The following is a 57445-nucleotide window of genomic DNA, read 5'->3' on the forward strand; positions in this document are numbered from 1 at the left end:
CCCCGCGGCCCTGCGTCGTCTACTTCACGACCACCCGCACCGGGATGGTGCGGGTGCCCACGACGCTCCCCGGCCCCTGCTGGGGCACCACCATCGCCGTGAAGGTCACCGGCATCACCCCCGCGCCGTCCTGGGGGGTCAGCTTCAGCCGGAGCTTCAGCGTCACGCTCTGCCCGGGCGCGAGGGCGACGATTCCGTTGGACCCGTCCCTGGCGGGCTTGGTGATCCCGATGTCGTACGTCTGCCAGGCACCGGCGCCGTCCTGCCGCTCCACCGTGCCGCGCACGGCGGAGCCCGCCCCCGCGGCGGGCGCCCCCGGGTACGGCTCGGCGTAGACGAAGGGCACCATCGCCGCGTAGTCGGTCTGGCTGGTGTTCTTGTACGTGACCGTGACCGGCACCGCGCTGCCGTCGTTCGGCACCTGCTGGCCGACGCCGATCCCCTCGACGCTCACGCTCACGTCGTTCTGGTGCGGCACCTGCACCGGAGCCGGGTGCCCGCTGACGTTCAGCGTGTCCAGGAGCGACACCAGGCCCGCCTGGTACTCCGGCTTGAGTCCGTTGGCCACGATGAACACCTGGTCGGCCGACAGCCCCCACAGCTGGGCGGTGAACGTGTCGGCGCTGGTGCAGGACACCTGCCACTGCGTCTTGTCGATCGCCCGGCCGGCCACGATGTCCTTCGTCCGGACCGGTGCGCCCACCGACGCGTACGGGCCGGTGGGGATGTAGGGCCTCCCCCAGATCGGGCACGTGGGCTGGTGCCCCCACCCGGAGGTCGAGCCGAGGTCCGCCGTCGTGGGCCAGGTCGCGCCCTCGACCTCGCTCGCCGAGTCGTACACCACGACGGAGACGCCGTACGGCTCGCAGGAGTCCGGCGACCAGCCCGGCTGGGCGCTCGTCGGCGCCCCCGGACTGAGCACGCAGACCCGGTCGTCGGTCGGCTTGGGCGGTGAAACCCGCCAGCCCGGCGGGACCTTGAACTTGACGCCGCGGAAGGTGTACGGAACGGCCGCCGTCTGCGGCGGGGCACTGCTGCTCGACGTGCTGGTGACCGGCGGGGTGCCGCCGGAGGTGCTCTGCGGCACCTGGCCGCCGAGCGGCGCGCCGGTCGCGCCGCCGGTCGGCCGGTCGCCAGGCCCGGCCTCCTCGTCCGCGTCGGCCGACGGGGAGGCGTCCGCGGTCGGAGCCGCCGTGGGGCTCGGCTCCGGTGTCGGGGTCGGCGTCGGGACCGGTGACGGCGTCTCCGTGACGGTCACGGTGGCGGCCGGGCCGGGGTCCTGCTGCCTGGCCACGGTGTCGCCGCGGAAGCCGAGCACGCCGAACGCCAGCGCGGCGGCCAGGGCGAACAGCGGGACGGCTGCGAGGTAGACCGGCCGCAGCCGGCGGACCCGCCGGTTCGGGGGCGCCGCCGGACGGAGGTCGTGCGCGCCGATCTGCGCCGCGCGGGCACTCATCGCCTCGCGGAGCAACCGTTCGACCGGGGTCTCGTCCGGCCCGTCGTCGCCGCCGCCGGAACGGCGGGGAAGCCTGTCGGTCATCGAACCTTCTCCAGATGCTTTTCCAGGGCGTCCAGTGCCCGGCTGGCGGTGGACTTCACGGCGCCCCGGGAGAGTCCCAGGGTTTCGGCTATCTGTGCCTCCGAGAGGTCGGACCAGTAGCGCAGCACCAGCACCTCGCGCTGACGCGTGGTCAGCTCCTGCAGGGCGACCAGCACCCGGCGGTGCTCGTCGTTGAGCACCGCGTGGTCCTCCGCCGACGGTGCGTCCGCCTCGTGCGGGGGAACGTACTCGCGCGCGGTCCTGCGGCGGCGCAGCATCGACCGGGCGCCGTTGACGACCGAGGTGCGCAGGTACCCGAGCGCGTTGTCCAGGTCGTCCAGCGTTTCCCCGTGCCGCTGGTAGAGCTGGGTGAAGGCCTCCTGGACCACGTCCTCCGCCAGGTCCTGATGGTCCACCAGCAGCACCGCCATGCGTACCAGGCCCAGCCGGTGCGCGTGGTACAGGTCGGTCAGGGTGGGCCGTTCCTCCTCGGCCGCCGACCGCCCTCCGCGGAGCAGCCTGAAGCCCATGCGCCGTTGCGCCGGCCCCTGCTCCCCGACCGGACCGGCGGGCGCCTCGGCCTCCTGCGCGCCGAACAGCAGCCCCGTCAACCCGGCGAGGGAGAAACGCCGCCCCCCACCCCGTCCCGCGATCGGCCCGATGGCCATGGACATGTACGTTCTGCTTTCCCCCAGGACGGCTCCCGGCGCGAACCGGCCCCGTCATGACACGTGATCAAGGTTGTGATCTGCGGGAATACTGCCAGTACCGGTTCTCCGGCTCCCCCCGCCCCCGTACCTATGGACGTGTGGGGGCGCCCGGGGTTGCTGCCCGGTTCCGGGAAATCGGATCCGGCCGAAACGGCTACACTCCCCGACATCCCGCCAGCCGCGCCGCCCGCCCGAGGGGACCCCATGGCCGACCAGCAGACCACCGGGCCGGTGGCCGTCACCGTCGGACGGCGCCCGGAGCCGGTCCACGACGTCGCCGTGTACGCCTTCGACGGCATGACACCGTTCGAACTCGGCGTCGTGGTCGAGGTGTTCGGGCTCGCCAGGCCGGAGCTGAGCGGGCTGCTCGCCGCCCCCTGGTACGGGCTCAAGGTCTGCGCCGACCGCCCCGGGACCCCGCTCCGCTCCGTCGGCGGCTTCTCCCTCACCGCCGAACACGGCCTGGACGAACTCGCCGCCGCCGACACGGTGGTGGTGCCCGGCGTGCCGAACGCCTTCGGCGGCGTGGGCGCGCCTCCCGGCCGCCAGGCCGGCGGGGTCTCCCCCGGCCTCGTCGCCGCGCTGCGCACCGCGCACGAACGCGGCGCCCGGATCGTCTCCATCTGCTCCGGAGCCTTCGCACTCGCCGCCGCCGGCCTGCTGGACGGCCGCGAGGCCACCACCCACTGGCGGTACGCGGAACTGCTCCAGCAGCGCCACCCGGCGGTCCGGGTCAACCCCGACGTGCTGTACGTGGACAGCGGCTCCGTCCTGACCAGCGCCGGCAGCGCCGCCGGGATCGACCTCTGCCTGCACCTGGTCCGCCGCGACCACGGCGCCCGGGTGGCCAACAGCGTGGCCCGCCGCTTCGTCGTGCCGCCGCACCGGGACGGCGGCCAGGCGCAGTTCGTCGAGGCCGCGGTCCGGCCGGTCGAGGAGGGGGACGACGGGATCGGCCGCTCCATGCAGTGGGCGCTGGACCACCTCGCCTCGCCGCTGACCGTCACCCTGCTGGCCCGGGCCGCCGGGATGTCCGACCGCTCCTACCTGCGGCACTTCACCGCCCGCAACGGCACCAGCCCGATGCGCTGGGTGATCAGCCAGCGCGTCGCGGCCAGCCTGCCCCTCCTCGAAGCACCCGCCGGGACCGTCGAGGAGATCGCCGTCGCCGTCGGCTTCGAGAGTGCCGCCACCTACCGGCACCACTTCGGCCGGGTGATGCGCACCTCGCCCACCGCCTACCGCCGCGCCTTCGGCCACGGCGGCGCCTGAGCCCGGGGGGCCCGGGGGGTCCGGGGCCCCGGCGGGCGTCCCGTGGCGGAGGACGGCCGGGGCCCGGTCATCGGGTCACGCCTGCGTCCCGGTGCGGAGGGCCGCGTTGGCGAGGATGGCGTCGTGCAGCCACTGCGCGAGGCCGGGGGCGAGCCCGTCGTAGACGGCGGTGAAGCGCGGGTCGGCGACGTACATCTCGGCGAGGCAGCGGTGCATCTCGTAGCCGCACGCGTAGAAGTTGTCGGTGATCTGCTGCCGGTGCGCCTCGGCGAGGTCCGCCGCCGGGCCGCCGCCGGCCGGTTCACCGGCGGTGAAGGCCTCGGCCAGACGGGCGTTGAGCGCGTCCCCCTCGGCCTTGATCCGTTCCCAGTCGGCCTTGCCGTAGCCGCCGGTGCGGCGCCGGGACTCCGCCCAGGCGTCACCGGAGCCCCAGCGCTGCTCGGCCTCGGTCTCCCACTCCTCGCGGTAGGAGTCGCCGAAGACCTCGAACTTCTCCTCCGGGGTCAGCTGAATGCCCATCTTCTCTGCCTCCATGGCGTGTTCGACGGCCGCGGCCAGTTCCTGGAGGCGGGCGATGCGGTCGGTCAGCAGTCGGTGCCGGCGCCGCAGGTGCTCGCTCGGGCTCACCGAGCCGTCGTCCAGGACGGCCGCGATCTCCTCCAGGGGGAACCCGAGTTCGCGGTAGAACAGGATCCGCTGCAGCCGGTCGAGGTCGGCCTCGTCGTACCGGCGGTAGCCGGCCCGGGTGCGGCCCCGGGGGGACAGCAGGCCGATCTCGTCGTAGTGGTGCAGGGTGCGGACGGTCACCTTGGCGAACTTCGCCACCGCGCCGACCGCGTACCCCGTACGGTCGGGCCCTTCGCCGCCGTTCATCCGGGTTCTCCCTTCGTGCTGCCCCACTCTCTTTCCTCCCGTTGCGTGAGGGTCAAGTCCAGTTTCACGGGTGCGACGCGCGCACGCCCCGCGCGCACGCCCCGCGCGCACGCCCCGCGCGCACGGCCCGCGTGGACGCCCCGCGCGCACGGCCCACGTGGACGCCAGGCGCGCGCGGCCCACGTGGACGAGTCTCCGAGCGGGCGGACCGGTGGCCGGTCCGGATTGGACGGAGCCGCCAATTGCCGGGCCCTGCGGGCGGCGGCCAGCATGGGCGCATGACCACCCCTCCCGCTCCGCCCCTGCGCCGCCGGCTGGCCGCGGAGGCGGTCGGCACCGCGGTGCTGGCCGCCGTCGTGGTCGGCTCCGGCTTCCGGGCCGACGCGCTGACCGCGGACGCCGGGGTGCGGTTCCTCGCGAACGTGGGGGCCTCGGCCGCCGCCCTGGCGGTGCTGGTCGACCTGTTCGGGCCGGTCTCCGGCGGTCATCTCAATCCACTGGTGACGGCCGGGTGCTGGTGGACCGGGCGACGGACACCCACCGGTCTGCCGCTGCGCGAGGCGACCGCGTACGCCGCGGTGCAGACCGCCGGCGCGCTCGCGGGGACGGGACTGGCCGACGCGATGTTCGGGCACCCGCTGTTCGAACTGTCCGCGGTGCCGCGCGGGGGCGGGGCGCTCCTGCTCGGCGAGGCGGTGGCCGCCGGAACGTTGCTGCTGGTGGTGACCGTGTCGGCGGGCGGCGGCCGTCGGCGACCGGTGTCGACGGCGGTCGGGCTCTGGGTCGGGGCCGCTTGCTGGGCGACCTCCTCGGGCGGCTTCGCCAACCCTGCCGTCACGCTCGGCCGGGCGTTCAGCGACGGCTGGACCGGCATCGCCCCGGGGTCCGTCCCTGGCTTCGTCCTCGCGCAGACCGCGGGTGCCGCGGCCGGGCTCGCGCTCGCGGCCCTGTCGACCGGCAGGGTGCACCGGGCGGCGGACGGTCAGGCCGTCACCGGTTCGCGTTCGGGTTGCGGCTGAACGGACCGTGGTCCCCTACGCCCGGACCGCCCGCGCGGCCCGCGCCGTCGCCGGTCGGGCCAGAACAGCACGTACCCGGCGGACACCACCACGAAGGCCAGCCTGGCCAGGCCGCGTGCCGCGTCGGACGGGAGCAGCAGCGTGCCCCCGTACAGCGAGGCCAGCGCGATCCAGCTCCACCACGGCACCAGGCGCTGCTGGCCGACCGTGTCCCAGAGCAGGGTGCCGAGCAGGATCGACGCGGTGTAGTACGTGTAGACGCTCGGGTCGAGCAGGATCCGGGCGTCCGCCCCGAGCAGGACGACGGCCGGCCAGCGGCCCCGCCGGACCGCCAGGCAGCCCAGCGTGAGGCCGAGCGCGAACTGGGCCGGCCGGTCCCACCACGGGGTGGCCGGGTCGGTCACCCCGAACCATCGCAGGGCGGAGGCGGGCTGGTTGGGGATGGTGAACTTGGCGGCCGCCATGGTGTCGAGGTCGCCCAGGTAGAACGGCAGCCAGGCGACGGCCACCAGCCCGGCGAACCATAGCGCCGTCCGCAGCCAGGCCGGCCGGGGCAGGGCGAGGATCAGCGGCGCGAACGCCAGCGCCCACGGCTTGGAGTCGACCGCCAGCGCCAGGAAGACGCCGACCAGCCAGGCCCGTCCCCGGCTCAGCTCGTGCACCGCGAGGGTGGTGAAGAAGAGCGCCAGCACGTCGTCCAGGTGCGCGAAGCGGACGGACACCTCGACCCACATCGGGATGAACGCGAGCCCGGCGATCAGCAGCCGCTGCTGGAGCCGGCGGTGGTTGGTACCGGTGCCCAGGTAGTGCCGGGCCGCGGTGCGGCCGACCAGGACCAGCATCGCCAGGCCCAGCCCGGACATCACCGCCTCGGCCAGGACCGCGCCGGTGTGTGCGGGGAACGGGCCGAAGAGCCGTGCCACGGCCAGGCTGACCGGGCCGATCTGGAGCTCGGGGTGGTGTGCGTAGAGCGAGAGACCACCGTCGGGCCGGTCGCTGAAGAGCAGTTCCTCGCCCTGCCGGAGGTAGTGCCAGGAGAAGCCGCCGCTCGGTTCGACCAGCAGGAACCAGAGCACCGTCCAGGCGGCCAGCAGGACGTGGTGCCGGCGGACCGGCAACCCGGCGATCCGGCCGGTGGCCGCCCCGTAGTCCGTGCCGGCCCGTCCCGGACGCCCCGAACCCCGTTCCCGCACACCCACCTCGTCCGCCGTTCCGCCCCCTCGGCCCGCCATCCTAGGTGACCTGACGAAACCGCCCGTGCCCCCGGGGTGCGGGAGCACGGGCGGTACGCGTCAGCGACGGGCGTCAGCGACGGGCGTCAGCTGTGCGCGTCGTCGACGGGCGTCGGCGGTGCGGCTCAGCCCTGCTGGGCGGAGCGACGGCGGCGGAGCACCACCAGGGTGCCGACACCGGCCGCGAGGACGGCGCCACCCGCGATCGCGATGGCGGTGGTGTTGTCACCGCCACCGGTGGTGGCCAGCGCCTTCTCGGCGTTGTCCGCGTTGGCGTTCGCCTTGACCACGGCGGCCGGGGTGATCGGCGGCGGCGAGACCTTCGGGATGCTCACCGGGAAGTCGATCGGCTCCCGCGTACCGGAGCCGCTGGGCGCCGGGGTGGGGCTCTCCGGAACCGTGGTGGCCGGAGCCGTCGTGGCGGGCGCGGTGGTGACGGGGGCGCTCGGCGAGGTGCTCGCGCTCGGCGTCGTGCTCGCGGACGGCGTCGTGCTCGCGGACGGCGTGGCCGTCGTGGACGGCGTCGCGGTCGCGGACGGGGAAGCGGTCGTCGTGGCCGACGGGCTCGCGGTGGTGCTCGGGGTCGCCGTCCCGCTCGGGGTGGTGCTCGGGGTCACCGTGGCGGACGGCGAGGGGGTTCCCGTCGGCGTCGTGGTGGCCGACGGGCTGCCGGTCGGCTTCACCGTCGGGCTCGTGCTGGGGGTGGTCGGCTTCGTCGTGGACGGCGTGGCGGTCGGGCTCGGCTTGCCGCCGGGCACGATGGTGAAACGCTCGCCGTGGATGCCGTCGCAGCTGAACTCGCCCTCACCGATGGGGGTGTTGCCCTCGGCCGCCGCGGAGAAGACCACGGGGACGACCCCGGCCGTGCCGAGCGGCGCGTCCTTGGTCACCGCGACGCGGACGGTGAGGGTGAGGCTCTTGCCCTTCTTGACGGCGAGCAGCGAGTTCTCGTAGTCCGGGTTGCCGTTGACGAGCTTGCTGAGCAGGAACAGCACACCGTCGTCGTCGGTCTCACCGCCGCCCGGGGCGGGGGCGGCGGGCAGCCACGTCTTGGTCTTGTCCAGGCCCTCGGGCAGCTGGTACTCGACCTTGAGCTGGTCCGCGCGCAGGTTGCCCTTGGCGTTCTTGAACTTGAGCAGCGGGTAGAAGACGAAGTCCGTCTTGGTGTCGTTGTCGATGGTGAAGCTGAACTGCTTGGACTCGCCGCCCGCGACGAAGGTGCTCGGCACCCCGTCCAGCGACAGGTCGAGCTGGCGGGAAGCCGCCTTGGCGGCCTGCGGCGCGGCGGCCGACGGCGAGCCCGTGGCGGCGGCGACGGCACCCTGGGCACCGGTCAGGGCCATCGAGGCAGCCAGCGCGGTGGCACCGGCGAGGGCGAGACTGCGCGGTATGGAGATGGACACGGGAGACCTCACGAGAGTGTCCGGGCAGGACCCGGGAGCGCGGGCGGACGCTGCTGTCCGAGCTGCCTTCCCCCCGCGAAGCTGGAAGTCCGACGGAGACTACCGAAGGAACCAGCCACTCGGAAAGGCGGGTGCCGTGTTGTCCCGAACCCCGCCCGATATCTGCCCAATTGACCCAACTCGGCCCCCTGACAGGGCTTTTGATCCCTTCCGTCAGATGCTCACGAAGTGACCGGAACACGCCCGTGGGGACCGTGTCGTACACCTCCGTGGCTTGAACCCGACGGCTCCAACGCGTGCGGCCTCCGTCCGGTTCCGGGTGGCGGCGACCGGTTCGCACCCGGCCGTGCCCGGCGTCCGCCGGCCGGCGCTACGCCGGCAAGCCGGCCCGGCGGCGGGCGACGGCGGCGACGGCCGCCCAGTCCTTCTCGCCGTCCCCGTGGGCGAGCGCGTCCAGGAAGGCGTCCCGCAGCACGCTGCCGAACGGCAGCGGGACGTGCGCCGCGGCGCCCGCGGTGAGCGCGAGGTCGACGTCCTTGAGGCCCAGCGGAAGCCTGAACCCGGCCGGCTCGTACCGGCGTTCGGCCACCATCGAGCCGTAGCCGGTGTAGGCCGGTCCGGGGAAGAGGGTGCCGGTGAGCATCTCGACCAGGTCGGTCGGGCGGACCCCGTTGGCGTCGGCCAGGCTGCACGCCTCCGCCAGCGACTCGATCGCGCAGGCCAGCAGGAAGTTGGTGCTGATCTTGGCGGCGTTGGCCTGGACCGGGCGGTCGCCGAAGTGCCAGGTGCGCCGGCCCATCGCGGCCAGCAGCGGCTCGACCGCCGCCAGCGCGTCCGGGCTCCCGGCGGTCAGGATGTCGAGCGTCCCGGCCGCGGCCGCCGGTGGCCGGCCGAGCACGGGTGCGGCGACGTAGCCGATGCCGTGCTCGGTGTGCAGGGCCTCGGCCCGTTCGGCGAGCGCCACCGAGACCGTGGCCATGTTGACGTGCACGCCGGCGGCGGCGCCGGCCAGCAGCTCCGGGTCGAGCAGCAGCCGTTCGAAGGCCGTGTCGTCGGCGAGCACGGAGACCACCACCCCGGCGGCGAACACGTCCGCCGGCCCGTCGGCCGCCTGCGCGCCCCGGGCGACCAGCTCGGCCACCGGTCCGGGCGAGCGGTTCCAGACCCGGACGGTGTACCCGGCTCCCAGCAGGTTCGCCGCCATGCCCCGGCCCATCGCGCCCAGTCCGACGAAGCCGACCGTCGTCCCGCCCATCGCACACTCCTGCCGCCGCCCGGTGGGCCGGTCGTCCGGCCACGATGCGCCCGACTGTACGTCAGCGGGCGACGACCGGCCCGGCGGGCGGGCGCGCCGTTCCGGTCCGTCCGTCGCGGGTCCCGTCGCGGGTCCCGTCCGGGCGGCGGCCCGGGCAGCGGCTCGGGAAGCGGTGCGGGAATCGGCTCGGGTGCCGACCAGGGTGCCGGCTCAGGCGCAGGCCCGCTCCGGCAGCCGGCCGGCGGCGACCGCCCGGCCGGCCTCAAGGTGTGCGACGACCCGGCCGCGCAGCAGCTGGTACTGGGCCTGGAGCCGGCCCGGGCGCTGCGGGCGGGCGACCGGGCGGCCGGGGCCGACCCGCTCGTCCGGGCCGAACCGCGACCGGGTGAGGTCGACCTCGACGCCGGCGGCGGACCGGTTCCACCAGTGCAGGTCCGTCCGGACGCCGCCGGCGTACACCTCGCCCATCATCAGTTCGCCGCCGAGCAGGTCGTGCACCACCAGGGCGGTCGCCCCGCACTGGCCGCGGGCGGGGTTGTCGGGACGCCAGTGGGCCAGGTCCTCGGGCGCGCAGGTGTCGACACCCCAGGAGGAGCGGATCGCACGTTCGATGTCGTTGAGGGTCCACGCCGTCATAGCGGGAAGCCTGCCACGCGGCACTGACAGCGGCACAGGCTTTTCAGTGGGCAACCCCGTGTTCTGCGCTGACCTTCTCGATCTTCACCCGTACGAGGAGCTCGCCGGGGACGCCGTTGCGGGCGCCGTACTGCTCGGCGAGGTCCTCCCCCATGTACCGGGCGGCGATCCGGGTGGCCCACTCCCGCACCTCGGGCAGGTCGTCGACGAGCCGGGCCGTGCCCTGGACCAGGACGTAGGAGAACGGCGGCCGCTCGTCGTCCACGCAGAGCATCACCCGGCCGTCGCGGGCCAGCGTACGGCCCTTGACGGTGGCGGCACCCGTGTTGAAGACGATCTCGTCACCGTCCAGCAGGAACCAGACCGGCGCCACGTGCGGGCGGCCGTCGGCCCGGGTGGTGGCGATCTTGGCGGTACGGGTGCCGGCGGTGAGGAAGGCGCGCCATTCGGCCGCGGTCATGTCTGCCATGCCCCCATCCTGACCGCTCGGACGGCGCGGCGCGCGGAGGTCCGGCCACCTTGTTCGCGCCGGAGTGCGCCGTGGTGCCCCGGAGCGTGCCGAACCGCACCCACCCGCGCGGGGCTCGTACGGCCCCGGCCGGGGCAGGTGCGTGCGGTGCGCGCCGGGGCGATCGGGGGCCCGCCCCGGCGCGCACGTCCCGTGCCGGGCGTCCGGCTGCCCGACGAGGGCCTCGACGCCCGTTCCCTGCCGAGGCCGCGCCGCCCGCGATCCGGCGGGCGTCGCGGCACCCGCTACTTGCCGAGCGCCGCGACGCCAGCCTGCGCGAACTGCTCGTCGAGGTCGCCGCTGGGCGCACCCGCGACGCCGATGCCCGCGACGGGCGCGCCCTTGGCCTGCACCGGGGCGCCGCCGGCCAGGAACAGGGTGCCCGGGATGTCCTTGAGGTTCGGCGCCTGGGCCAGCCGCTTGGCCAGCTCGGAGGTGGGCGCGTTCCAGGAGACCGCCGTGAACGCCTTGCGCTCGGCGGACTCCGGCGACTGCGGGCCGGCACCGTCGCCCTTGAGCAGGACCCGGGTGATGCCGTCCCGGTCCACCACCGCGACCGAGACGCGCTGGCCGGCCTTGGCGGCGGCGTCCAGGGTGGCCTGGGCGGCCTTGGTGGCGGCCTCGATGGTCAGGCCGGTGGTCTGGGTGAGGTTCTTGTTCTGGGTGTCGGCCTTGACGGCGGCCGCGACGGCCGGGGTCTCGGAGGAATCGGCGCTGGCCGAGACGGCGCCCACGGTGGCGGCGGCCAGCGCGGCGGCGGCGACGGTGCCGGTCAGCACCTTGGCGCGGGCGGAGGTCTTCTTCATGGTCGGGCTCCTCGTCGGATCGGTGGTGGGGACGGGATCGATCCTCCGGTTCCGGCCCCCCGCGCCGCATCGGCGTTCCGGACACCGCCCGCAGGCATGATGGACGACGGACCCGTCAGCCGATCGGTTGATGCGCGACCGGCCCGCACGGGTCACCATCGAGGGATCGGCGCAGCTCGGCGCCGTACCCGCGCGCCGCGACCGGGGCGGGCGGACGGAACAGGCGGCGGAGTGAGGAGGGGCCCGTGGACCGTGTCGGCCGCCCCCTCGCAGGCCCCGGCCCGGACGGCCCCGGCCCGGACGGCGACGCCTCCGACGCGCCCACCGGTCACGGCCCCCGCCCGCACCCCGACGCGCACGTCCCCGACCCGGACGCGGGCCGGCTGGCCGTACTGCTCGACTCCGCCTTCCTGCTCCTGCTCGCCACCTCGCTCAGCCGGTTCCTCACCCATCACCCCGGCAACCCGCGCATCCCCTGGGTGCTCGGCCTGAGCATCACCCTGGCCGTCGCCCAGCCGGTCGGCTCCTGGCTGGCCCACCACCGCCCGCCCGCTCCGGGGCGCCGCCGCCGGCTCTGGCCGCTGACCCTGGTGACCGCGATCTGGGTGGTACTGGTGCTGATCGCGCCGAGCTTCGCGTGGTGCGCCGTCCCGCTGGTCTACACGGCGCTGCGGACCCTGCCGGCCCGGGCGGCGATCCCGCTGGTCGCGGCACTGACCCTGCTGGTGGTGGTCGGCGAGGTGCGGCTGCCCGGCGGGGTCGACGCCAACCTGCTCCTGCTGCCGCCCGCCGTCGCGGCCCTGGCCACCTCCGTCTTCCTGTACATGGAGCGACAGGCCGAGCGGCAGCGCGCGCTGATCGCCGACCTGGTCCGCACCCGGCGCGAGCTCGCCGAAACCGAGCGCCGGGAGGGCACCCTGGCGGAGCGTGAACGGCTGGCGATGGAGATCCACGACACCCTCGCCCAGGGGCTCTCCAGCCAGCAGATGCTGCTACAGGCCGCCGACCGCACCTGGGACGGCGACCCGGCGACGGCGCGCGCCCACGTCCGTACGGCCGCCGACGTGGCGGCCCGGAACCTCGCGGAGGCCCGCCGCTTCGTCCACGACCTCGCACCCGCCGAGCTCGCCGACGGCCGCACGCTCGACCAGGCGCTCCGCTCGCTCGCCGAACGGGAGTCCGCCGAGAGCGGGCTGCCGGTCCGCTTCCACCTGGACGGCGCACCCGCCCCGCTGCCGGCCGCCGCGCAGGCCGCGCTGCTGCGGATCGCCCAGGGGGCCCTGGCCAACGTCCGGGAGCACGCCGGGGCGTCGGCCGCCGCGCTCACCCTCTCCTTCCTCGGCGACCAGGCCGTGCTGGACGTCGCCGACAACGGCCGCGGGTTCGACCCGGCCTCCCCCGGAACCTCCTCCGCCGACGGCAGCGCCCCCGCCTCCTCCCCCGCCGGCAGCCGCGGCCACGGCCTGCCCGCGATGCGCGCCCGGCTGCGTCAGCTCGGCGGCGCCCTGACCGTGGAGAGTGCCCCCGGCGAGGGCACCGTGGTCTCCGCCGCGGTCCCGCTCGCCCCCCGTCCCCCCGCCGAGCAGCGCCGACAAGCCCCGGAGCCCCGATGAACACCGACCCCGTGCCGTCCCCGGTCCGGCTGCTGGTCTGCGACGACCACGCCGTGGTCCGGGCCGGGTTGCTCGCCCTGCTGGCGAGCGCCGGTGACATCGAGGTGGTCGGCGAGGCGAGCAGCGGGGAGGAGGCGGTCGAGCTGGCGGCGCGGCTCGCACCGCAGGTGGTGCTGATGGACCTCCAACTCGGCGACGGCATCGACGGGGTGGAGGCCACCCGGCGGATCACCGCCGCTCCTGGCGCGCCGCACGTCCTGGTCCTCACCACGTACGACACGGACGCCGACATCACGCGGGCGATCGGCGCCGGCGCCACCGGCTACCTGCTGAAGGCCGAGCGGCCGGAGGAACTGTTCGCCGCGGTGCACTCGGCCGCGCAGGGCAGGACGGTGCTCTCCCCGCCGGTCGCCTCCCGGGTGATGGCGCAGATGCGGGCGCCGGCGCCACAGCCGACCGAGCGCGAGCTGGAGATCCTCGCCCAGCTCGCCCAGGGGCTCGGCAACCGGGAGATCGCCCGCGCGCTGTTCATCAGCGAGGCGACCGTGAAGACCCATCTGGGCCGGATCTACGAGAAGTTGGGTGTCGACACCCGGGCGGGCGCGGTGGCCGTCGCCAAGGAGCGCCGGCTGCTGCGCTGAGCGTTCGGACGGCCCCGTTCGGTATCGGCGGCGACGCGGAATGCCGGATTTCGACGAGGGCCCACGGGCCTCCGGCCGGCGCTCCCGCCGCCTGTCGCCGCCCCCTCCTCCGCTCCCTCCTCCGCTCCCTCCTCCGCTCCCTGCGCGAACGGCCCTTTCCCGGCGGCGACTTCCCTCGACCCCGGTCCACACCCCAGAATGTGGATGTTTCGTGGATCTCACTATTGACAAACCAACCATGCGGTTTGTTAACGTAATGATCAACGACGCCCTGCAGACAGGGGGCCTGCCGGGCCTGTGCGGAGCGCTCTCGCCGGAGAGCGGAGCCAGGGGGGACGGCGGGAGTCCGGGGAGTCGGGGGGAGCGGCGCATCGAGCCGTGCGAACGCGGCGCGGAGCGAGTCCGGGGGGACTCGCTCCGCGCCTCCCTGCTTTCCCGCCGACCTCGACGCCTCCCACGCGCCCGCACCCGTTCCCACACCCTGCGCCCCGCGCCCCGCACCCTGCGCCCCGCGCCCCGCGCCCGACACCCTTCCCCGCACCTCGACGTCCTTCCCCTGCGCTCCGGGCCGCCCGTCCGGGTAAACTGCACCGAGTAGTGCAAATGAGGCCTGAGGAGGGACCCGCCCGATGAGCGCAGCGAACCCGGCACCGACCGCCGGCTCACGCCGGATGCCGGAGAAACGGCAGGCCATCGCCCGCGCGGCGAGCACGGTGTTCGGGCGCGAGGGCTACACCCGGGCGAGCGTCGACGCGATCGCCACCGAGGCCGGGGTGTCCAAGCGCACCATCTACAACCACTTCGGCGACAAGGAGAAGCTCTTCCTCTCCGTCGCGCTGGAGACCGCCGGCGAGCTCACCGAGATCGTCGCCGCCCTGGCCGACCGCCATCTGCACAAGATCGTCGACCTGGAGGCCGACCTGATCGCCTTCGCCGTCGACCGCGCCAAGGCCGTCCTCGCGGCCGGCGAACACTACGCGCTCGGCCGGACCATCCGCGCCGAGGCCGGCAACATCCCGCCCGACGTCCTGAACGCCTGGCTCGCCGCCGGCCCGCTCGCCTCCCACCGCGACCTCGCCGCCCACCTGGTCCGCCTGGCCGGCCAGGACCTGCTGACGGTCGACGACCCCGACCTCGCCGCCACCCACTTCACCCTGCTCACCTTCAGCGGCGCGGCCGACCAGTCCTTCTACGGCGCCGTCCCGATATCCGACGCCGCCCTCCACACCACCGTCTCCACCGGCGTCCAGGCCTTCCTCCGCCTCTACCGCCGCACCGCCCCCCGCCCCGCCGGCGCCTGACGGCCGCCCCCACCCACAACCCCCCACCCCCGCGTCCCGCCCCACCTCAGCTGCCGCCGCCGACCGGCCCAGGCATCGGCCCAGGCACCGGGGAAAGCCGCAGGTCGCACGACCTGCGGCCGGACCGCGAAGAGCGAACGGACGAGACGGCCCGACCGGAGCGGCCGGGCCCGCCCCGCTCAGGCCGTCCGCCCCCCGTTCCCCAGCGCCACGCGCGCGGGGATCCAGGTGCCCACGGCGGCGAGCGCCGCGCCGCCGACGACGACGATCACGAGCTGGGTGACCGGTACCGCCACCGGGGCGGTACCCCGGGTGATGCCCCGGGCGTAGGCGGTGAGCACCCCGAAGGCGATGCCCAGGCCGAGGACCGTGGCGATCGCGACGGAGGCCGCGGTCTCCCAGCCGAGCATCCGCCGGACCTGGCCGCCGGTGGCCCCGGTCAGCCGCAGGGCGGCGAACTCGTGGCGCCGCTCGGTGATGCTCATGGCCAGGGTGTTGAGGACGGCGATGGCGACGAAGGCGACGATCAGACCGAGCGTCACGTAGCCGATCTGGGCACTCGTCCGGTCGCCCGCGGACTGGGCGGCGACGCGGTCGAGCACGCCGATGCCGGGCTCGGTCCGCAGCGCCGCGGCCAGGGCGTCGCGGGTGACGCCGTCCCCCCGGACGAGCAGGCTGTCGTCGAGCGGGACGTCGACGTGCGCGGCGACCGGTCCGTGCGCCAGGGTCAGGTCGCCGAAGGCCATCCCCCGGGCGTACAGGGCGACGACGGTGACCTCGTACGGCGCGCCGTCGGCGAGGGTGAGCCCGACCCGCTGGCCGATCCGGTACCCCAGCCCGTTCGCGGCCGCCGCCGTCCCCTCCGCCAGCCGGCCGAGGTCGCCCGCGGTCACCCCCAGGTCGAGGGTGTCGGACAGCCGCTCGGGCGTGACCGCCTGCACGCTGCGCTTCTCCAGACCGTCGCGCACCTGGCTGTGGAGCACCCGGGTCACGGTCCGGACGCCGGGGACGGCGGCCGCCACCGCGGCGACGGAGGAGGGGACGCGGGGCCCGACCACCAGGTCGGCGACGTTCCCGCGGTCGCGCTGCGCGCTCGTCGCCCGGTCGACGGTGGTCCCGGTGAAGAGGATGGTGCAGGCCATCGCGATCAGCAGCGTCAACGGGGTGACGACCGAGGCCAGCCGGTGCGCCGCGGCCCGCAGGTTGTGGGCGGCGAGGTAGCCGCCGACCCGGGACGCCCGCAGCGGCAGGCCCAGGACCGCCGCACCGGCCCGGGCGACCGGCGGCCCCAGCAGGGCGAGCGCGGTGCACCACAGCAGGACGGCGTTGAAGCAGACCGGGGTGGAGGACTGGTCCGAGTGCAGCGCGGTGAGCAGGACGGTGAGGACGACGGCGCCGGCGGTGGCGACGGCACCGAGGACGATCCGGACCGGGCCGATGCGCGGCGGCCTGGACTCGGCCTCGCCGAGGGCCTCGACCGGCTTGACGGCGGTGGCCCGCCGCGCCGAGATCCGGGCCGCGCCCCAGCCCGCGAGCAGGGTGGCCCCGGCCGCGGCGGTCGCGGGGAACGGCGAGAGGACGACCGGGAAGTTCGCGGGGATCACGTCCAGGGAGACGAACCGGTCGTGCAACCGGTCGCCCAGCGGCACGCCCGCGGCGGCACCGAGGATCCCCGCGGCCAGGCCGACCACGAGCGCTTCGCCGCCGATCATCTTCCGGACCTGCCGTCCGGTCGCGGCGACCGCCCGCAGCACCGCGATCTCGCGCTGGCGCTGCTGGATCGACAGGGCGAAGGTGCCGACCACCACCAGCAGGGCGACGATCAGGGACGTGCCGCCCAGGACGGCGCCCATGCTGATCAGGCGCACCTGGGCGTTGGCGGCGTCGGGGAACTCCACCCGCCCGCGCTCGTCGCCGGTGCGGACCACGGCGACCGGGCCCCCCGCCATTCCCCGGAGCAGCTCCCTGACGTCGTCGGCGGCCGAGGGCGAGGACGGGAACACCCCGATCGCGCTGACCAGACCGTCGTGACCGGCGAGCCGACGGGCCTGCTCCGGGGCGAAGTACACCCCGGCCTGGGCGGCGAACCCCTGCGTGGTGACGCCGACGACGCGGACGGTCGACGACCCCGTGGCGGTGCGGACCTGCACGGTGGAGCCGACGGAGAGGTGGGACCGGGCCGCCGTGGCCGCGTCCAGCACGACCTCGTCGGCGGCCGACGGCGCGCCGCCCGAGGCCAGGGTCAGGCCGGACAGCGGCGCCGACTCCCAGCCGTGGCCCCACGAGTTGCGCGTGGGCCCGCCGGGCAGCAGCACGGGGAACATCACCTCGGTCGCGACGGCCCGCACCGAGGGCAGCGCCCCGATGCGCCCGGCGAGTGCGGCGGGCACCCAGGCCCGGTCGGTGATCGGCTTGGCCTTCTCCCTGGTCCTCCCCTCGCCCCGGTCCTCGACGTGGTGGACGTTCTGGTCCCCGGTGACCACGACCGGTGCGGCCGCGTACCGTTCCGGTTCGACGCTGCCGAGGATCCCCGTGGTCAGCAGCGTTCCGCAGCCGCTGACCAGGGCCGCGGCGCAGAACAGCGCGACGAACGCGCCGGCGAATCCGGCCCTGCGGTGCCGGAGGGTGGCGAGGGCGAAGCCGAGCATCATCGGTTCCACGCTCCCAGGCGGATCATGCGGTCGGCCACCTTGGCGGCGGTCGGCTCGGACATCGTGTCGGCGACCCGGCCGTCGGCCAGGAACAGGACGTCGTCGGCGTAGGACGCCGCGACGGGGTCGTGGGTGACCATCACGACGGTCTGGCCGAGCTCGTCGACGGCCTGCCGGAGCAGGGTGAGGACCTCACGGGCCGTCATGGTGTCGAGCGCACCAGTGGGTTCGTCGGCGAAGAGCACCTCGGGATCGGAGACCAGGGCCCGGGCGATGGCGACGCGCTGCTGCTGCCCCCCGGACAGCTGGCCCGGGCGGTGCCCGGTCCGCTCCTGCAACCCCACCCGCCCGACGAGTTCGGCGAGCCGCGCGGCGTCGGCCCGCCGGCCCGCGAGGCGCAGCGGCAGCGTGATGTTCTGCTCGACGGTCAGCGCCCCGACGAGGTTGAACGCCTGGAACACGAACCCCGCGCGCTCCCGGCGCAGTTCGGTCAGCTTCGTCTCGCTGAGTCGGGACAGGTCGGTGTCCCCCAGCCGGACCGTTCCGGACGTCGGACGGTCCAGGCCCGCCGCGCAGTGCAGGAACGTGCTCTTGCCCGAACCGGACGGCCCCATCACCGCGGTGAATCCGCCCTTCGGCAGCCGCACCGTCACCTCGCGCAGCGCGGCGACCGCACCCCGCCCCTTGCCGTAGACCTTGCTCACTGCTTCCAGCGTGATCGCTTCGCTCATGCTCCTCAGCCTGCCGATCCCCGGGCGCCCCCGGCAGGGACGGGATCACGAGCCACCCGTGACATCGTCACGGGTAGGGTCGGCGCATGATCAGACTCCTGCTGGCGGAGGACCAACACGTGGTGCGCAGCGCGCTGGTGGCGCTGCTGGAGCTGGAGCCGGACCTGGAGGTCGTCGCGCAGACGGGCTCCGCCGACGACGTGGTGCCGAGGGCGCTGGTCTTCACCCCCGACGTCGCGGTGCTCGACATCGAGATGCCGGGCCGGCTGGACGGGCTGCAGGCCGCTGCCGCGCTGAAGGAACGGGTTCCGGGCTGCCGGACCCTGATGCTCACCTCGAACGGCCGGCCCGGGCTGCTCCGCAGGGCCCTGGAGGCGAAGGTCGACGGCTTCCTGCTGAAGACCGCCCCGCCGGAGGAACTGGTGGCGGCGATCCGGCAGGTGGCCGGCGGCGGACGGGTGCTCGACCCGGGACTCGCGGTCGCGGCGTGGGACCTCGCCGACAACCCGCTGACGCCGCGGGAGAACGACGTGCTGCGGGAGCTGGCCGAGGGCGCCGAGCCGCCGGAGATCGCGACCCGGCTGCACCTGTCGACCGGCACCGTCCGCAACGTGCTGACCGCGGTCGTCGGCAAGCTCAACGCCCGCAACCGGACGGACGCGGTACGCATCGCCCGCGACGCGGGGTGGTTGTAGCGGCCGGCGCCGGCACGGTGGCCGTCAGTCCCGCGGCACCTCGGCGCGCAGCACGTACCAGCCGTCGTCCGGGCCGGCCGACAGGGTGCCGCCGATGGCGGCGAGCCGGACGGTCAGCCCGCCGATCCCCGATCCGGGCGCGCTGACGCCGTCCGGCACCCCGTCGTTCTCCACCTCCAGGCGCACCGAGTCCCCGTCCAGCGAGGTGGCGATGCGTGTGTGGCGCGCGGAGCTGTGCCGCAGGAGGTTGGTGACGGCCTCCCGGAGGACCACGCTCAGGACGGCTCCCGCGGCCTCCGGAACCGGCCCGTCGTCGAGCTCCACCGTGATGGCGGCCGCCTCCAGGACGGCCGCCGCCGAGGCCAGTTCCGCGGCGAACGACAGCCGGGGGGCGGCGTCGACCACCGTTCGCAGCTCGCTCTCCCCGCGCTCGGCCAGACGCACGATGTCGCGCAGCTCGGCCCGGCTGCGGTCGGCGTCCGAGGCCGACAGCCGCCGGGCGAGCTCGGCCTTGAGCAGGATCGCGGTCAGCCCGTGGCCGAGCAGGTCGTGCAGGTCGCGGGCGGCGCGCAGGCGTTCGGTGACCACGGCGGCCCGGGCCAGCCCCGCCCCCGCCCGCTGGAGCTGCCGCACGAGGCGGACCAGCCGCAGCACCCCGTGGACGACGACGCAGGAGATCAGGACGTCGACGGCGGCGAACAGCCCCGGCACCGCACCGCCGCCACCGGCCGCGCCGCCGCCGACCGTCCCGCCGGGGATCAGGCCGCCGGTGATCAGGCCACCGGCCACCGCCGCCGCGACGGCGAGCGCCAGGCCGGCCCGGGGCGGCAGGGCGAACAGGAGCGCACCGGCCAGGATGCCGACCGCACCGATCCAGTTCCGCCCGAACCAGGGCAGCGGCAGGAAGGCGAGGGCCGCCGAGCCGAGCAGGAGCAGCCGGGCGGGGCGCGCCGCGTCGCGGGTCGCGAAGCGGACCTGGAGTCCGCAGAGCAGCAGCAGGCACGGGACGCCGAGGCCGAGCAGGGGCACCGGGACGAACAGGACGGCCTTGACGCAGAAGGTGCCCAGCACGAGGACGTACAGGCCGAGCACCGTCCGCAGTTCGGGCGGATCCGCCAGCGCCGCCGGGGCGGGGGTGGCCGCGACCTCCGCCTCGACGGCGAAGCGCCCGTCCGGCTCCAGACCCGCCGTCAGCGAGCCGCCGACGGAGCGGACCCGGTCGGCGAGGCCGTCGAGGACCTCGGCGCCGAGCGCGGCCGTCGGCACACCGTCGCTGACCACCCGCAGCACCACCCGGCCGGCCCGCTCGCCGGTGACGATCTCGCACCGCCGCGCGTCCCCGACCCGGACGACGGCGGTGACCGCCTCCCGCAGGACGGTCGCCAGTACCGTCCCGGCCGGTCCGAGCGGCTCCGAGTGCCCGATCCGGAGGTCGGCGGCGATGCCGGCGGAGGCGAGCAGGGCGCGGGCGCTGGCCGCCTCCGGGGCGAGCGACAGGCTGCGCAGCTCGGCCGCGGTGGCACGGGTCGCCGCCAGGGTCCGGCGGGCCGTGGCGATCAGGGCGTCCAGGACGGCCGGATCCTTCCGGAGCGCCAGGCCGCGGACCTCCCGCAGGCCCTCCGCGAGGCCGGCCTGCAGGCCGGCCGCGATCCGCAGCCGTTCGGCGGTCACCGCGGAGGCCGCCAGGGTGAGCCGGGCGGCGTGGACCCGCGTCGCGAGCAGCGCGAGCGTGGTGACGGCGTACAGCATGGCGGCGCCGATCACGAGGATGAGCATCAGGTCGACGACCGCGCGCGCGCTGCCCGACCGGGCCGCCTCGGTGAGCGCCGCCGCGCCACCGAGCAGGAACAGCGGGGTCCGGCGGCGCTCCAGCAGCAGCGAGGCGGCCGGGAGGCACAGCAGCCCGATCGAGACCCCGAGCGGAACGACCGCCAGCCAGCCGACGGCCAGCTCCGTGAGCGTCCAGGCCACGGGCGGCGCCGCGGGGACGGCCCGCCGCAGGCCCGGCTCGACATGGCGGAGCTGCACCGCCACCAGCAGCAGGCACGCCACGACGACCGCGAGCCCGGCACCCGGCTCCGCCGGTACCCGGACCAGCCCCTTCAGGAGGTGCACCGAGGCCACGGCGGCGGCCACCCCGCCCACCAGCGCACGCGACGACCGCGGCGCGACGTCGCCGCTCGCTACCCCCTCCACCCGGGGCATGCTACGCGGAACCCGATCACCCCGGACGACGAGAAAGCCCCAGGCCGTGGGCCTGGGGCTTTCCTTGTGGAGCGGGCGACGAGAATCGAACTCGCACTCTAAGCTTGGGAAGCTCATGTTCTACCACTAAACTACGCCCGCCTGACGAGCCGTCAGAGACCGCTCGATCTGTGCCCACTGTACCCCATGGGTGACACCCGTTGCACAGCTGATCGGAGGCCGTGGCGGAGCCGCGGGGGGCGGTCGGCGAGGCGTACTGTGTGGGCCGCGTGAGAGCGCCGCGGCGGGCGGGGCGCGGGGCGGCGAGCCTTGGTGTGGAATGTCCGGAACATCCCCTAATGTGACGCTGGTCCCGTGGGCTGTCGCCCGTTCGGGGCGCGACGAGTACGGGTGAGTAGCGGGGTAAGGATGGGAAGGGGATCGATGGAGCAGCGCGCCGTCGTTCGTTGTGCCGAGGGGCACCTGTTCAGCACCACCACGTTCCCGATGCAGAATCTCGGGCCCGGCCGGCTGGGGCCGGGGCGGCTGATCCGCTGTCCGCAGTGCGGACGGCTGAGGAGTTCGGTGCTGGCCGATGTGCGGGAGCTGTCCGAGCCGCAACTGGCCCGGGCCCTGCAGCTGGAGGCCGCGGAGTTCCTGGCCTGACCGGGGTGACCGCGGGACGGTGGTGACTGGTGCGGCCCCGGGCGATTCGTCCGGGGCCGCGTCGTGCACGTAACCTCGAAGCGTGCTGCTCTCTGACAAGGACATCCGGACCGAGATCGACAAGGGCCGGGTCGTGATCGACCCCTTCGACCCTGCGATGATCCAGCCCTCCAGTATCGACGTACGACTGGACCGCTTCTTCCGGGTCTTCGAGAACCACCGCTACCCGCACATCGACCCCTCCGAGGAGCAGCCGGACCTGACCCGGCTGGTCGAGCCGGAGGAGGACGAGGCGTTCATCCTCCACCCCGGCGAGTTCGTCCTGGCGTCGACCTACGAGGTCATCTCGCTGCCGGACGACGTCGCCTCCCGTCTGGAGGGCAAGTCCAGCCTGGGCCGCCTCGGGCTGCTGACGCACTCCACGGCCGGCTTCATCGACCCGGGCTTCAGCGGGCACGTCACGCTGGAGCTGTCGAACGTCGCGACGCTGCCGATCAAGCTCTACCCCGGGATGAAGATCGGGCAACTCTGCCTGTTCCGGCTCTCCTCGCCGTCCGAGCACCCGTACGGCTCGGAGCGCTACGGCTCGCGCTACCAGGGGCAGCGCGGTCCGACGCCGTCCCGCTCGTACCTGAACTTCCACCGCACCAAGGTCTGACACCGCGCGCGGCGGCGACCGCACGACGGCAGGACGGCACGGCAGCAGAGCAGAGCCGACGTGGGCGGTCGCCCCGGGAGACCGGGGCGACCGCCCACCGGCGTTCACGGGTGTTCCGCAGGTGCGGCGCCGGCGCTCAGGCGCGCTTCGGGCGGGTGACGGCGACCAGCTCGCCGCCGTCCTCGGAGAGCCGCAGCTCGGTGCGGAGCTCGGTCAGCTCACCGAGGTGGTGCAGGTGGGTACCGCCGCAGGCGATCCGCGCCGGGCCCTCGGGCAGCTCGCAGTGCCACTGCCGGCGCGCGGTGAGCTCCGGGCCGGGGACGTCGATGCGGACCGGGGCGTCGGCGGCGACCCAGGCGGCCAGCCGCCGGTTGACGGCCTCGGTGAGCGCGGGAAGCGCGTCGGCGAGCGCGGGGTGGTCCTCGGTGGCCTCCGCGGTGAAGCCCTTCTTGCGGAGCGACTTGCCGAGCCGGTACGTGTCGGTGCTCGCCTCGGTGTCCATCACGGAGCCGGCCATGGCGAGGCTGTCGAAGTCCGGGTGGCCGAAGGCGTCGGAGCGGCCCGGGTCCTTGCGCCAGCGCGGGGCGAGCGCCTCGTTCAGGGCGAGGGCCAGCAGGTGGCAGCCGCTGTGGGAGGCGCAGAGGGCGCCGCGGCGCTCGGCGTCGACGGCGAGCGTGACGGTCCGGCCGACGATGTCGCCCGGGTCGGCCGCCAGGACGTGCAGGACCAGCCAGGACCACTCCTCGTCACCGCGCCGGACCGGGATGTCGGCGCCGACCAGCAGCTCGCCGCCCTCGGGACCGACGGCTCCGGTGAGGCAGTCGACGACGGCCAGCCCGGTGCCGTCGACGGTCAGGGTGCCGAGGTCGGCCGGCTGGTCGGGCCAGGTGTGGTCGAGCGGGTGGAACGGGGTCGCCCCGGTGACGACGGCGTACCGGCCGCCGTCCAGCGGGTGCACCGCGAGCACCGTCGACTCGCCGGTCACCGCCCCGGCCGGGAAGCTGACGTGGGTGGTGGGGAGGGTCATGCCTGGCTCCGTGCGGGTGAGGGTGGACGCAGTACGCGGACATGCGGACGGGCCCCGAGACGGGGCCCGTCGACCATTCTCCCCCGGCCGGAGGACGCCGGGAGAGGCCGGGAAGGAGGCGGAGAACCGGAGGGAGCCGGGGGAACCGGCGAGAAGGACGGCTCGGATCGGGGCGGCGGGTCCTCGGCCCGGGGGCCTCAGCCCAGGGTCGGCAGCTTGATCAGCACCAGCAGCGCCAGCAGTTGCAGCGCTCCCGCGCCGGCCGCCTTGCCCCACGGCAGGTCGTGCAGCCGCCGGACCATGGTGGTCAGCAGGACGGCGCAGAGCAGCCAGGTGGCCCAGCCGACGACCTGCACCACGATGTTGTCGGCCGGCAGCGCGAGGGCGAGCAGCAGCCGGGGCGCGTCGGTGGTCCAGCCGATCAGCACGGCGAGGCCGACCGTCGACTTCCAGGGGCCGTCCCCGCCGAACTGGCGGGCCAGCGCGTACGTCACCGCGCCCAGCATGCCGCCGGCCAGGGTGAAGCCGACCGCCGCCGCGAGCAGCGAGGTGAGCGCCACGGTGAAGGTCGAGTTGACCACGTCGTCGCGGGTCATCCCGAGGCCGAGCACGGCGAGGGCGCCGTACAGCAGCGAGACGGTGACGGCGGGCAGCCAGACCTGGTGGTCCCGGGTGCGGTCGAAGGTCGCGGTGGGGGTGCGGAAGAGGCCGATCAGCAGCTCGCGCCAGTTCGGCCGCGGCCCGGCGGCGTGCGGCGCGGACTGGCCGCCGGCGCGGTAGACGGCGACGTTGTCCTGACCGTAGGGCTGCTCGTCCGGGTAGCCCTGCGACTGCCCGTACTGTTCCTGCCCGTACGGGGGCGCCTGGTACGGCTGCCCGTGCTCGTCGTAGTAGTACGGCTCGCCCGCGTACGGGTCGCTGCCGGTCGGGAACGCCCGGGTGTGACCCGGCTGGTTCGCCGCGTACGGATCGTGCGGGCCCTGCGGGGCGTACGGGCCCTGCTGCGGAGCTCCCTGCGGGCCGGTGAAGTACTCCGGTCCGTCGGTCGGCCCGTGCCCCCCGGGCGCCGCCTGCTGCTGCGGAGGCGCCGACCACCCGCCACGGGGGTCGGCGCCCTGACCGCTGTCGTATCGATTGCCAGCCACGCTCCGAAGGTACCCGCCCGACCGGCTCCGTGGCGGCCGGGCACCGGACCGGGTCCGGTTTGCAGCGAGCCTGTGACGCCCGCACGGCCTGCGGGGACCAGCGAGGCGCCCGGGACCACCGGGACCACCGGGTCGGGCGGGACCACCGGGTCGGGCGGCCGGGACGGAACGCCTAGCGCTGCGCGGTGACCTTCGGCCCGTGCACCGCGGCCGCGGCGGCGGTGCCCGCCGGGCAGCCGCCGGGACCGGCCGAGGTGCGGACGGCGCCGGCCGGCAGCAGGGTGCCGCAGGCGATCCGGATGCCGTTCGGAAGCTCGTTGTCGGGCTCGACGATCGCGCCGTCGCCGATCACCGCGCCGTCCAGCGCGGTCCGCTCGCCGACCGTGGCGTAGGCGCCCACGATCGAGTCCTTGACCAGGGTGTCCGCCCCGATGAGCGCGCCGGGCAGGATCACGCTGCCCTCGACGATCGCACCGGACTCGACGACCGCGCCCTCGGAGACCACGGTGCCGCCGCTCAGCACGGCGCCCCGCTGGACGGTGGCGCCGGGCAGCAGCAGGGCGTCGCCGGTCGGGCCGGGCACGGCCGGCGAGTCGACCTTGCCGAGCACGAGGTCGGCCGAGCCGCGGACGAAGGCGGCCGGGGTGCCGAGGTCGAGCCAGTAGGAGGTGTCCACGACGCCGCGCAGCAGCGCGCCGGTGGCCAGCAGCTCCGGGAAGGTCTCGCGCTCGACGGAGACCTCGCGGCCGGCCGGGATGCGGTCGATGACGGAGCGGGTGAAGACGTAGCAGCCGGCGTTGATCTGGTCGGTGACGATCTGCTCGGGCGTCTCCGGCTTCTCCAGGAACTCCAGGACCCGGCCGTGCTCGTCGGTCGGGACGAGTCCGAAGGCGCGCGGGTCCTCGACCCGGGTGAGGTGCAGCGTGACGTCGGCCCCGGCGGCCACGTGGCCGTCGCGCAGGGCGGCGATGTCGACCCCGGAGAGGATGTCGCCGTTGAAGACCAGGACCGGTTCGTCGGGGCCGCAGGTCAGCCCGGTGGCGGCGTTGCGGATGGCTCCGCCGGTGCCGAGCGGCTCGCGTTCGGTCAGGTAGACCAGTTCGATGCCGTACGGGGTGCCGTCCTGGAAGTGGTCCTCGAAGACCTCGGCCAGGTAGGAGGTCGCGAGCACCACGCGGGTGACCCCGGCCGCTGCCGCGCGGGCCAGCTGGTGCGCGATGAACGGGACGCCTGCCACGGGCAGCATGGGCTTGGGGGTGTGGGTGGTCAGCGGACGCAGTCGCGTGCCCTTACCACCGACCAGCATGATCGCCTCGGTCATGGTCTGCGCTGTTCCCCTTGTGGTCTCTGCGGCCCGGCCCGGCGGGCCGATACCTCCGTCGGTGGTCAGAAATGCCGTTCCGGGAGCCGGAACGGATCGACCGGCACGAGGGCCGGTCCGGCGCCTACTGTATTTCCTTCTGACAGGGACGCCGTCCGGTGGTCCGGTGGTTGGCGCCCCGCCCGAGGGATTCGCACCCGAAAAGCCCGGCCCGGCGGGCGCACGTGGCACTCGCCGGGCCGGGCGGTTGTTGCAGAACTGTCGAACAACTGGGCGGCGGAGTGGCCGGGTTCGACCCGTCACCGCCCCGTCACCGCCCCGTCACCGCCTCGTTCAGGCGTCGACGGTCTCGGTTTCGGCCTCGGCCGGCGGGGCCGCCTTGACCGAGTCGAGCAGCAGCTGGGCGACGTCGACGACCTTCAGGTGTTCCTTCGCCGCGCCCTCGTTCTTCTTGCCGTTCACGGAGTCGGAGAGCATGACGAGGCAGAAGGGGCAGGCGGTGGAGACGATGTCCGGGTTGAGCGAGAGGGCCTCGTCCACGCGCTCGGTGTTGATCCGCTTGCCGATGCGCTCCTCCATCCACATCCGCGCGCCGCCGGCGCCGCAGCAGAAGCCGCGCTCCTTGTGGCGGTGCATCTCCTGCTGGCGCAGGCCCGGGACCTTGTCCATGATCTCGCGCGGCGGGCTGTAGACCTTGTTGTGGCGGCCCAGGTAGCAGGGGTCGTGGTAGGTGATCAGGCCCTCGACCGGGTTGACCGGGACGAGCTTGCCCTCGTCGATCAGGTGCTGCAGCAGCTGGGTGTGGTGGATGACCTCGAAGTGGCCGCCCAGCTGCGGGTACTCGTTGGCGATGGTGTTGAAGCAGTGCGGGCAGGTCGCCACGATCCGCTTGACCGGGGCGTCCTCCAGCGCGGCGTTCAGCGTCTCGACGTTCTGCGCGCCGAGCATCTGGAAGAGGAACTCGTTGCCGAGGCGGCGGGCGGAGTCACCGGTGCAGGACTCCTCCTTGCCGAGGATGGCGAACTGCACGCCGGCGGTGTGCAGCAGCTCCGCGAAGGCCTTGGTGGTCTTCTTGGCGCGGTCCTCCAGGGCGCCGGCGCAGCCGACCCAGTAGAGGTACTCGACCTCGGCGGGGTCGATGTCCTCACCGATCACCGGCACCTCGATGCCGGTCTCCTTCTTGAGCTCCTTGACCCAGTCCAGGCGGGCCTTGGTGGCCATGCCCCACGGGTTGCCCTTGTTCTCCAGGTTCTTGAGCATCGCCCCGGCCTCGGTCGGGAACGAGGACTCGATCATCACCTGGTAGCGGCGCATGTCGACGATGTGGTCGATGTGCTCGATGTCCACCGGGCACTGCTCGACGCAGGCGCCGCAGGTGGTGCAGGACCACAGCACGTCGGGGTCGATGACCCCGTTCTCCTCCGCGGTGCCGATCAGCGGGCGCTCGGCCTCGGCCAGCGCGGCGGCGGGGACGCCGGCGAGCTGCTCGGCGGTCGCCCGCTCCTCGCCCTCCATGTCCTTGCCGCCGCCGGCGAGCAGGTACGGCGCCTTGGCGAAGGCGTGCTCCCGCAGGCTCATGATCAGCAGCTTGGGCGAGAGCGGCTTGCCGGTGTTCCAGGCCGGGCACTGCGACTGGCAGCGCCCGCACTCGGTGCAGGTGGAGAAGTCGAGGATGCCCTTCCAGGAGAAGTGCTCGACCTGGGAGACGCCGAAGACGGCGTCGTCGGCCGGGTCCTCGAAGTCGATCGGCTGCCCGCCGCTGGCCATCGGACGCAGCTCGCCGAGGGCGACGTCGCCGTCCTCCTCGCGCTTGAAGTAGATGTTGAAGAACGCGAGGAAGCGGTGCCAGGCGACGCCCATCGAGGGGTTGACGCCGATGGTGATGGCCCAGGCGAAGGAGGTGCAGATCTTCAGCATCGCGAAGACGTAGACCAGGTTCTCCAGGGTGCCGTGCGACAGGCCCTTGAAGGCCAGCACCAGCGGGTAGGAGATCAGGTACTTCGCCTCGTACGAGCCCACGTGCTCCAGCGCGCCCTCCAGGCCGCGCAGGATCATGATGCACAGGCCGATGCCGAGGATCGTGTACTCGACGTAGAAGGCCTGCCAGGCGATCGAGCCGGCGAAGCGCGACTTGCGGCCCGCCCGGCCCGGCAGGCTGAGCAGGCGGATCACGATGAGGGTGGCGATGCCGAGGGTGGTGAAGGTGCCGACCAGCTCGGTGAAGAGCTCGTACGGCAGCCAGCCGCCGAGCACCGGCAGCACGAACTCGGCGTCGAACAGCTGGAAGAAGGCGGTCAGCAGGGTCAGGCCCAGCGTGAAGAAGCCGACCGCGACGAACCAGTGGGCGACGCCGACGACGCCCCAGCGGTTCATCCGGGTGTGGCCGACGAACTCGACCGCCACGGTCTTCGCGCGCAGGGCGGGCTGCCCGAACCGGGTCGGGTCCGGCTGACCGGTCCGCACCACCTTGTAGATGTACAGCGCCGCACGGGCGGCGAGCGCGGTGCCGACCACGAACGTGACCAGCGAGATGACGATCGCTGCTAGCTGCATCGGCTCTCCGTCTCCTGCGGCTTTCTGGGGGTGCTGGGGGTGCTGGGGTGCTGGGGTGCTGGGGGTACAGACTCTCGCGGTGATTGTACTCGCCGGTAACTTGCAGGGCCGACGGGCCGGACATTACCGCTCGTCAACACTTCTCCTGAAGATGCTCAAGGTATGGCGGCAGTCACGTAAGTGCACCCTGCCATCGCCGTCCGGGCGGCACGGGGCCGCTCGCCGCTCCGCTCTCCGCATTTCCGGCTCAGCAAAGTTGAGCGCTCCGGACTCATAGCTGTTGACGCCCCCCGCATCGTCGTGCATCCTTGAGCCTGTAAAGCTCAACTCTTCCGTGGAGGTATCTACGATGGCACGCGCGGTCGGCATCGACCTCGGCACGACGAACTCGGTCGTCAGCGTTCTGGAGGGTGGCGAGCCCACCGTCATCACGAACGCCGAGGGCGCTCGGACCACGCCGTCCGTCGTCGCCTTCGCGAAGAACGGCGAGGTGCTCGTCGGCGAGGTGGCCAAGCGTCAGGCGGTCACCAACGTGGACCGCACCATTCGCTCGGTCAAGCGTCACATGGGCACCAGCTGGAAGATCGGCCTGGACGGCAAGGACTTCAACCCCCAGCAGATCAGCGCCTTCATCCTGCAGAAGCTGAAGCGGGACGCCGAGTCCTACCTGGGCGAGACGGTCACCGACGCCGTCATCACCGTCCCGGCGTACTTCTCCGACTCGGAGCGCCAGGCCACCAAGGAGGCCGGTGAGATCGCGGGCCTCAACGTCCTGCGCATCGTCAACGAGCCGACCGCGGCCGCCCTGGCCTACGGCCTGGACAAGGACGACCAGACCATCCTGGTCTTCGACCTCGGCGGCGGCACCTTCGACGTCTCGCTGCTGGAGATCGGCGACGGGGTCGTCGAGGTGAAGGCCACCAACGGTGACAACCACCTCGGCGGTGACGACTGGGACCAGAAGGTCGTCGACCACCTGGTGAAGGTATTCCAGGCCGGCCACGGTGTCGACCTGTCCAAGGACAAGATGGCCCTGCAGCGCCTGCGCGAGGCCTCCGAGAAGGCCAAGATCGAGCTGTCCTCGTCCTCCGAGACCTCGATCAACCTGCCCTACATCACGGCCTCCGCCGAGGGCCCGCTGCACCTGGACGAGAAGCTCACCCGCGCCCAGTTCCAGCAGCTGACCTCGGACCTGCTGGAGCGCTGCAAGGTCCCGTTCCACAACGTGATCAAGGACGCGGGCATCGCCCTCTCCGAGATCGACCACGTGGTCCTCGTCGGCGGCTCGACCCGCATGCCGGCCGTCGCCGAGCTCGTCCGCGAGCTGACCGGCGGCAAGGACGCGAACAAGGGCGTCAACCCGGACGAGGTCGTCGCCATCGGCGCCTCGCTCCAGGCCGGTGTCCTCAAGGGCGAGGTCAAGGACGTCCTGCTGCTCGACGTCACCCCGCTGTCCCTCGGCATCGAGACCAAGGGCGGCATCATGACCAAGCTGATCGAGCGCAACACCACGATCCCGACCAAGCGCTCCGAGATCTTCACCACGGCCGAAGACAACCAGCCGTCCGTGCAGATCCAGGTCTACCAGGGCGAGCGCGAGATCGCCGCGTACAACAAGAAGCTCGGCATGTTCGAGCTGACCGGCCTGCCGCCGGCCCCCCGTGGCCTGCCCCAGATCGAGGTCACCTTCGACATCGACGCCAACGGCATCATGCACGTCGGTGCCAAGGACCTCGGCACCGGCAAGGAGCAGAAGATGACCGTCACCGGCGGCTCCGCGCTGCCGAAGGACGACATCGAGCGCATGATGCGCGAGGCCGAGCAGTACGCGGAGGAGGACCACAAGCGCCGCGAGTCCGTGGAGACCCGCAACCAGGCCGAGCAGCTCGTCTACTCGACCGAGAAGTTCATCGCCGACAACGCCGACAAGCTGCCGGCCGACGTCAAGACCGAGGTCGAGACCGCCATCGGCGAGCTCAAGGAAGCCCTCAAGGGCGAGGACATCGCGAAGATCCGCGAGGCCTCCGAGAAGGTGTCCACCACCGCGCAGAAGCTCGGCCAGGCGCTGTACGCCAACGCCGACGCCGCCGGCGCCGCCCCGGCCGGTGACGCCGCCGGTGCCAAGGACGACGACGTCGTCGACGCCGAGATCGTGGACGACGAGAAGCCCAAGGGCGGTGCGGCATGACGGAGAAGCCGCAGGGTGTTGAGCCCGGCGACGACTCCGCCGCCGAGGAGGCCGTGATCAAGGCTGCCGAGGAGGCTGCCGCGGGCGGTGCCGATTCGACCGCCGGTGCGACCGGCGAACCGGACGACCTCGCCACGGCCAAGCGCGAGCTGGCCGAGCGGACGGCCGACCTCCAGCGCCTCCAGGCCGAGTACCAGAACTACCGGAAGCGGGTCGAGCGCGACCGGCTGACGGTCCGTGAGATCGCCGTCTCCAACATCCTGGAGTCGCTGATCCCGGTCCTGGACGACATCGGCCGGGCCCGTGACCACGGCGAGGTGACCGGCGGCTTCAAGTCCGTCGCCGAGTCGCTGGAGACCGTCGTCGCCAAGCTGGGCCTGCAGCAGTTCGGCAAGGAGGGCGAGCCCTTCGACCCGACCATGCACGAGGCGCTGATGCACAGCTACTCGTCGGAGGTCACCGAGGACACCTGCGTCCAGATCCTCCAGCCCGGTTACCGGATCGGCGAGCGGATCATCCGCCCGGCGATGGTCGCGGTCGCGGAGCCCCAGCCGGGCACCCAGACCACGTCCGGCCCGGACACCGACACCGCCAAGGGCGGGGAGAAGAAGGACCAGGCCGACGGTGGCCCGGACAGCTGACCACCGGTGACGGCTGACAACCTGTGCGCTGCGGAGTCGTACGCCGGCCAGTACGGCGGCCGGCTCCGCAGCGCACTGTCGACGGGCCACGGCCGGCCCGTTGACAGCTCTGTGACGATGGACCTCGGGAGGTGGCGCCAGCCATGAGCGGCAAGGACTACGTGGAGAAGGACTACTACAAGGTCCTCGGCGTGCCCAAGGACGCCACCGCCACCGAGATCAAGAAGACCTACCGCAAGCTGGCCCGCGAGTTCCACCCCGACGCGAACAAGGGTGACACCGCGGCCGAGGAGCGGTTCAAGGACATCTCCGAGGCGTACGACGTCCTCTCCGACGAGAAGCGCCGCAAGGAGTACGACGAGGCCCGCAGCCTCTTCGCCAACGGCGGCTTCCGCGCCGGCGGCCCCGGTAACGGCAACTACAGCTTCGACTTCGGCGACCTGTTCAGCGGCAACCAGGCCGGCAACAGCGGTGGCCTCGGCGACGTCTTCGGCGGCCTGTTCAACCGCGGCGGCGCCCGGCAGGCCCAGCCCCGGCGCGGCGCCGACGTCGAGACCGAGGTGACGCTCTCCTTCGAGGAGGCCGTCGACGGCGCCACCGTCCCGCTCCGGATGACCAGTCAGGCCCCCTGCCGCCACTGCAACGGCACCGGTGCCAAGGCCGGCACCACCCCCCGGGTCTGCCCGACCTGCGTCGGCTCCGGCACGGTCAGCCGCGGCCAGGGTGCCTTCGCCCTCTCCGAGCCCTGCCGGGACTGCCGCGGCCGCGGCATGATCGTCGACGACCCGTGCACCGACTGCCACGGCAGCGGCCGGGCCAGCTCCGCCCGCACCATGCAGGTCCGGATCCCGGCCGGTGTCCAGGACGCCCAGCGGATCCGCCTCAAGGGCAAGGGCGCGCAGGGCGAACGCGGCGGCCAGCCCGGCGACCTCTACGTCACCGTGCACGTCGACCCGCACCCCGTCTTCGGACGGAAGGCCGACAACCTGACCGTGACCGTCCCGGTCACCTTCCCCGAAGCCGCGTTGGGGGGCACCATCGAGGTGCCGACCCTCAACGGCCCCTCGGTGAAGCTCAAACTCCCCCCGGGCAGTGCCAACGGCCTCACCCTGCGGGCCCGCGGCAAGGGCGCCACCCGCAAGGACGGCACCCGGGGCGACCTCCTGGTCACCGTGGAGGTCGTGGTGCCCCAGCACGTCACCGGCGACGCGCTGGCCGCTCTGGAGCAGTACCGCGAGGCCACCGCCTCCGACGACCCGCGAGCCGCCCTGTTCCGAGCGGCGAAGGGAGCGTGACGACCAGATGACCCCCGACAGCACCGGCCACGGCCCGATCGGCCCCGGCATCGGCGAGGGACTGCCCGGCGGCGGCCCCCCGCGCGCGCGCCGGGCCGTTCCGCAGCCCCAGTACGTCCTCACCGAGGACACCCCGGTCTACGTGATCTCGGTGGCCGCCGAGCTCTCCGGCCTGCACCCGCAGACCCTCCGCCAGTACGACCGCCTCGGCCTGGTCTGTCCCGACCGCACCGCCGGCCGCGGGCGCCGCTACTCGGCGCGCGACATCCAGCAGCTGCGCGACGTCCAGCGGCTCTCCCAGGACGAGGGCATCAACCTCGCCGGCATCAAGCGGATCATCGAGCTGGAGAACCAGGTCACCGCCCTCCAGTCCCGGATCGCCGAGCTCACCGACTCCCTCGAAGGCGCGGCCACCGCCCTCCAGCAGCGCGAGGCCACCATCCACGCCTCCTACCGCCGCGACCTCGTCCCCTACCAGCCCCCGACCCCGCACTCCAGCGCCCTGGTCGTCTGGCGTCCCAAGCGCTGACCCGGCCACGACGGTCGCCGCCGCCGGTTCCCTCTGGTTGGGGGGTGCCGGCGGTGCTTGCGTGGTGAGAGAGTGCTTTCTGCAGGCGAGAGCGGATCAAGAGCGCCGATGCCGGTTCGCGGAGGCTCTGGCTAAGATCCCCATCGAAGCCGGCGAACCGGCCTCACTCAGCTCTATCCGAACACCAGGGAGCCGCAGATGAGCGAGACGGCCGAGCCCGGACTCACCTCAGGCGGCCTCGGTGTCCTCTCGGACGGCGCTCGCAAGCTCTACCTCCACGTCCTGCACTCCCACGGCCGCCTCGTACCCGCGAGCCAGGAGGCCACCGACCTCAGGTTCCTCCAGGAGCTTCTCGACATCGGCCTGCTGGTGCCGGACACGGACGAGCCGGACGTGCTCGTCGCCGTGGACCCCCAGCAGCTCTCGTCCGGGCTCATCGCCTCCTGGCAGCGCAAAGCACTCGACCTGCTCTCCCGGGCCGAGGCACTTCCGATCGATTTGAAGGAACTGTCCGAGGCCTTCCACACGCCGAAGCAGACCGGCGGCAGCATCGAGTACGTCCGTGGAAAAGTACTGATCAATCAAAGACTCGGGCAGTTGACCACGAGTTGCACCGAGGAGTTCCTCGCCGCACAACCGGGTGGTCCCCGCCCCCCGGAGGCACTCGCCGGCAGCCGCGACCGTGATTTGGCTCTTCTCCAGAGAGGCGCCACGTTTCGGACCATTTACCACCCCAGTACGCGTTACCACCCCGCCACCAGGGACTACGTCCTCGCCATCACGGACGCCGGGGGGCAGGTCCGCACCCTGGACGAGCCGTACACCCGGCTCATAGTCGTGGACCGCCGCACCGCCATCATTCCCATCGCGGACGACCTGAATGTGGCCGCGTTCATACACGACCGCGCGATCATCAGCTATCTGGTCTCCGACATCTTCGAGCGCAACTGGAACCGCGCTCTCGATTTCGACGGCGCCCGCGCGGTACCGCAGGAGGTCATCTCACGCCTGCGGCAGACGATCATCGATCTGCTGCTGAAAGGCACCAGTCACCGCGTGATTGCCCGAAGCCTGGGCATCAGCGAACGCACGCTGGCGCGTCACATAGCGGACATGCGTGAGGACTACCGGGTGGATTCGCTGTTCCAGCTCGGGTACATGCTGGCCCGGACCACCCAGAGCGGGCACCCCGAAGAACGCCTCGGGGAACACGACCCGTCAACCGACTGACCGCCCGGGGCCCCTGACGGCCCGCCCGGGCGTCACGTGCCGAACTCAGGTCCAGTTGCTGTCGTTCGCGGTGAGGGCCAGCGTGACCAGGGCCGGAGCGTCGGCGGGCACGGAGTTGGCGGTACGCGGCGCCGGCTGGTGGCCGGAAGCCGCCGACGTGACCTGGCTGCTCGCGGTCAATACCGCTATAACAGCAACGACCGAAGCCGCAGTGATGCGAACGTGTCGGCGCAGGCGAAGCATTGCGATCACGCCTTCCTGAGTTAGTCGCGGGTATCGAGCAATGGGAACAGCTACGCAGCCGCCCACATAATGCCCCAGCTCGAACGCACGCGCCACATCCCCCCTCCACAGAGGTGCGTCATCTCCATGCCAGGCAGACAGATGACACCGCGAAGCAGTGGACTCCACCGCCCCGAACGATGGACGATCAGTTCGCTCCCGATGGTCCCGGCAAGCTCACCACACTTGCCGATGTACCTTCAATTCACCATTCGACTTAGCTCCCCCGAGCGAAGTCCGCAGCCTCGCCGATCAGAACCCCTAACCCTGCCGGACCTGGTGAACCCGGTCAGCCACTCCCCGGAGTCGACATGACTGAGCCCTACCTGCGTCACCACGACAGCCAGGCCCTCGAGGGCCGGCGTGCACGAGTCTTCCTGGCCGCGCCGCTCATGCGGTTGACCGGGCCGGCGGACAGTGTGGTGACCCTCGCCAGCCGGACGCGGCTGACCACCCTCCGCACCACCCTCCTCCGCAGTGGCGCCGCCGTGTACAGCGCCCACCACAGTGACGCCTGGACCGTCGCCGGGCGCGCCCCCGAGCCGCGCGTGCCGTCGGACTTCCGCGCGCTGCAGTCCGCCGACCTCGTCTTCGCCTACGTCGGCGCACCGCTGTCGGCCGGGGTCAGCCTGGAGCTGGGCTGGGCGTCGGCGCTGCGCAAGCCGATCGTGCTCCTCGTCGACGAGGCCATCACCCACAACCCGCTGATCGCCACCATCGAGCAGGTCGCTCCCGTCCTGCCGCTGGTCTTCGACGACACCTGGTCCCAGGAGGCCCTCCACCACACCGTGGAGACCGCCCTCGACTGGGCCGGCATGGCGCTCTCCCTGCGCGAGGGCTTCTGGACCGCCCCCGGCGAGCAGTTCACCGTCCCCCGTCAGCAGCCCCCCGCCGTCGGCCCGACCGGCTACTGGCCCACCGGCGCGGCCACCGGCTGATCCCGTCCGGGCTCCCCCACCTGCCGGCCCCGCCGGCCCCGAAGGAACAGCGTCTCCGCGTCGTACCGCCCCGGACCGGGCACCGCGGGACCCCTCATCCGCCGGCCGAGCCGGAAGAGCCCCTCCACGTCGGGGAGTTCGCGCGGCGGACGAGGTGACCGACCCCATGACGCCTCAGCAGGCCGCGTTCGAGGAGCGGACGGAACGCCCCGGTGACCCCCTCCCGCGACGCGGCGGCGCGGATCCGGCCACCGTCCCCCGGCGGCGCCGGACAGCGCGCGTGGGCGGCCCCGTCCGGCAGCGGGACGCCGTGTTCGTCCGTCGTCCTCGCCTCGCTCCGCCGGCCGAGTCGGACGAGGCCCCGCACGCCGGGGCGGCCAGTGCGGGCGACCGCGATCAGCTCCTCCCCGCACTCGCAGAGCAGCTCGACAGAGCAGCTCGACAGAGCGACTCGGCCGGGCGGTCAGGCAGCGCGGTCAGGCAGCGCAGCGCAGCGCAGAGCGGCCGGGTTGCGGGTGCGAACGGCGCCGTCGGGCTCATCCGTCGTCACGGCCGCCCCGCATCAGCCAACCGAGCTGGAACAGGGTCTGCGCCCCGTACCGGTCGCGGAGGCGGGCGATGTGCGCGGCCACGGTCCGCTCGCTCAGGCCGAGGCGGGTGGCGACCGCACGCTGGGTCAGACCGCGGGCCAGCAGGCGGCCGACGCGGTCGGACGCGTTGTGGGGGTTGCGGGCCGGGCCGTCGGCGAGCGCGGCGGTCCAGTCGGTCGCGTCGGCGCGGGCCCAGTCGCGCTCGAAGGCGTTGACGATGAAGGCGATCGCGGCGCGGTCGGTGATGAAGGCGGCGGTGCTGTGGTCGTCACTGGCGGAGATCACCGCGACCGAGCGGTCGAAGATCATCAGCCGCTGGAACGGCTCGTCGAGGGTCCGGATCAGCGAACCGTGCCGGGTGACCTCCTCGGCGTAGGCCAGGGCGGCGGGTTCGGAGACCGCGACGGGCTGGTAGATGGTCCGCAGGGTGCAGCCGCGCTGCAGGAGCTGGACGTCCTGGACCAGGGCGCCCTGGAGGGCGTCGGCGGGCCGGTGGCCGGGCTGGGCGGTGAGGACCTCGGTGCGGCAGTCGGAGACCAGCTGGGAGATCCGGTGCCGGATGTGGGTGTGGCCCTCGATGTAGACGGCGCCGCCGGAGCGCTCGGGCGGCCGGGGCATCGCGTCGTAGGCGCGGGTGAGGCCGTCGAGGGTGCCGGGCAGGTTCTCGGCGCGGACGAGGAGGCGGGTGGCCTCGCTGCGGAGCTCGGCGCCGAGGCGGTCGCTGACCGAGCGCGGGCTGACGGCCGTGTAGCAGGCGTCCATCGGGTTGGGCATCAGCAGACCGATGGAGACGAGCTGGCGCAGGGCGCGACGGTCCGGTTCGGGGACGTCCGCGACGGGGATCCGGCCGCCGTCGGCCAGGATGGCGAGGTAGAGCCGGCGGGCGGCCTCGTCGGGCTCGCCGCCGGACGCGGCCGGGCCGGTGGCGGCGCCCCCTCCGGCGCCGGCGCCCGGAGCGGTCGTCGGATCCGCCGTCCCCTCGACCGTCACGTCGAACGCTCCCTGCCGGATGTCTCGCGGATGTGTGCGCCCTCGCACGCCGTGCGCACTCGTCACACACGTTCGCCGGGCGTGATCACGGTACTGGGAGCCGGCGGGCCCCCGGACTCCGGGTGCCGTCGCACACGGGCCAGGGGGGCCGCCGGTCCACGCCACGGTCGCGGCGCTTCCGGCGAGGCGGAGCAGCAACGCCTCGCCGGCTCCGGTCCCGGGGGCCATCACCACACATGGCGTCCCGGCCGGCGCTCTTCCCCCCGATATGCAGGTACGTGCGGACGTACCGGACGCATCCAGTAATGAAGAGCAAGTCGCCGTCATCGGGCTGCGGTTGCCCGGTCGACGTGACGTGACTCCACCCTCACAGCGTGACGGCCGGTGAACAAGTGCCGCCCGACTGCATGTTCTCGCAATTGCAGGAACCTGCATCGTCGGCGTGGCGCGACGTCCGCCGCGGCGCCCTGGCGTATCGCGAACGCGCAGGTCAGGGCGGTGGGACGGCGGAGTCCGACCCTCCGGTCATTCGGAACCGAACGACCGCGTTCCGTTCCCCGCGGCCTACGCGCCGCTCCCCCCGTGCCTCCCCGGCCCCCGGTCCGAGCCCGTTCGGGCACCGTCCGGGTACCGTTCGGGCCGCCCGTACCGGACCGTACCGGAGTCACCCGGGGCCGGGAAGCCGCGGGAAGCCGCGGGAAGCCGCGGGGAGGCGCGGAAAGCCGCGGGGAGGCGCGGAAAGGCGCGGTGCCGCAGGGCCCCGGCCGGCCGGATCCGGGCCGTCCGCCAGGACGGGTGGCACCGGAGGACGCCCCCCCGGGACGGACGGTCCCGACCGAGCCGACGACAGCCTCCCGCCGGACCACCGCACCACCGCACGGGGTGACTTGACGCATCGTCAGACCCCTGTCGAGCACCGGTGCCGGCCCCGGCTCAGCGGGCCAGCAGCCGGCCGCCCGCCAACCCGGCGGCGGTGCCGCCCGCGGCGAGGGCCCAGGAGGCCAGCAGCAGGGCGAACAGGGCGGTGGCGAGTCCGGTGAACCCGGGGAAGCCGGTGTGCCGGGCGAGGGCGGCGGCGCCGGTGACGCAGGTGCCGACCGGGAAGGTGAACGCCCACCACGTCATCGCGAACGACATGCCGGCCCGCCGGGCACGGAGGTTGGCCGCGACGGCGAGCGCCAGCCAGAGCATCGCCACGCCGAGCACCGCCACCCCGTACAGCTCGGCGAGGGCGAGCGCGACGGGGGCGATCGTCGGGGTCACCGGGCTGGCGGCGTCGGCGAGTTGGTGAACCGCGGTGGTGGACTGGCCGAGCGGGCCGAGCACCAGGAAGAGCGACGGGGTGAGCGCCAGGGCGGGCAGCTTGCTGTGCACGAGACCGGTGAGCACCACCGGCAGCAGCGCCAGGGTGGCGAGCAGGCCGATCCCGAACAGCGCGCAGCAGGTGTACAGCAGCGCCTGCTGGGCGGTGCCGGCGGGCAGGTGCGGGATCAGCGCGGGACCGGCGGCGGAGGCGACCAGCGGAGCCACCACCGGCAGCAGCCAGGTCGGGTTGGCCTCCAACGGGGAGACCGTGTGCCGGGTGATCATCAGGTACGGGATGCCGGCCGCGACCAGCAGCGCGTACCCGGTGCCCACCGTCCAGAGCACGGCGTCGAGCGCGACGGCCGGGCCGGTCCCGATGACGCGGGAGCCGAGCGTCAGGGTCCCGAGCCCGACCGAGATCAGCGCCATCGGCGGACAGCCGTAGAAGACGGCGGTGGCCGGGTGGTCCAGCAGCTGGGCGCGGGCGGCGTCCCGGTGACGGGTGAGGTGGACCAGCCGGGCGGACCCGAGCACCAGCAGACCGGCCAGCCCGAGCGCCCACATCACCTCGCCGAACCCGATCAGGCCGGGCAGCCGGACCGGGAGGGCGGCCGCACCGTTGCCGACGATCGCGGTGCCCATGACCGCCGCGTACCAGTTCGGCCCGAGCTGTGCGAGGTCGAGCCGGCGGGCGCGGTCGGACGGGCGCAGACGGGGGCGAGGGCGGGGGCGGGGGTGCGTGCGGGGGCTGATCAGGGTGGCCATGGCATCAACCGTCTCCCGGTGCGACCCCGGCCGGTAGCGCCGAACGCTCTATGAGGGCATAGCCTGAACCTATGGCCCTCTCCCCGCGCGTCCCCGAACTCGGTGCGCTGGAGCTGCTGCTCGCAGTGGCCCGGCTCGGCAGCGTCGGCCGGGCCGCGGCCGAACTCGGGGTGAGCCAGCCGACCGCCAGCGCGCGGATCAAGGGCATGGAGCGGCTGATCGGCGTCCCGCTGCTGGACCGCTCCCCGCGCGGCTCCCGGCCGACCGAGGCCGGCCGGCTGGTGGTCGAGTGGGCCCGGCAGGTGGTGGAGGCCGCGCAGGCACTGGACGCCGGGATCGACGCGCTCCGCGAGCGCCGGGACGCCCGGCTGACCGTGGTGGCCAGCCTGACCGTCGCCGAGTACCTGATGCCCGGGTGGCTGCTGGCGCTGCACGAGGCGAGCCCGGGGACCGCCGTGACGCTGCGCACCGCGAACTCCGCGGACGTGGCCGGGCACGTGCTGGCCGGGGACGCGGACCTCGGCTTCGTCGAGGGCCCCTCCGCTCCGCCCGGACTGGCCGGCGCGGTGGTGGCGGCCGACCGGCTCGTCGTCGTGGTCTCGCCGGGCCACCCCTGGGCGCGCCGCCGCTCCCCCCTGACCCCGGCGGAGCTGGCGGCGACGCCGCTGGTGCTGCGCGAGCCCGGCTCGGGGACCCGGGAGGTGCTGGAGATGGCGCTGGCGCCGTACGGGGGCGCGGCCCGGCCGCGGCTGGAGCTGGCCTCGTCGACGGCGCTGAAGGCGGCGGCGATGACCGGCGCGGGGCCGGTCTGCCTGAGCGAGCTGGCGGTGGTGGAGGAGCTGGCGACCCGGCGGCTGGTGGAGGTGCCGCTGGCGGAGGGGCTGGACCTGCGACGGCCGCTGCGGGCGGTCTGGCCGGCCGGCCGACGGCCGAGCGGGCCGGCCCGGGAGCTGCTGACGCTGACCCGGCGGACGGCGGCCCCGAGGCGGGCGACCGGGGCGCGGCGGTCGGCGGCCCGGACGGCGGAGGCCGGGGCTCCGGGGATCCGGCCCGCGGGCGGCGGCGCGCCGGGGGCCCGGGCCGCGGAGAACGGCGCCGCGGGGAACCGGGCCGCGGGGGCCCGGAGACCCGCCCCGCACGGGCGCCCCGACCGTTCATCTGAAAGTTGAGCGGAATAGACTCAACTTAGTGCATGCTGTAGAGAGCAGAACCAACGCACGACAAGGGAGGACACCCCAGCAGTGGACGCCAGCAAGTTCACCACCAAGACGCAGGACGCCCTGTCCGCCGCGATCCGGCAGGCCGGGGGCGCGGGGAACCCGGACGTCAAGCCGGTGCACATCCTGATCGCGCTGCTGGAACAGCCCGAGGGCATCGCCAGGCCGCTGCTGGAGGCGGTCGGCGCCGACGTGTCGCGGGTCGAGGCCGAGGCCCGCCGCCTGCTGACCGGGCTGCCCAGCGCGATGGGCTCGACCGTCGCCGCGCCCCAACTGGCCCGCGACACCCTGGCGGTGCTGACCGAGGCCGGCCGGCGCGCCGACGACCTCGACGACCAGTACGTCTCCACCGAGCACCTGCTGGTCGGCCTGGCCGCCGAGGGCGGGCCGGTCGCCGAGCTGCTGGTGCAGCAGGGCGCCTCCGCCAAGGCCCTGCTGGCCGCGTTCAAGGACGTCCGGGGCAGCGGCCGGGTCACCTCGCCGGACCCGGAGGGTACCTACAAGGCACTGGAGAAGTACGGCACCGACCTCACCCAGGCCGCCCGGGACGGCAAGCTCGACCCGGTGATCGGCCGGGACCAGGAGATCCGCCGGGTGGTCCAGGTGCTCTCCCGCCGGACCAAGAACAACCCCGTGCTGATCGGCGAGCCCGGCGTCGGCAAGACCGCCGTCGTCGAGGGCCTGGCCCAGCGGATCGTGGCCGGCGACGTGCCGGAGTCGCTGCGCGGCAAGCGCCTGGTCTCGCTGGACCTCAGCGCGATGGTGGCCGGCGCCAAGTACCGCGGCGAGTTCGAGGAGCGGCTGAAGGCCGTCCTCAACGACATCAAGCAGAGCGACGGCCAGGTCGTCACCTTCATCGACGAGCTGCACACCATGGTCGGCGCGGGCGCCGGCGGCGACTCCGCGATGGACGCCGGCAACATGCTCAAGCCGATGCTGGCCCGCGGCGAGCTGCGGATGGTCGGCGCCACCACCCTCGACGAGTACCGGGAGCGGATCGAGAAGGACCCGGCCCTGGAGCGCCGGTTCCAGCAGGTGCTGGTCGGCGAACCCAGCGTCGAGGACTCGATCGCCATCCTGCGCGGCCTCAAGGGCCGGTACGAGGCGCACCACAAGGTGCAGATCGCGGACGCCGCGCTGGTCGCCGCGGCGACGCTCTCCCACCGGTACATCACCTCCCGGTTCCTCCCCGACAAGGCGATCGACCTGGTCGACGAGGCCGCCTCCCGACTGCGGATGGAGATCGACTCCTCGCCGGTCGAGATCGACGAACTCCAGCGCTCCGTCGACCGGTTGCGCATGGAGGAGCTGGCGCTGGAGAAGGAGTCGGATCCGGCCTCGGTCGACCGGCTGGCCCGGCTGCGCCGCGATCTCGCCGACAAGAACGAGCAGTTGAGCGTGCTCACGGCCCGGTGGGAGCAGGAGAAGAAGAGCCTCAACCGGGTCGGCGAGCTCAAGGAGCAGCTGGACGACCTGCACGGCGCGCTCGAACGCGCCCAGCGGGACGGCGACTTCGAACGCGCCTCCAAGCTGATGTACGCCGAGATCCCGGCCGCGGAGAAGGAGCTCACCGACGCCCAGGAGCGCGCCGCCGCCCAGGACGGCTCCGCCTCGATGGTCAAGGAGGAGGTCGGCCCGGACGACGTGGCCGACGTGGTCGCCTCCTGGACGGGCATCCCGGCCGGCCGGCTGCTGGAGGGCGAGAGCGCCAAACTCCTGCGCATGGAGGAGGAGTTGGGCCGCCGCCTGATCGGCCAGGCAGAGGCCGTGCAGGCCGTCTCGGACGCGGTCCGGCGGACCCGCTCGGGCATCGCCGACCCGGACCGCCCGACCGGCTCCTTCCTCTTCCTCGGCCCGACCGGCGTCGGCAAGACCGAACTCGCCAAGGCCCTCGCCGACTTCCTCTTCGACGACCAGCGGGCCATGGTCCGCATCGACATGAGCGAGTACGGCGAGAAGCACTCCGTCTCCCGCCTGGTCGGCGCGCCGCCCGGGTACATCGGCTACGAGGAGGGCGGCCAGCTCACCGAGGCGGTCCGCCGCCGGCCGTACAGCGTGGTGCTGCTGGACGAGGTGGAGAAGGCCCACCCCGAGGTCTTCGACGTCCTGCTCCAGGTGCTGGACGACGGCCGGCTCACCGACGGCCAGGGCCGCACGGTGGACTTCCGCAACGCGATCCTGATCCTCACCTCCAACCTGGGCAGCCAGTTCCTGGTGGACCCGGCCACCCCGGAGGAGCGGAAGAAGGACCTCGTCCTGGACTCCGTCCGGGCCGCCTTCAAGCCGGAGTTCCTCAACCGGCTCGACGACATCGTGGTCTTCGACCCGCTCGGCACCGCCGAGCTGAGCAGGATCGTCGACCTCCAGGTGGCCGCGCTCGGTGCCCGGCTGCGCGAGCGGCGGCTCACCCTGGAGGTCTCCGCGGCGGCCCGCGACTGGCTCGCGCTCACCGGCTACGACCCGGCGTACGGCGCGCGGCCCCTGCGCCGGCTGGTGCAGTCGGCGATCGGCGACCAGTTGGCCAGGGCGATCCTGGCCGGCCAGGTGCACGACGGCGACACCGTCCTGGTCGACCGGGACGACGAGACCGACCGCCTCACCGTCCGGGCCCGCGGACCACTGGAGAAGTAGCGCCGGCGGACCTCGTCGGACCCGGTCAGCGGGGCCCGCCACCCCCGGTGACCTGCCGCGCGCACCCCCGGTGACCGGGTCCGGTCACCGGGGGTGCGCCATGATCCGGCCATGCCCGGCCGGAGCGTGGTCTCCCCTGTGAGGCAGGGCCCCGATGAGGCAGGATGGGAGGTGGAAGGGCGGCCTCTCATTGCCGACCACCACGTGCACTGAGGAAGAGGACCCTATGAGCATCGACCCGTCGTCCATCCCGTCGTTCGGTGTCCCCCAGGGCGGGCAGCCGGGCGGTCAGGGCGGCCGTCCGGACGGCCCGCCGCCGATCATCGTCCCGGACCAGGCCCTGGTGGGCCAGCTCCTCGACCAGATGCAGCTGAAGCACGTCGTGGACGAGGAGGGCGACCTCACCGCCCCCTGGGAGGGCTTCCGCGTCTACTACATGTTCCGCGGTGAGCAGAAGGAACTCTTCGCCGTCCGCGCGTTCTACGACCGCTCGTACCCCCTTGAGGACAAGGCCGAGATCCTCGACCTGATCGACGAGTGGAACCGCGAGACCCTCTGGCCCAAGGTCTACACGCACACCCACGAGGACGGCGTCGTCCGGCTGATCGGTGAGGCCCAGATGATCGTCGGCACCGGCGTCAACCTGGACTACTTCGTCACCACCACCGCCAACTGGACCCAGGCCGCGGTGGGCTTCGAGCAGTGGATCGTCGAGCGCCTCGGCCTGCAGAAGGACATCGAGGGCGAGGACGGCGAGGGCAAGCCCTCCGAGGGCACCGACGAGGCCTGATCCCCCGCCTCCGGCCCTCCGCCACGGCCCGCCACCGGCACTCCGGTGGCGGGCCGGCGCCGTTCCCGGCGGGCCGTCCTTGTCCCGGGCCCTCCCCTGGCCCGAGGATGGGGGTCGACCACGAGGTGTGAGGAGCCGTGATGGGTGCGAGGCCGCTGCTGAACCGCCGGCTGGAGGGACTCGGCACCACGATCTTCGCGGAGATGTCCGCGCTGGCCGTGGCGACCGGTTCGATCAACCTCGGCCAGGGGTTCCCGGACACCGACGGGCCGGAGGCGGTGCGCGAGGCCGCCGTCCGTGCGCTGCGCGAGGGGCTCGGCAACCAGTACCCGCCCGGCCCCGGGGTCCCCGAGCTGCGCGCCGCGATCGCCGGTCACCAGCGGCGCTTCTACGGCCTCGCGTACGACCCGGACACCGAGGTGCTGGTCACCGCGGGCGCCACCGAGGCGATCGCCGCCACGCTGCTGGCGCTGCTGGAGCCGGGCGACGAGGTGATCGCCCTGGAGCCGTTCTACGACTCGTACGCCGCCTGCATCGCGATGGCGGGCGCCGTCCGCGTCCCGCTCACGCTGCGTGCCCCCGACTTCCGCCCCGACCTGGACCGGCTCCGGTCACTGGTCACCCCGCGTACCCGGCTGCTGCTGCTCAACTCGCCGCACAACCCCACCGGCCTGGTGCTCACCCCCGAGGAGCTGCGCGCGGTCGCCGAACTCGCCGTCGAGCGCGACCTCCTGGTGGTCACCGACGAGGTCTACGAGCACTTGGTGTTCGGCGGCGCCCACCACCCCGTCGCCGCCCTGCCCGGCATGCGCGAGCGCACCGTCTCCATCTCCTCGGCGGGCAAGACCTTCTCGTTCACGGGGTGGAAGGTCGGCTGGGTCACCGCGTCGGCGCCCCTGGTCGCGGCGGTGCGCACCGCCAAGCAGTACCTGACCTACGTCAGCGCGGGACCCTTCCAGTACGCGGTGGCCGAGGCGCTGCAGTTGCCCGACGACTACTTCGCGGACTTCCGCGCGGATCTGCTGCACAAACGGGATCTGCTCGCGGACGGGCTGGGCGCCGCCGGTTTCCGGGTGTTCCGGCCGGCCGGCACCTACTTCATCACCACCGACATCACTCCGCTGGGCGAGAAGGACGGCATCGAGTTCTGCCGCACGCTGCCCGAGCGGTGCGGCGTGGTGGCGATCCCCAACGCGGTCTTCTACGACGACGTGGACGCGGGCCGCTCGCTCGTCCGCTTCACCTTCTGCAAGAAGGTCGAGGTCCTGGAGGAGGCGGTCACCCGGCTCGCCCGGCTCTGACCGATCTGCGGGACCTCTCGCACGTTCCGACGATTCGTCAACTCACCTGAACGGTAAGGGCTTTCCCTGCCGGTCGGGCAGTTTCCGCTGCCCCGGCGGCATGCCACGATGACGGCCCGGCGCCGTGCGCCGGGCGCGGCGGGGCAGGGGGCGTACAGGTCGTGTGAACAGCGCATGAGCAGCTCACACGGCGTGCGATCCGGGGCGAGGGGCGCGCGCGGTGCATAGTCGCACACCGGGTCGATCAGAGCAGGGAAGCAGATGTGCTCGAAACGGTGAATGCTTGACAAAGTTGGGTAAATCACCGACGGACCCGGCGTATTCGTGCTTCTCTGCTGCTGAATCTCCAGCCGGAATCCTTCCTTCCACGGTCGGCCGCGCCCTGGACCGCACAGCCACGAACAGCCTCGCCCTTGCCTAGGCCAACTCGCTGCTGCTCGGCGGGCGCGCACGGAGCTGAAACGCGGAGCCGAGCATGCTCACCACTTTGCAGACCTCCTACACGGACACCCGCGCGGGTGACCTGGCCTGGTGCCTGGGCGGCGACCCGCTGCCCGCTCTCGCGGTCCGCGACCTGAGACTCGACGGCCCCGGCCACCCCGGCCCGCCCGGCACCCTCCAGCTGCGGCTGCTGGGCGCCTCGCACCAGGTGGTGATCACCGCCGGCCCGGGCCACTGCCTGGAGACCGTCGCCTGCCTGCCCGGTCGCCGAACGCCGCTGCCGGCCCGGGTCGCCAAACAGGTCGACGGCTGGGAGTACGAGTTCGCGGCCCGGATCGAGGCGTTGCCGCCCCACGACTTCGCCGCCCGCGCCCAGGAGTTGCTGGCACTGGTCGAGGGGCACCCGCGCGGCCTGGCCGGGGTCTTCCCCGGAGACCCCAGCGCCTTCACCGCCCTGGTCACCCAGGGCGGCGCGGACCGGCTGCTCTGGCGCACCTGGCACGCCTACCCGCAGGAGGGGCAGCTGGTCTGCACCCGGTCCTCGCTGGTGGTCCTCCGGTGACCGCGACGACCGAGCCCTCCATAGCCCTGCCGTCGATCTTTCATTCGTACGCAGGAACGATTCGTCAACCTGTCACGCCTAGCTGTCCGTCGAATGGGCGCAGCCGTCCGTCCCGAACGTCGCCTAGCGTTTGTTCGTGATCAACCATCCGGCCGGTCCGCCCCCCGCACAGCCGGGCCTCGACCTCGACGACGGCAGCCCACCCCGGCTCGGGCGGAGCCTGACCCCCCTGCCAGCCCGCCGTCGGTGCCGGCTGCGTTCCCGCCCGCGGCTCGCCCGACTGGCCGTCCTGCTGGCCGCGTTCGTCTGCGCGGCCTGCGGACTCGTCTACGAGCTGGAACTCGTGGCGCTCGGCGACTATCTGCTCGGGGACTCGGTCACCCAAACCTCCGTCGTCCTCTCCGTCATGGTGTTCGCGATGGGCCTCGGCTCACTGCTCGCCAAGCGGTTCACCAGCCGCCCGGCCACCGCCTTCGCCCTGGTCGAGTGCGCCCTCGCCCTCACCGGCGGCCTCTCCGTCCTGGCGCTCTACTCGTGCTGGGCCTGGATCGGCCGCTACCAGGCCGCCATGGTCGGCATGACCTGCCTGATCGGCGTGCTGATCGGCGCCGAGATCCCCCTGCTGATGACGCTCGTCCAACGGATCCGGCGGGAGGACGCCGGACGGGCCGTCGCCGACCTCTTCGCCGCCGACTACGTGGGCGCGCTCATCGGCGGGCTCGCCTTCCCGTTCCTGATCCTGCCCGCCCTCGGGCCCGGCAGCGGCGCCCTGGTCACCGGCGCGGTCAACGCCGTGGCCGGCTCCGCCGTGGTGCTCTGGCTCTTCCGCGAGGAACCGGCGCCGAGGGTCCGGCTGATGCTCTGGGGCGGCTGCGCCCTGGTGCTCGCGGTGCTCGCCGCGGCCGCCGCCTGGTCCGGCGCGGTCGAACGCGCCGCCCGGCAGGCGCTGTACGGCGGGCAGGTGCGGTACGCCCACGGCCGGTACCAGGAGGTCGTGCTCACCGGCCCCGCCGAGGGCCCGCTCCGGCTCTACCTGGACGGCCGGCTGGCGGTCTGCGGGCCGGACGAGTACCGGGGCAACGAGGCCCTCGTCCACCCCGCGATGGGAGCCGGCCCGGACGGCCGGGTCCTGGTGCTCGGCGGCGGCGACGGGCTGGCCCTGCGGGAGGTGCTGCGGCACGGCGGGGTCCGCTCGGTGCTGGTCGTCGATCCCGACCCGGCGCTCCCCCGGCTGGCCCGGACCGACCCGGCCCTCGCCGCCCTCTCCGGGCACTCGCTGGAGGACCCCAGGGTCCGCACCGCCGAGGCCGACCCGCTGGAGTGGCTGCGCACCACCCGCCCCGCTCCCGGCCGGTCCTTCGACGTGATCCTCGCCGACCTGCCGGCGCCCGCCGACGGCGGCCCGGCGAAGTTCCACTCCCAGGAGTTCTACGGCCTCACCACCCGGCTGCTCGCCCCCGGGGGGCGGCTCGCCGTCCGGGGCGGCGGCGAACCGGGCAGCCGGCACGGCCTCTGGCAGGTCGAGTCGGGCCTGCGCGCCGCCGGCCTGCGGACCGTCCCGTACGCGGTCGCGGGCAGCGCGACGGCCAGCTGCCGCCCCGGACCGGAGGGTGACCAGACCTTCCTGCTCGCCGCCGCCGCCCAGCCGCCGCTCTCGCTCGCCCCCGACGCGCCGCCCCCGCGCGCCCTCACCCCCGACGCCCTCCGCGCGTCCGCGGCCCGCCTCGCCGCGGCCCGCCCCGCCCGTCCACCCGCCGCCCTGACCCTGCTCGGCCCCCGCTGAGCCCCTCCGGCGCCCGGAGCCCGTACGGGGGCCCCGGCGCCCGTACGGGGCCGCTCCGGGCCCGGGGCCCCGACCCGGAACGGCCCCGGGGCGGGGCTCGGGCGACAGCTGGGGGACAGGGCGGGGCCCGGAACGGGTTCGGTCGGTAGGCTCCCTGACATGGAGCATGAGGTTGTCGTCCCGATGCCGGCCGGGCTGGTCCGGCAGGCCCTGCAGGATCCGGCGCTGCTGGCGCGTTCCGTGCCGGGGCTGAGCACCGAACCGGCTGCCGTCGGCAGCGGCCCGGCCGACGAGATCGCCGGGCGGCTGAAGCTGCGGATCGGCACCTCCACCATCACCTACAAGGGTGGTCTCTCACTGATCGAGGGCCGCGAGGGCGTGCTGACCGCGTTCGCCGAGGGCCAGGAGGCCCGCGGCAGTGGCGAGGCCACCGCCACCGTCCGGGTCAGCGTCGCCGACGGCGCCGAGGACGGCACGGCGGTGGTCCGCTTCACCGGCGACCTGACCGCCTCGGGGCGGCTGACCGAGTTCGACGACGAGACCCTCGCCGCGACCGGCCGCCGGCTGCTGGACCGGTTCGCCGCCGCCCTCGCCTCCCCCGACGGCGCGCCGGAGGTCGTCCCGGACGAGGACGAGGAGGCGGCCGTGGGCGCGGACGGGGCTCCGGGCGCGGCCCGGGAGCCCGCCGCGGAGGACCCCGGGAGCCCCGGGGACGCCGAGGACGGCCCGGACGCCGAGGACGCCGAGGAGCCCGATGACGTCGATGACGCCGATGACGTCGAGGACGGCGGCCAGGACGACGAGGAGCCGCCGGGCACCGCCACCGTGGTGTTCCTGGAGGACCACCAAGAGGACCGCCAGGGCGAGCCCGGCGACGACCTCGACGACGACCTCTCCGACCTGATCGCCTTCTCCGACGCCGACGCCGAGCGCTTCGGCCTCCCCGTGGGTGACGTCGACGAGCCCGACCGCACCGCCGCCGGGGCCGGGGCCGAGGAGGCCGTCTCCGCCGACCTCCCCTCCGAGCTGCCCTTCGAGTACGAGCAGGACCCCGTGCTCGGCGGCCCGGTCCGCCGCAGCATCGTCGGCCGCTCCGCCGAGGAGGTCGACCACGCCCCGCCGCGCGGCCCGTACGCGCCCGCCCTGCCGGCCCGCAGCGCCCGGGCCCGCGCGGCCTCCCGCTGGGGCGGCGACGCCGGCGGGATCGTGGTGCCGGGCGTGGGCGGTCGCAGCGCGGTGCCGTGGGTGATCGGCGGCGGTGTGGCCCTGCTGGGCGGCGCGGTGGTGCTGGTCAGGGCCCTGCGCCGCCGTTAGCCGGGGGCCGCCCCCTAGACTGGACGCTCATGAGCAACGACCGCGACGCCCTGCTGGCACAGATCAAGGACAAGGCCGTCGTCCACGGCAAGGTCACCCTTTCCTCCGGCAAGGAGGCCGACTACTACGTCGACCTTCGCCGGATCACGCTGGACGGCCGCGCCGCCCCGCTGGTCGGCCGGGTGATGCTGGACGCCACCTCCCACCTGGAGTACGACGCCGTCGGCGGGCTGACGCTGGGCGCCGACCCGGTGGCCGCCTCGATGCTGCACGCCGCCGCCGCGCGCGGGCGTGAGCTGGACGCCTTCGTGGTCCGCAAGGCGGGCAAGGCGCACGGCCTGCAGCGCCGCATCGAGGGCCCGGAGATCAAGGGCCGCCGGGTGCTGGCGGTCGAGGACACCTCCACCACCGGCGGCTCGGTGCTGACCGCCGTCGAGGCGCTGCGCGAGGCTGGCGCCGAGGTGGTCGGCGTGGCGGTGATCGTCGAGCGCGGCGCCGCCCCCGCCATCGAGGCCGCCGGCCTGCCGTACGTCACCGCGTACACCCTGGAGGACCTGGGCCTCTGAGCCCGGGTCCGCCGTCTGGCGGCGACCCCGCCCGCCCGCTCCCTCCGCACCGCAACCGAACGGCCGGGGCCCGGTCCTGTTTCACGTGAAACAGGACCGGGCCCCGGCCGTTCGTCGCTTTCGGGCCTCAGCCGCGCCGGTGCCGTCCGCCGCCGGCCTGGACGGCCTCGTCGTCCTCGGCCGCGGCGCCGCCGGCCTTCTTCTTCCGGCGCTCGCGCACGATCTCGATGAGGATCGGCGAGACGGAGAGCAGCACGATCAGCAGCACCGCCGGGATCAGGTACTTGTCGATCACCGGGGCGAGCGCGTCGCCGAAGAAGTAGCCGATCAGCAGCATCGACTCGGTCCAGAGCACGCCGCCGATGACGTTCCAGAGGAAGAAGGTCTTCGCCGGCATCTCCAGGGTGCCCGCGACGGGGTTCAGGAAGGTCCGGACGATCGGCATGAAGCGGGCGAGCACGACGGCCTTGCCCGGCCCGAACTTGTTGAAGTACTCCTCGGCCTTCAGCACGTACTCGCGGCGGAAGATCTTCGACTCGGGCTTGTCGAACATCTTCGGCCCGACCTTCACCCCGATCTGGTGCCCGAGCTGGGCGCCGACGATGGCGGCGATCGGGGCCCCGATCAGGAGAGTCGCGATCGGCAGCCGGGTGCCTTCGCCGAGGACCGACGAAGCGGCGTCCGAGGCGGCGACACCCGCGATGATGAGCAGCGAGTCACCCGGGAAGAAGAACCCGACCAGGAGGCCGGTCTCCGCGAAGATGATCGCGATCAGCCCGATGGCACCGAGGGACGAGATCAGTGATTTGGCGTCGAGCAGATTGACGGCCAGCTGGTTGTAGTCCACGGGCGCAGAATAGCGGGCTTGTCTTTACCAAAGCTTCGCGCCCGGGGCTGAGCGGGCCCTCATCCCTTCGTCGCATGCCGCTCCGCGCCCGCCGCACACCCCTGCGGGACACCCCGGCGGGGTGTCCCGCGGCACCCCGGGGCCTCCCCGGGGAGCGCCCGGGGAGGCCCGCCGTCCCGACTGGCGGGCCACATGGTGGAGCCGGTGGGCGTTCTGGGAAGATGGCACGGGCGCCCGGTCCGCGGTGGCACCACCCTCATGGCCGACCCGCGGCGGTTGCCTCGAACCTTGGTACCGGCAGGCCGCACCGCAGAGCCGCGCATAGGCCCTGGTACCCCGGAGTCGTCACCAGGCGTACACAGCGTCGGACAGCACCGTCCGTACGCCGCAAAACCCGACAGGAGCGGATTCGCATGCCCATCGCAACTCCCGAGGTCTACAACGAGATGCTGGACCGGGCCAAGGCGGGAAAGTTCGCCTACCCGGCGATCAACGTGACCTCGTCGCAGACCCTGCACGCCGCGCTGCGCGGCTTCGCCGAGGCCGAGAGTGACGGCATCATCCAGATCTCGACCGGTGGTGCGGAGTTCCTGGGCGGCCAGCACAACAAGGACATGGTGACCGGCGCCGTCGCGCTCGCCGAGTTCGCGCACATCGTCGCCGCCAAGTACGACATCACCGTCGCGCTGCACACCGACCACTGCCCGAAGGACAAGCTGGACGGCTACGTCCGGCCGCTGCTGGCGGTCTCCGCCGAGCGCGTGGCCCAGGGCCGGAACCCGCTCTTCCAGTCGCACATGTGGGACGGCTCGGCCGAGACCCTGGCCGACAACCTGGCGATCGCCCAGGAGCTGCTCGCCCAGGCCGCCGCCGCCAAGATCATCCTTGAGGTCGAGATCACCCCGACCGGCGGCGAGGAGGACGGCGTCACCCACGAGATCAACGACGAGCTGTACACCACCGTCAACGACGCCGTCCGCACCGCCGAGGCGCTGGGCCTGGGCGAGAAGGGCCGCTACCTGCTGGCGGCCTCGTTCGGCAACGTGCACGGCGTCTACAAGCCGGGCAACGTGGTGCTGAAGCCGGAGCTGCTGCGCGAGCTGCAGGACGCGATCGGCAAGCAGTACGGCAAGAACGACCCGTTCGACTTCGTCTTCCACGGCGGCTCCGGCTCGACCACCGAGGAGATCGCCACCGCGCTGGAGAACGGTGTCGTGAAGATGAACCTGGACACCGACACCCAGTACGCCTTCACCCGCCCGGTCGTGGACCACGTGTTCCGCAACTACGACGGTGTCCTGAAGGTCGACGGCGAGGTCGGCAAGAAGAACACCTACGACCCCCGCACCTGGGGCAAGCTCGCCGAGGCGGGCATGGCCGCCCGCGTGCTGGAGGCCGCCAAGCAGCTGCGCTCGGCCGGCAACCGCCTGAAGTAGGGTCCCGCCCGACGGCAGGGTCTGCGGTCATGCCCCCCAGTGGTTCACTGGGGGGCATGACCATTCACAAGGACCTCCTCGGGGGTCCGCCTCCGACCCACCTGCCCGCCGAGCCCGCTCCGCTGGAGCTGCTGGCCGGCGGCGCCTCCCCGGCCGAGGTCGCGGCGAAGTACCCGACCTCCTCCCTCGCCTGGGCCCAGCTCGCCGACGACGCCTACGCCGCCGGCCGCACCGTCGAGTCCTACGCGTACGCCCGCACCGGCTACCACCGCGGGCTGGACGCGCTGCGCCGGGCCGGCTGGAAGGGCCACGGCCCGGTGCCGTGGGAGCACGAGCCGAACCGCGGCTTCCTGCGGGCGCTGCACGCGCTCGGGCGGGCCGCCGGCGCGATCGAGGAGAAGGAGGAGGCGGAGCGCTGCCTGCAGTTCCTCCGGGACAGCTCGCCGACCGCCGCCGCCACACTCGGCTGACAACACCCGACGCGCCGGACGACCGCCCCTGCTGCCCGGACGGGCAGCAGGGGCGGTTTCGTCCGCTCCGCCCACCCGGAACGTGGACACCCGTCGGTCCACCGTGTCAGGGTGGGCGGGCGAGGGGGGCGCATCGGTTCGAGGTTCCGCGGCCCCACGGGTCGACAGGAAGCTCCACCGTGCCAGCAGCCAGCCCCACCCCCCGCGGCGACCGCCCCCGTGGTTCCGGCACGAACGGTGCCCGTCGGGCCCGCGCCCGCACCTCCGGGCCCGGCACCGCACGGCGCGGCACGGCTCCCCGCCCCCGGTCGTCCTCGCGCCGCCGCAGCAGGCCCCGCCGGCGGCTCGGGCCCGGCATGGTCGCGGCCCTGGTGGCCGCGGTGGCGATACTCGGCGGCACGCTGTTCGTCCTGAAGCGCCCCGACGCCCTGCCCGGCGCCGACCGGACCGCCCAGGGCCGGGTGGCCCCGGCCGACGGCAACGCCCCCGCCCCGACCCCTCCGGCGGCCCCGGCAGCCGCCCCCGTCGCGCCCACCCCGACGCCCACCCCGACGCCGACCGCCGCACCCACACCCACACCGGAACCGACCACGCCGGACCCCGGCTTCAAGGGCACGGGCACCTTCACCGTCGCCCAGGGCTCCGCCGCCCCGGTCGGCAAGGGCACCGTCCGCCGCTACCGGGTCGAGGTCGAGGACGGCATCGGCATCGATCCGCCGGCCGCCGCCGCACAGGTCCAGGCGATCCTCGCCGACAAGCGCGGCTGGACCAACGACCGCAGGAACGGCTTCCAACTGGTGTCCGGCGGCGCCTACGACTTCACCGTGAAGATCGCCTCACCCGCCACCGTCGACAGGATCTGCGGCGCCGCCGGACTGGACACCCGCGGCGAGGTGAACTGCAACGTCGGCAACCAGGTGCTGGTCAACGTCAAGCGCTGGACGATCGGGTCCCCCCAGTTCAGCGGCCCGATCGACGAGTACCGGGCACTGATCGTCAACCACGAGGTCGGCCACCGGATCGGCCACGGCCACGAGACCTGCCCGGGCCAGGGAAAGCCCGCGCCGGCCATGATGCAGCAGATCTACGGCCTCAAGGGCTGCGTGCCCAACGCCTGGCCGTACAGCCCCGAGGGCACCTACCTGGGCGGTCCCGCAGTCTCCTGAACCTGCCTGGAACGGGACGGAGTTGAGACACGTTCGGCGTACGGCCGGAACGGCTCCGGCCGTAGGCTGGCGCCATGATCAGCGCAACCGCCCCGACCGACGACCGCCTCGCGACCGCCCGTTCCGCGGCTGCGCGCCCCGCCCCCTCCCGCCACCGGCTGCTCGCCCTCGCGGGCACCGCCGGACTCCTGCTCGGCACGGCCGCCTGCGGCTCCGACGGCGGCGGCACCGGCGCGGCCGGCGCGGGCCGGCTCTCCTACGACCAGGCCCGGTCGACCGCCCAGGACCTGTCGGAGTCCGGCCCCTGCCCGTTCGGCCTGGACCTCGCGGCGGCCCTCAAGGGGGCCGGGGTGGACCTCCCGGTCACCGCCGGGGCCAAGGGGCACCCGACGGCCGAGGCCGAGGTCGAGGCGGAGGTCCCGGCCCAGCCCTGGCCCTCCGGGGCCACCCCGCCCGCGGGGATACCCTCGATCCCGGCCACGCCCGCAAGGGCATGGGTGACCTGCCACTTCACGGCCGGCGCCACTCCGGTCCGGGTCGACCTGCTGGCCCTCGCGGAGCACGGCCCGGCGATCAGCCTGATGCTCCCGCACATCCAGCGGTTCGGGAACCTCGGTGTGGACCAGCTCCAGGACTTCGCCGACCGGCAGCCCGCCACCGGCCAGACCAAGGTCACCCCGGGCGGGGGTCTGGTGGGCGTCTCCCGACCGGCCGTCCGCGGCAAGGGGGACCTCGCGCTGACCCTCACCCAGACCACCGGCGAGGCCCCGACCGAGCCCGCCCTGACCGGCGAACCGCTGCGCAGGGCCACCGAACGGCTCGCCGCGCAACTGCGTCCCTGACCGACCGCCGACCGCCGACCGCCGACCGCAGGCCGGCTGCCGCGGGCCGGCGGGCTCAGCCCAGGACCGGCAGGTGACCGCGCAGGTCGCTGCGCTCGCCGCCGGCCGACACCGCGGCGGCCTCCACCGCGTCCGCCCAGCCGGTCCGGCCGGTGGCCAGCCGGATCCAGGTGAGCGGATCGGTCTCGACCACGTTCGGCGGGGTGCCCCGGGTGTGCCGCGGCCCCTCGACGGCCTGCACCACCGCGTACGGCGGGATCCGCAGCTCGACGGCACCGCCGGGTGCCTGGTCGGCGAAGGCGTCGGCCAGCAGCCGGGTGACGGCGGCGACCGCCTGCCGGGCGTGCGGGAAGTCCGCCCGGCCGAGCGCGTCGGCCAGGTCGTCGGCGTGCACGACCGTCTCGACCAGCCGGGTCACCAGCATGTCGGTGAGCGTCATCGAGCCGAGCCGGATCTCGAACCGCCGGCCCGGGATCCGGGTGTCCTCCCCGTCCAGTGCGTCGACGAGCCCGTCCGCGGCCCGCGCGAAGGCCTCCGCCACCGAGGCCGGCTCACCGCCGAACTCGCCCGCGGCCTTCTCCCGCGCCTGCCCGTCGAGCAGCGGCGCGACCGTGCCGACCCGGGCGACCCACGCCAGCAGGTCGAGCGGCGGACGGCCCTCCAGCGGGTCGCCGAGGTGCGCGGGTACCCAGTCGATCTGGACGGCGAGGTGCGCGACCAGCTCGCGCACCCGCCACTCCCCCAGCCGGGTGGGCCGGGCGAGCAGCTCCGCCGCGTCCGGGCGGGCGCAGAACTCCCGGACGGCGTCGCGCAGCGCGACGGTCTGCTCGGCCAGCGCGGCGCTGACCTTGGAGTGCTGGTACGTACGGGACTTGGCAGGCATGCGCCCCAACATACGCCGGGGGGCGGACGGTTCCGCAGAACCGTCCGCCCCTCAGCACAGCCCGGTCAGGCGAGCAGAGCCTCGATGACGCCGGTGTGGACGTCCTTCAGCTCGGCCAGCGAGACGGTGAACAGGCCCTGCACGTCCAGCACGTCGCCGTCGACCACGCCGACCCGGGTGGCCGGCAGACCGCGCGCGGTGCACATGTCGTTGAACCGGAGCTCCTCGCTGCGCGGCACCGCGACGACCGCGCGGCCGGCCGACTCGGAGAACAGGAACACGAACGGGTCCTGGCCCTCGGGCACGATGATCCGCGCGCCGTGGCCGCCCTTGAGGCAGCTCTCCACCAGGGCCTGGCCGAGGCCGCCGTCGGAGAGGTCGTGCGCGGCGTCGATCATGCCGTCGCGCGAGGCGGCGATCAGGATGTCGCCGAGCAGGCGCTCGCGCTCCAGGTCGACCTTGGGCGGCAGACCGCCCAGGTGGTCGTGGACCGCCTGCGACCAGGCCGAGCCGCCCAGCTCGTCCTCGGTGTCGCCGAGCAGGTAGAGCAGCTGCCCCTCCTCGGCGAAGGCCACCGGGGTGCGGCGGGTGACGTCGTCGATGACACCGAGCACCGCGACCACCGGGGTCGGGTGGATGGCGACCTCGCCGGTCTGGTTGTAGAGCGAGACGTTGCCGCCGGTGACCGGGGTGCCGAGCGTCAGGCAGGCGTCGGCCAGGCCGCGGGTGGCCTCGGCGAACTGCCACATCACGTCCGGGTCCTCGGGGGAGCCGAAGTTGAGGCAGTCGGAGACCGCGAGCGGCTTGGCGCCGCCGGCCGCGACGTTGCGGTACGCCTCGGCGAGGGCCAGCTGGGCACCGGTGTACGGGTCCAGCTTGGTGTAGCGGCCGTTGCCGTCGGTGGCGACCGAGACGCCGAGGTTGGTCTCCTCGTCGATCCGGATCATGCCCGAGTCCTCGCCGACCGAGAGCACGGTGTTGCCGAGCACGTAGCGGTCGTACTGGTCGGTGATCCAGGACTTGGAGGCCTGGTTCGGGTGACCGGCGAGCTTGAGCAGGTCTGCCTTGAGGCCCTCGCCGGTGGTCGGGCGGGCCAGCCGCTCGGCGGTCGGGGCGTCGGCCTGCAGCGCGTCCTGCCAGCTCGGGCGGGCGTAGGGGCGCTCGTAGGTCGGGCCCTCGTGGGCGACGGTGCGCGGCGGCACGTCGACGACCAGGTCACCGTGCCAGAAGATCTCCAGGCGCTCGCCCTCGGTCACCTCACCGATGACGGTGGCGATGACGTCCCACTTCTCGCAGATCTCCAGGAAGCGGTCGACCTTGTCGGGCTCGACGATGGCGCACATGCGCTCCTGCGACTCGCTCATGAGGATCTCCTCGGGCGAGAGCGTGTGGTCGCGCAGCGGCACGGTGTCGAGCTCGATCCGCATGCCGCCGGAGCCGGCCGAGGCCAACTCGCTGGTGGCGCAGGACAGGCCGGCGCCGCCGAGGTCCTGGATGCCCTTGACGAGCTTCTCCCGGAAGATCTCCAGGGTGCACTCGATGAGGAGCTTCTCCTGGAACGGGTCGCCGACCTGGACGGCCGGGCGCTTGGCCGGGCCGGTGGCGTCGAAGGTCTCGGAGGCGAGCACCGAGACACCGCCGATGCCGTCGCCGCCGGTCCGGGCCCCGTACAGGATGACCTTGTTGCCGGCGCCGGTGGCCTGCGCGAGGTGGATGTCCTCGTGCTTCATGACGCCCACGCACAGGGCGTTGACCAGCGGGTTGCCCTGGTAGCAGGAGTCGAAGACGACCTCGCCGCCGATGTTCGGCAGGCCCAGGCAGTTGCCGTAGCCGCCGATGCCCGCGACGATGCCGGGCAGCACGCGCCGGGTGTCCGGGTGGTCGGCCGCGCCGAACCGCAGCGGGTCCATCACGGCGACCGGGCGGGCGCCCATCGCCAGGATGTCGCGGACGATGCCGCCGATGCCGGTGGCCGCGCCCTGGTAGGGCTCGATGTACGACGG

The 57445-nt window shown here is 73.7% G+C and carries 46 protein-coding genes, 1 tRNA gene and 2 pseudogenes (1 of these 49 cut by a window edge); 26 read left to right on the top strand and 23 right to left on the bottom strand.

All coding sequences use genetic code 11. The annotated features are described in order from the left end of the window. Window positions 1-19: 19 nt before the first annotated feature. Window positions 20-1540: a hypothetical protein gene (locus PUR56_RS07495; protein WP_329948335.1), complete on the bottom strand. Its 1521-nt coding sequence runs from the start codon at window positions 1538-1540 to the stop codon at window positions 20-22. Beyond that, on the bottom strand, window positions 1537-2214 hold the full coding sequence (locus tag PUR56_RS07500; protein WP_380518958.1) for an RNA polymerase sigma factor: 678 nt from the start codon (window positions 2212-2214) through the stop codon (window positions 1537-1539). The genes PUR56_RS07495 and PUR56_RS07500 overlap by 4 nt, the downstream gene beginning before the upstream one ends. 333 nt (window positions 2215-2547) lie before the next feature. Between PUR56_RS07500 and PUR56_RS07505 the strand changes: the two genes are divergently transcribed. Continuing rightward, on the top strand, window positions 2548-3522 hold the full coding sequence (locus tag PUR56_RS07505) for a helix-turn-helix domain-containing protein (protein ID WP_443034457.1): 975 nt from the start codon (window positions 2548-2550) through the stop codon (window positions 3520-3522). 75 nt (window positions 3523-3597) lie between these two features. Here PUR56_RS07505 and PUR56_RS07510 read toward each other — a convergent pair whose 3' ends face one another. After that, a complete protein-coding gene (locus PUR56_RS07510; RefSeq protein WP_329948337.1) occupies window positions 3598-4395 on the bottom strand; it encodes a MerR family transcriptional regulator in 798 nt (265 codons plus the stop codon). 278 nt (window positions 4396-4673) lie between these two features. On the opposite strand from PUR56_RS07510, the gene PUR56_RS07515 reads away from it, so the two are divergent. Further along, window positions 4674-5414: an aquaporin gene (locus tag PUR56_RS07515; protein WP_329948338.1), complete on the top strand. Its 741-nt coding sequence runs from the start codon at window positions 4674-4676 to the stop codon at window positions 5412-5414. Here PUR56_RS07515 and PUR56_RS07520 read toward each other — a convergent pair. The 6 genes from PUR56_RS07520 to PUR56_RS07545 form a co-directional block, all read right to left on the bottom strand. Further along, window positions 5378-6532, bottom strand: coding sequence for a hypothetical protein (locus PUR56_RS07520; protein ID WP_329948392.1), 1155 nt, complete (start codon window positions 6530-6532; stop codon window positions 5378-5380). The genes PUR56_RS07515 and PUR56_RS07520 overlap by 37 nt on opposite strands. A gap of 239 nt (window positions 6533-6771) precedes the next feature. After that, on the bottom strand, window positions 6772-8049 hold the full coding sequence (locus PUR56_RS07525) for an LPXTG cell wall anchor domain-containing protein (protein WP_329948339.1): 1278 nt from the start codon (window positions 8047-8049) through the stop codon (window positions 6772-6774). Window positions 8050-8419: 370 nt separating this feature from the next. Next, the gene (locus tag PUR56_RS07530) at window positions 8420-9505 is read right to left on the bottom strand and encodes an NAD(P)-dependent oxidoreductase (protein ID WP_329948393.1); all 1086 of its coding nucleotides are present in this window, start codon (window positions 9503-9505) and stop codon (window positions 8420-8422) included. Window positions 9506-9514: 9 nt separating this feature from the next. Further along, window positions 9515-9940: a YunG family protein gene (locus PUR56_RS07535; protein ID WP_329884899.1), complete on the bottom strand. Its 426-nt coding sequence runs from the start codon at window positions 9938-9940 to the stop codon at window positions 9515-9517. A gap of 43 nt (window positions 9941-9983) precedes the next feature. Beyond that, a complete protein-coding gene (locus tag PUR56_RS07540; protein WP_329885010.1) occupies window positions 9984-10400 on the bottom strand; it encodes a PPOX class F420-dependent oxidoreductase in 417 nt (138 codons plus the stop codon). 293 nt (window positions 10401-10693) lie between these two features. Further along, window positions 10694-11254 (bottom strand): GlcG/HbpS family heme-binding protein, encoded by a 561-nt coding sequence (locus tag PUR56_RS07545; protein WP_329884898.1) that lies wholly within the window; start codon window positions 11252-11254, stop codon window positions 10694-10696. A gap of 383 nt (window positions 11255-11637) precedes the next feature. Here PUR56_RS07545 and PUR56_RS07550 point away from each other — a divergent pair, with 383 nt between their 5' ends. From PUR56_RS07550 to PUR56_RS07560, 3 genes are all read left to right on the top strand, one after another. Continuing rightward, window positions 11638-12867 (top strand): sensor histidine kinase, encoded by a 1230-nt coding sequence (locus tag PUR56_RS07550; protein ID WP_329948394.1) that lies wholly within the window; start codon window positions 11638-11640, stop codon window positions 12865-12867. Continuing rightward, the gene (locus PUR56_RS07555; RefSeq protein ID WP_329884897.1) at window positions 12864-13508 is read left to right on the top strand and encodes a response regulator transcription factor; all 645 of its coding nucleotides are present in this window, start codon (window positions 12864-12866) and stop codon (window positions 13506-13508) included. The genes PUR56_RS07550 and PUR56_RS07555 overlap by 4 nt, the downstream gene beginning before the upstream one ends. Window positions 13509-14137: 629 nt before the next feature. After that, window positions 14138-14809, top strand: coding sequence for a TetR/AcrR family transcriptional regulator (locus PUR56_RS07560; protein ID WP_329884896.1), 672 nt, complete (start codon window positions 14138-14140; stop codon window positions 14807-14809). 179 nt (window positions 14810-14988) lie between these two features. On the opposite strand, the gene PUR56_RS07565 is transcribed toward PUR56_RS07560, so the two are convergent. Both PUR56_RS07565 and PUR56_RS07570 read right to left on the bottom strand, forming a co-directional pair. After that, window positions 14989-17460 (bottom strand): ABC transporter permease, encoded by a 2472-nt coding sequence (locus PUR56_RS07565; protein ID WP_329948395.1) that lies wholly within the window; start codon window positions 17458-17460, stop codon window positions 14989-14991. Then, complete coding sequence (locus PUR56_RS07570; RefSeq protein WP_329948340.1) at window positions 17457-18191, bottom strand: ABC transporter ATP-binding protein; 735 nt, start codon at window positions 18189-18191, stop codon at window positions 17457-17459. The genes PUR56_RS07565 and PUR56_RS07570 overlap by 4 nt, the downstream gene beginning before the upstream one ends. Before the next feature lie 86 nt (window positions 18192-18277). On the opposite strand from PUR56_RS07570, the gene PUR56_RS07575 reads away from it, so the two are divergent. Continuing rightward, the gene (locus PUR56_RS07575) at window positions 18278-18886 is read left to right on the top strand and encodes a response regulator transcription factor (protein WP_329884894.1); all 609 of its coding nucleotides are present in this window, start codon (window positions 18278-18280) and stop codon (window positions 18884-18886) included. Between the two features lie 24 nt (window positions 18887-18910). Here the strand turns inward: PUR56_RS07575 and PUR56_RS07580 are convergent, their stop codons facing one another. After that, window positions 18911-21082, bottom strand: coding sequence for a sensor histidine kinase (locus tag PUR56_RS07580; RefSeq protein WP_329948341.1), 2172 nt, complete (start codon window positions 21080-21082; stop codon window positions 18911-18913). A 76-nt stretch (window positions 21083-21158) separates the two neighbouring features. Beyond that, window positions 21159-21232 (bottom strand) — tRNA-Gly (locus PUR56_RS07585). A gap of 267 nt (window positions 21233-21499) precedes the next feature. Between PUR56_RS07585 and PUR56_RS07590 the strand changes: the two genes are divergently transcribed. Together PUR56_RS07590 and dcd are read left to right on the top strand one after the other, a co-directional pair. Continuing rightward, complete coding sequence (locus PUR56_RS07590) at window positions 21500-21736, top strand: hypothetical protein (protein ID WP_329948342.1); 237 nt, start codon at window positions 21500-21502, stop codon at window positions 21734-21736. A gap of 82 nt (window positions 21737-21818) precedes the next feature. Continuing rightward, the gene (gene dcd / locus PUR56_RS07595) at window positions 21819-22394 is read left to right on the top strand and encodes a dCTP deaminase (protein WP_329884891.1); all 576 of its coding nucleotides are present in this window, start codon (window positions 21819-21821) and stop codon (window positions 22392-22394) included. A gap of 136 nt (window positions 22395-22530) precedes the next feature. Here dcd and PUR56_RS07600 read toward each other — a convergent pair whose 3' ends face one another. The 4 genes and pseudogenes from PUR56_RS07600 to PUR56_RS07615 all read right to left on the bottom strand — a co-directional run bounded on the left by PUR56_RS07600 (window position 22531) and on the right by PUR56_RS07615 (window position 28440). Then, window positions 22531-23421, bottom strand: coding sequence for a metal-dependent hydrolase (locus tag PUR56_RS07600; protein WP_329948343.1), 891 nt, complete (start codon window positions 23419-23421; stop codon window positions 22531-22533). A gap of 197 nt (window positions 23422-23618) precedes the next feature. Further along, window positions 23619-24566, bottom strand: a complete 948-nt coding sequence (locus PUR56_RS07605) for a Yip1 family protein (protein WP_329884889.1) — start codon at window positions 24564-24566, stop codon at window positions 23619-23621. Window positions 24567-24813: 247 nt separating this feature from the next. Continuing rightward, window positions 24814-25887 (bottom strand): annotated as a pseudogene (locus PUR56_RS07610) (sugar phosphate nucleotidyltransferase); the annotation flags it as partial. 333 nt (window positions 25888-26220) lie between these two features. Continuing rightward, window positions 26221-28440 carry a (Fe-S)-binding protein gene (locus PUR56_RS07615; RefSeq protein ID WP_329948344.1) on the bottom strand — a complete coding sequence of 740 codons (2220 nt, stop codon included), beginning with the start codon at window positions 28438-28440 and terminating at the stop codon, window positions 26221-26223. Window positions 28441-28789: 349 nt separating this feature from the next. Between PUR56_RS07615 and dnaK the strand changes: the two genes are divergently transcribed. The 5 genes from dnaK (at window position 28790) to PUR56_RS07640 (ending at window position 34323) form a co-directional block, all read left to right on the top strand. Next, window positions 28790-30628 (top strand): molecular chaperone DnaK, encoded by a 1839-nt coding sequence (gene dnaK, locus PUR56_RS07620; RefSeq protein WP_329884887.1) that lies wholly within the window; start codon window positions 28790-28792, stop codon window positions 30626-30628. Then, window positions 30625-31269 (top strand): nucleotide exchange factor GrpE, encoded by a 645-nt coding sequence (grpE, locus tag PUR56_RS07625; RefSeq protein ID WP_329948345.1) that lies wholly within the window; start codon window positions 30625-30627, stop codon window positions 31267-31269. The genes dnaK and grpE overlap by 4 nt, the downstream gene beginning before the upstream one ends. A 143-nt stretch (window positions 31270-31412) precedes the next feature. Next, the gene (gene dnaJ / locus PUR56_RS07630; RefSeq protein ID WP_329884885.1) at window positions 31413-32564 is read left to right on the top strand and encodes a molecular chaperone DnaJ; all 1152 of its coding nucleotides are present in this window, start codon (window positions 31413-31415) and stop codon (window positions 32562-32564) included. Window positions 32565-32571: 7 nt separating this feature from the next. Further along, window positions 32572-33093 carry a heat shock protein transcriptional repressor HspR gene (locus PUR56_RS07635; protein ID WP_329884884.1) on the top strand — a complete coding sequence of 174 codons (522 nt, stop codon included), beginning with the start codon at window positions 32572-32574 and terminating at the stop codon, window positions 33091-33093. 198 nt (window positions 33094-33291) lie between these two features. Next, on the top strand, window positions 33292-34323 hold the full coding sequence (locus tag PUR56_RS07640) for a helix-turn-helix domain-containing protein (protein ID WP_329884883.1): 1032 nt from the start codon (window positions 33292-33294) through the stop codon (window positions 34321-34323). A 45-nt stretch (window positions 34324-34368) separates the two neighbouring features. Here PUR56_RS07640 and PUR56_RS07645 read toward each other — a convergent pair whose 3' ends face one another. After that, the gene (locus PUR56_RS07645) at window positions 34369-34503 is read right to left on the bottom strand and encodes a hypothetical protein (protein WP_329884882.1); all 135 of its coding nucleotides are present in this window, start codon (window positions 34501-34503) and stop codon (window positions 34369-34371) included. Between the two features lie 413 nt (window positions 34504-34916). On the opposite strand from PUR56_RS07645, the gene PUR56_RS07650 reads away from it, so the two are divergent. After that, on the top strand, window positions 34917-35543 hold the full coding sequence (locus PUR56_RS07650; protein WP_329884881.1) for a hypothetical protein: 627 nt from the start codon (window positions 34917-34919) through the stop codon (window positions 35541-35543). A 536-nt stretch (window positions 35544-36079) separates the two neighbouring features. Here the strand turns inward: PUR56_RS07650 and PUR56_RS07655 are convergent. Together PUR56_RS07655 and PUR56_RS07660 are read right to left on the bottom strand one after the other, a co-directional pair. Beyond that, on the bottom strand, window positions 36080-37123 hold the full coding sequence (locus tag PUR56_RS07655) for a LuxR C-terminal-related transcriptional regulator (RefSeq protein ID WP_329948346.1): 1044 nt from the start codon (window positions 37121-37123) through the stop codon (window positions 36080-36082). A 933-nt stretch (window positions 37124-38056) separates the two neighbouring features. Then, window positions 38057-39193: a TDT family transporter gene (locus tag PUR56_RS07660; protein ID WP_329948347.1), complete on the bottom strand. Its 1137-nt coding sequence runs from the start codon at window positions 39191-39193 to the stop codon at window positions 38057-38059. Between the two features lie 71 nt (window positions 39194-39264). Here PUR56_RS07660 and PUR56_RS07665 point away from each other — a divergent pair. From PUR56_RS07665 to pyrE, 8 genes and pseudogenes are all read left to right on the top strand, one after another. After that, window positions 39265-40161 (top strand): annotated as a pseudogene (locus PUR56_RS07665) (LysR family transcriptional regulator); the annotation flags it as partial. Between the two features lie 273 nt (window positions 40162-40434). Then, complete coding sequence (gene clpB / locus PUR56_RS07670) at window positions 40435-43041, top strand: ATP-dependent chaperone ClpB (RefSeq protein WP_329948348.1); 2607 nt, start codon at window positions 40435-40437, stop codon at window positions 43039-43041. Window positions 43042-43267: 226 nt separating this feature from the next. Beyond that, window positions 43268-43831 carry a YbjN domain-containing protein gene (locus PUR56_RS07675; protein WP_329884877.1) on the top strand — a complete coding sequence of 188 codons (564 nt, stop codon included), beginning with the start codon at window positions 43268-43270 and terminating at the stop codon, window positions 43829-43831. Between the two features lie 140 nt (window positions 43832-43971). Then, window positions 43972-45132, top strand: a complete 1161-nt coding sequence (locus PUR56_RS07680) for a pyridoxal phosphate-dependent aminotransferase (RefSeq protein ID WP_329884876.1) — start codon at window positions 43972-43974, stop codon at window positions 45130-45132. Between the two features lie 475 nt (window positions 45133-45607). After that, window positions 45608-46135, top strand: coding sequence for a DUF2617 family protein (locus PUR56_RS07685; protein WP_329884875.1), 528 nt, complete (start codon window positions 45608-45610; stop codon window positions 46133-46135). A 136-nt stretch (window positions 46136-46271) separates the two neighbouring features. Then, window positions 46272-47918, top strand: coding sequence for a polyamine aminopropyltransferase (locus PUR56_RS07690; RefSeq protein ID WP_443034455.1), 1647 nt, complete (start codon window positions 46272-46274; stop codon window positions 47916-47918). Window positions 47919-48077: 159 nt separating this feature from the next. Further along, a complete protein-coding gene (locus PUR56_RS07695) occupies window positions 48078-49232 on the top strand; it encodes a hypothetical protein (RefSeq protein ID WP_329948349.1) in 1155 nt (384 codons plus the stop codon). 29 nt (window positions 49233-49261) lie between these two features. Then, window positions 49262-49798 carry an orotate phosphoribosyltransferase gene (pyrE, locus tag PUR56_RS07700; RefSeq protein ID WP_329884873.1) on the top strand — a complete coding sequence of 179 codons (537 nt, stop codon included), beginning with the start codon at window positions 49262-49264 and terminating at the stop codon, window positions 49796-49798. Between the two features lie 127 nt (window positions 49799-49925). On the opposite strand, the gene PUR56_RS07705 is transcribed toward pyrE, so the two are convergent. Next, a complete protein-coding gene (locus PUR56_RS07705) occupies window positions 49926-50645 on the bottom strand; it encodes a DedA family protein (protein WP_329948350.1) in 720 nt (239 codons plus the stop codon). Between the two features lie 413 nt (window positions 50646-51058). On the opposite strand from PUR56_RS07705, the gene fbaA reads away from it, so the two are divergent. The 4 genes from fbaA to PUR56_RS07725 all read left to right on the top strand — a co-directional run bounded on the left by fbaA (window position 51059) and on the right by PUR56_RS07725 (window position 54559). Further along, complete coding sequence (gene fbaA / locus PUR56_RS07710) at window positions 51059-52081, top strand: class II fructose-bisphosphate aldolase (RefSeq protein WP_329884871.1); 1023 nt, start codon at window positions 51059-51061, stop codon at window positions 52079-52081. A 56-nt stretch (window positions 52082-52137) separates the two neighbouring features. After that, window positions 52138-52551 carry a DUF3151 domain-containing protein gene (locus PUR56_RS07715; protein WP_329884870.1) on the top strand — a complete coding sequence of 138 codons (414 nt, stop codon included), beginning with the start codon at window positions 52138-52140 and terminating at the stop codon, window positions 52549-52551. 179 nt (window positions 52552-52730) lie between these two features. After that, a complete protein-coding gene (locus PUR56_RS07720; protein ID WP_329948351.1) occupies window positions 52731-53717 on the top strand; it encodes a DUF3152 domain-containing protein in 987 nt (328 codons plus the stop codon). A 74-nt stretch (window positions 53718-53791) separates the two neighbouring features. After that, the gene (locus PUR56_RS07725) at window positions 53792-54559 is read left to right on the top strand and encodes a hypothetical protein (protein WP_329948352.1); all 768 of its coding nucleotides are present in this window, start codon (window positions 53792-53794) and stop codon (window positions 54557-54559) included. Between the two features lie 55 nt (window positions 54560-54614). On the opposite strand, the gene PUR56_RS07730 is transcribed toward PUR56_RS07725, so the two are convergent. Beyond that, complete coding sequence (locus PUR56_RS07730; RefSeq protein ID WP_329948353.1) at window positions 54615-55442, bottom strand: maleylpyruvate isomerase family mycothiol-dependent enzyme; 828 nt, start codon at window positions 55440-55442, stop codon at window positions 54615-54617. A 65-nt stretch (window positions 55443-55507) separates the two neighbouring features. After that, window positions 55508-57445: the 3' portion of a phosphoribosylformylglycinamidine synthase subunit PurL gene (purL, locus tag PUR56_RS07735; RefSeq protein ID WP_329884866.1), read on the bottom strand. The gene runs 318 nt beyond the window's last position; only the last 1938 of its 2256 coding nucleotides appear in the window; the start codon falls outside the window, past its right edge; its stop codon occupies window positions 55508-55510.

Source organism: Streptomyces sp. BE303 (assembly GCF_036290945.1).
Taxonomy (GTDB): domain Bacteria; phylum Actinomycetota; class Actinomycetes; order Streptomycetales; family Streptomycetaceae; genus Kitasatospora.

What these genes read in the sequence shown, in the direction of transcription:
- PUR56_RS07540 (WP_329885010.1), bottom strand. Translation starts at nt 10,400, where the DNA reads ATGACCGCGGCCGAATGGCGCGCCTTCCTCACCGCCGGCACCCGTACC.
- PUR56_RS07600 (WP_329948343.1), bottom strand. Translation starts at nt 23,421, where the DNA reads ATGACCCTCCCCACCACCCACGTCAGCTTCCCGGCCGGGGCGGTGACC.
- PUR56_RS07660 (WP_329948347.1), bottom strand. Translation starts at nt 39,193, where the DNA reads ATGGCCACCCTGATCAGCCCCCGCACGCACCCCCGCCCCCGCCCTCGC.
- dnaJ (WP_329884885.1), top strand. Translation starts at nt 31,413, where the DNA reads ATGAGCGGCAAGGACTACGTGGAGAAGGACTACTACAAGGTCCTCGGC.
- PUR56_RS07565 (WP_329948395.1), bottom strand. Translation starts at nt 17,460, where the DNA reads ATGATGCTCGGCTTCGCCCTCGCCACCCTCCGGCACCGCAGGGCCGGA.
- fbaA (WP_329884871.1), top strand. Translation starts at nt 51,059, where the DNA reads ATGCCCATCGCAACTCCCGAGGTCTACAACGAGATGCTGGACCGGGCC.
- grpE (WP_329948345.1), top strand. Translation starts at nt 30,625, where the DNA reads ATGACGGAGAAGCCGCAGGGTGTTGAGCCCGGCGACGACTCCGCCGCC.
- PUR56_RS07675 (WP_329884877.1), top strand. Translation starts at nt 43,268, where the DNA reads ATGAGCATCGACCCGTCGTCCATCCCGTCGTTCGGTGTCCCCCAGGGC.
- PUR56_RS07730 (WP_329948353.1), bottom strand. Translation starts at nt 55,442, where the DNA reads ATGCCTGCCAAGTCCCGTACGTACCAGCACTCCAAGGTCAGCGCCGCG.
- PUR56_RS07615 (WP_329948344.1), bottom strand. Translation starts at nt 28,440, where the DNA reads ATGCAGCTAGCAGCGATCGTCATCTCGCTGGTCACGTTCGTGGTCGGC.
- PUR56_RS07680 (WP_329884876.1), top strand. Translation starts at nt 43,972, where the DNA reads ATGGGTGCGAGGCCGCTGCTGAACCGCCGGCTGGAGGGACTCGGCACC.
- PUR56_RS07500 (WP_380518958.1), bottom strand. Translation starts at nt 2,214, where the DNA reads ATGTCCATGGCCATCGGGCCGATCGCGGGACGGGGTGGGGGGCGGCGT.
- PUR56_RS07545 (WP_329884898.1), bottom strand. Translation starts at nt 11,254, where the DNA reads ATGAAGAAGACCTCCGCCCGCGCCAAGGTGCTGACCGGCACCGTCGCC.
- PUR56_RS07590 (WP_329948342.1), top strand. Translation starts at nt 21,500, where the DNA reads ATGGGAAGGGGATCGATGGAGCAGCGCGCCGTCGTTCGTTGTGCCGAG.
- PUR56_RS07695 (WP_329948349.1), top strand. Translation starts at nt 48,078, where the DNA reads ATGGAGCATGAGGTTGTCGTCCCGATGCCGGCCGGGCTGGTCCGGCAG.
- PUR56_RS07650 (WP_329884881.1), top strand. Translation starts at nt 34,917, where the DNA reads ATGACTGAGCCCTACCTGCGTCACCACGACAGCCAGGCCCTCGAGGGC.
- PUR56_RS07495 (WP_329948335.1), bottom strand. Translation starts at nt 1,540, where the DNA reads ATGACCGACAGGCTTCCCCGCCGTTCCGGCGGCGGCGACGACGGGCCG.
- dnaK (WP_329884887.1), top strand. Translation starts at nt 28,790, where the DNA reads ATGGCACGCGCGGTCGGCATCGACCTCGGCACGACGAACTCGGTCGTC.
- PUR56_RS07535 (WP_329884899.1), bottom strand. Translation starts at nt 9,940, where the DNA reads ATGACGGCGTGGACCCTCAACGACATCGAACGTGCGATCCGCTCCTCC.
- PUR56_RS07505 (WP_443034457.1), top strand. Translation starts at nt 2,548, where the DNA reads ATGACACCGTTCGAACTCGGCGTCGTGGTCGAGGTGTTCGGGCTCGCC.
- PUR56_RS07560 (WP_329884896.1), top strand. Translation starts at nt 14,138, where the DNA reads ATGAGCGCAGCGAACCCGGCACCGACCGCCGGCTCACGCCGGATGCCG.
- PUR56_RS07555 (WP_329884897.1), top strand. Translation starts at nt 12,864, where the DNA reads ATGAACACCGACCCCGTGCCGTCCCCGGTCCGGCTGCTGGTCTGCGAC.
- PUR56_RS07570 (WP_329948340.1), bottom strand. Translation starts at nt 18,191, where the DNA reads ATGAGCGAAGCGATCACGCTGGAAGCAGTGAGCAAGGTCTACGGCAAG.
- PUR56_RS07725 (WP_329948352.1), top strand. Translation starts at nt 53,792, where the DNA reads ATGATCAGCGCAACCGCCCCGACCGACGACCGCCTCGCGACCGCCCGT.
- PUR56_RS07510 (WP_329948337.1), bottom strand. Translation starts at nt 4,395, where the DNA reads ATGAACGGCGGCGAAGGGCCCGACCGTACGGGGTACGCGGTCGGCGCG.
- pyrE (WP_329884873.1), top strand. Translation starts at nt 49,262, where the DNA reads ATGAGCAACGACCGCGACGCCCTGCTGGCACAGATCAAGGACAAGGCC.
- PUR56_RS07640 (WP_329884883.1), top strand. Translation starts at nt 33,292, where the DNA reads ATGAGCGAGACGGCCGAGCCCGGACTCACCTCAGGCGGCCTCGGTGTC.
- PUR56_RS07685 (WP_329884875.1), top strand. Translation starts at nt 45,608, where the DNA reads ATGCTCACCACTTTGCAGACCTCCTACACGGACACCCGCGCGGGTGAC.
- PUR56_RS07515 (WP_329948338.1), top strand. Translation starts at nt 4,674, where the DNA reads ATGACCACCCCTCCCGCTCCGCCCCTGCGCCGCCGGCTGGCCGCGGAG.
- PUR56_RS07575 (WP_329884894.1), top strand. Translation starts at nt 18,278, where the DNA reads ATGATCAGACTCCTGCTGGCGGAGGACCAACACGTGGTGCGCAGCGCG.
- PUR56_RS07715 (WP_329884870.1), top strand. Translation starts at nt 52,138, where the DNA reads ATGACCATTCACAAGGACCTCCTCGGGGGTCCGCCTCCGACCCACCTG.
- PUR56_RS07635 (WP_329884884.1), top strand. Translation starts at nt 32,572, where the DNA reads ATGACCCCCGACAGCACCGGCCACGGCCCGATCGGCCCCGGCATCGGC.